This is a genomic window from Burkholderia sp. Bp8986, assembly GCF_003854225.1.
Lineage (GTDB): Bacteria > Pseudomonadota > Gammaproteobacteria > Burkholderiales > Burkholderiaceae > Burkholderia.
In genome coordinates this window covers 1-57671 of record NZ_QTQM01000029.1, presented here as the reverse complement: position 1 = coordinate 57671, position 57671 = coordinate 1, and the positions used below count along the sequence as shown (strand labels likewise).

General features: G+C 64.9%; 50 protein-coding genes and 2 pseudogenes (1 of these 52 running past the window's edge). 18 read left to right on the top strand and 34 right to left on the bottom strand.

Going from position 1 to position 57671, the window contains the following annotated elements; all coding sequences use genetic code 11:
* The 6 genes from hemA to DID99_RS23915 form a co-directional block, all read left to right on the top strand.
* Positions 1 to 844, top strand: partial view of a glutamyl-tRNA reductase gene (gene hemA / locus DID99_RS23940; protein WP_044845898.1) — the 3' portion only. 455 nt of this gene lie to the left of the window's left edge; 844 of the gene's 1299 nt are visible here — the last part of the coding sequence; its start codon lies off the left edge, out of view; the stop codon is at positions 842 to 844.
* A gap of 85 nt (positions 845 to 929) precedes the next feature.
* Positions 930 to 2012: a peptide chain release factor 1 gene (gene prfA / locus DID99_RS23935; RefSeq protein WP_044845899.1), complete on the top strand. Its 1083-nt coding sequence runs from the start codon at positions 930 to 932 to the stop codon at positions 2010 to 2012.
* Positions 2013 to 2019: 7 nt separating this feature from the next.
* On the top strand, positions 2020 to 2862 hold the full coding sequence (gene prmC, locus DID99_RS23930; RefSeq protein ID WP_124571710.1) for a peptide chain release factor N(5)-glutamine methyltransferase: 843 nt from the start codon (positions 2020 to 2022) through the stop codon (positions 2860 to 2862).
* A gap of 67 nt (positions 2863 to 2929) precedes the next feature.
* The gene (gene grxD, locus DID99_RS23925; protein ID WP_011883132.1) at positions 2930 to 3241 is read left to right on the top strand and encodes a Grx4 family monothiol glutaredoxin; all 312 of its coding nucleotides are present in this window, start codon (positions 2930 to 2932) and stop codon (positions 3239 to 3241) included.
* 13 nt (positions 3242 to 3254) lie between these two features.
* Entirely contained in the window at positions 3255 to 3851 is a 597-nt protein-coding gene (locus tag DID99_RS23920) for a UbiX family flavin prenyltransferase (RefSeq protein WP_124522195.1), read from the top strand.
* 224 nt (positions 3852 to 4075) lie between these two features.
* On the top strand, positions 4076 to 4867 hold the full coding sequence (locus tag DID99_RS23915; protein WP_059607887.1) for a class III extradiol ring-cleavage dioxygenase: 792 nt from the start codon (positions 4076 to 4078) through the stop codon (positions 4865 to 4867).
* A 115-nt stretch (positions 4868 to 4982) separates the two neighbouring features.
* On the opposite strand, the gene DID99_RS23910 is transcribed toward DID99_RS23915, so the two are convergent.
* A complete protein-coding gene (locus tag DID99_RS23910; RefSeq protein ID WP_124522197.1) occupies positions 4983 to 6581 on the bottom strand; it encodes an APC family permease in 1599 nt (532 codons plus the stop codon).
* Positions 6582 to 7002: 421 nt separating this feature from the next.
* Here DID99_RS23910 and DID99_RS23900 point away from each other — a divergent pair, with 421 nt between their 5' ends.
* Positions 7003 to 7206, top strand: a complete 204-nt coding sequence (locus DID99_RS23900; protein ID WP_006477070.1) for a cold-shock protein — start codon at positions 7003 to 7005, stop codon at positions 7204 to 7206.
* Positions 7207 to 7309: 103 nt separating this feature from the next.
* Here the strand turns inward: DID99_RS23900 and DID99_RS23895 are convergent, their stop codons facing one another.
* The 3 genes from DID99_RS23895 to DID99_RS23885 all read right to left on the bottom strand — a co-directional run bounded on the left by DID99_RS23895 (position 7310) and on the right by DID99_RS23885 (position 10965).
* Entirely contained in the window at positions 7310 to 8560 is a 1251-nt protein-coding gene (locus DID99_RS23895) for an Hsp70 family protein (RefSeq protein ID WP_044845904.1), read from the bottom strand.
* Positions 8561 to 8918: 358 nt separating this feature from the next.
* The gene (locus DID99_RS23890) at positions 8919 to 9524 is read right to left on the bottom strand and encodes a nitroreductase family protein (protein ID WP_044845905.1); all 606 of its coding nucleotides are present in this window, start codon (positions 9522 to 9524) and stop codon (positions 8919 to 8921) included.
* Between the two features lie 157 nt (positions 9525 to 9681).
* A complete protein-coding gene (locus DID99_RS23885; RefSeq protein WP_124487888.1) occupies positions 9682 to 10965 on the bottom strand; it encodes an MFS transporter in 1284 nt (427 codons plus the stop codon).
* A 217-nt stretch (positions 10966 to 11182) separates the two neighbouring features.
* Between DID99_RS23885 and DID99_RS23880 the strand changes: the two genes are divergently transcribed.
* Both DID99_RS23880 and DID99_RS23875 read left to right on the top strand, forming a co-directional pair.
* Entirely contained in the window at positions 11183 to 11806 is a 624-nt protein-coding gene (locus tag DID99_RS23880; protein ID WP_124487887.1) for a TetR/AcrR family transcriptional regulator, read from the top strand.
* Between the two features lie 82 nt (positions 11807 to 11888).
* The gene (locus DID99_RS23875) at positions 11889 to 12461 is read left to right on the top strand and encodes a DUF1415 domain-containing protein (protein ID WP_124487886.1); all 573 of its coding nucleotides are present in this window, start codon (positions 11889 to 11891) and stop codon (positions 12459 to 12461) included.
* 127 nt (positions 12462 to 12588) lie between these two features.
* Here DID99_RS23875 and DID99_RS23870 read toward each other — a convergent pair whose 3' ends face one another.
* The 4 genes from DID99_RS23870 to DID99_RS23855 form a co-directional block, all read right to left on the bottom strand.
* Positions 12589 to 13479, bottom strand: coding sequence for an SAM-dependent methyltransferase (locus DID99_RS23870; protein WP_124667633.1), 891 nt, complete (start codon positions 13477 to 13479; stop codon positions 12589 to 12591).
* Positions 13480 to 13568: 89 nt separating this feature from the next.
* The gene (locus tag DID99_RS23865) at positions 13569 to 14702 is read right to left on the bottom strand and encodes a class I SAM-dependent methyltransferase (protein WP_124487884.1); all 1134 of its coding nucleotides are present in this window, start codon (positions 14700 to 14702) and stop codon (positions 13569 to 13571) included.
* A gap of 146 nt (positions 14703 to 14848) precedes the next feature.
* Positions 14849 to 15181: a YegP family protein gene (locus DID99_RS23860; RefSeq protein WP_124667632.1), complete on the bottom strand. Its 333-nt coding sequence runs from the start codon at positions 15179 to 15181 to the stop codon at positions 14849 to 14851.
* Between the two features lie 167 nt (positions 15182 to 15348).
* Positions 15349 to 15843, bottom strand: a complete 495-nt coding sequence (locus tag DID99_RS23855) for an LEA type 2 family protein (protein ID WP_124522203.1) — start codon at positions 15841 to 15843, stop codon at positions 15349 to 15351.
* 644 nt (positions 15844 to 16487) lie between these two features.
* Here DID99_RS23855 and DID99_RS23845 point away from each other — a divergent pair.
* Complete coding sequence (locus DID99_RS23845; protein WP_124487880.1) at positions 16488 to 18656, top strand: M1 family metallopeptidase; 2169 nt, start codon at positions 16488 to 16490, stop codon at positions 18654 to 18656.
* A 181-nt stretch (positions 18657 to 18837) separates the two neighbouring features.
* Here DID99_RS23845 and DID99_RS23840 read toward each other — a convergent pair whose 3' ends face one another.
* The gene (locus DID99_RS23840; protein WP_124571727.1) at positions 18838 to 19866 is read right to left on the bottom strand and encodes a transporter; all 1029 of its coding nucleotides are present in this window, start codon (positions 19864 to 19866) and stop codon (positions 18838 to 18840) included.
* Positions 19867 to 20070: 204 nt separating this feature from the next.
* Positions 20071 to 21036, bottom strand: coding sequence for a phage tail protein (locus DID99_RS23835; protein WP_124667631.1), 966 nt, complete (start codon positions 21034 to 21036; stop codon positions 20071 to 20073).
* A 121-nt stretch (positions 21037 to 21157) separates the two neighbouring features.
* On the opposite strand from DID99_RS23835, the gene DID99_RS23830 reads away from it, so the two are divergent.
* The 5 genes from DID99_RS23830 to DID99_RS23810 all read left to right on the top strand — a co-directional run bounded on the left by DID99_RS23830 (position 21158) and on the right by DID99_RS23810 (position 28803).
* Entirely contained in the window at positions 21158 to 22003 is an 846-nt protein-coding gene (locus DID99_RS23830; RefSeq protein WP_044845915.1) for a M15 family metallopeptidase, read from the top strand.
* A gap of 301 nt (positions 22004 to 22304) precedes the next feature.
* Positions 22305 to 26246: a type VI secretion system membrane subunit TssM gene (gene tssM, locus DID99_RS23825; RefSeq protein ID WP_044845916.1), complete on the top strand. Its 3942-nt coding sequence runs from the start codon at positions 22305 to 22307 to the stop codon at positions 26244 to 26246.
* Positions 26243 to 27232: a type VI secretion system-associated protein TagF gene (gene tagF, locus DID99_RS23820; protein ID WP_044845917.1), complete on the top strand. Its 990-nt coding sequence runs from the start codon at positions 26243 to 26245 to the stop codon at positions 27230 to 27232. Before tssM ends, tagF begins: the two co-directional genes overlap by 4 nt.
* A 4-nt stretch (positions 27233 to 27236) precedes the next feature.
* Positions 27237 to 28187 carry an OmpA family protein gene (locus DID99_RS23815; protein ID WP_124667630.1) on the top strand — a complete coding sequence of 317 codons (951 nt, stop codon included), beginning with the start codon at positions 27237 to 27239 and terminating at the stop codon, positions 28185 to 28187.
* A gap of 40 nt (positions 28188 to 28227) precedes the next feature.
* Positions 28228 to 28803: a DUF3592 domain-containing protein gene (locus tag DID99_RS23810; protein WP_124667629.1), complete on the top strand. Its 576-nt coding sequence runs from the start codon at positions 28228 to 28230 to the stop codon at positions 28801 to 28803.
* 168 nt (positions 28804 to 28971) lie between these two features.
* Here the strand turns inward: DID99_RS23810 and DID99_RS23805 are convergent, their stop codons facing one another.
* The 14 genes from DID99_RS23805 to DID99_RS23740 form a co-directional block, all read right to left on the bottom strand.
* A complete protein-coding gene (locus DID99_RS23805; RefSeq protein WP_124667628.1) occupies positions 28972 to 31266 on the bottom strand; it encodes a DUF2235 domain-containing protein in 2295 nt (764 codons plus the stop codon).
* Positions 31259 to 32035 (bottom strand): DUF3304 domain-containing protein, encoded by a 777-nt coding sequence (locus DID99_RS23800; RefSeq protein ID WP_124487919.1) that lies wholly within the window; start codon positions 32033 to 32035, stop codon positions 31259 to 31261. The genes DID99_RS23805 and DID99_RS23800 overlap by 8 nt, the downstream gene beginning before the upstream one ends.
* Positions 32036 to 32224: 189 nt before the next feature.
* Positions 32225 to 33028 carry a DUF3304 domain-containing protein gene (locus DID99_RS23795; RefSeq protein WP_124571719.1) on the bottom strand — a complete coding sequence of 268 codons (804 nt, stop codon included), beginning with the start codon at positions 33026 to 33028 and terminating at the stop codon, positions 32225 to 32227.
* A gap of 13 nt (positions 33029 to 33041) precedes the next feature.
* Complete coding sequence (locus DID99_RS23790) at positions 33042 to 34064, bottom strand: DUF4123 domain-containing protein (protein ID WP_124667627.1); 1023 nt, start codon at positions 34062 to 34064, stop codon at positions 33042 to 33044.
* Positions 34064 to 36625 carry a type VI secretion system Vgr family protein gene (locus tag DID99_RS23785; protein ID WP_124667626.1) on the bottom strand — a complete coding sequence of 854 codons (2562 nt, stop codon included), beginning with the start codon at positions 36623 to 36625 and terminating at the stop codon, positions 34064 to 34066. Before DID99_RS23785 ends, DID99_RS23790 begins: the two co-directional genes overlap by 1 nt.
* Before the next feature lie 67 nt (positions 36626 to 36692).
* Complete coding sequence (tssA, locus tag DID99_RS23780; RefSeq protein WP_124487871.1) at positions 36693 to 37814, bottom strand: type VI secretion system protein TssA; 1122 nt, start codon at positions 37812 to 37814, stop codon at positions 36693 to 36695.
* Positions 37815 to 37858: 44 nt separating this feature from the next.
* Complete coding sequence (gene tssH / locus DID99_RS23775) at positions 37859 to 40528, bottom strand: type VI secretion system ATPase TssH (protein WP_124667625.1); 2670 nt, start codon at positions 40526 to 40528, stop codon at positions 37859 to 37861.
* A gap of 40 nt (positions 40529 to 40568) precedes the next feature.
* Positions 40569 to 41669, bottom strand: a complete 1101-nt coding sequence (gene tssG, locus DID99_RS23770) for a type VI secretion system baseplate subunit TssG (RefSeq protein ID WP_124667624.1) — start codon at positions 41667 to 41669, stop codon at positions 40569 to 40571.
* The gene (gene tssF, locus DID99_RS23765; protein ID WP_124487868.1) at positions 41633 to 43468 is read right to left on the bottom strand and encodes a type VI secretion system baseplate subunit TssF; all 1836 of its coding nucleotides are present in this window, start codon (positions 43466 to 43468) and stop codon (positions 41633 to 41635) included. Before tssF ends, tssG begins: the two co-directional genes overlap by 37 nt.
* A gap of 77 nt (positions 43469 to 43545) precedes the next feature.
* Positions 43546 to 44031: a type VI secretion system baseplate subunit TssE gene (gene tssE, locus DID99_RS23760; RefSeq protein WP_044845929.1), complete on the bottom strand. Its 486-nt coding sequence runs from the start codon at positions 44029 to 44031 to the stop codon at positions 43546 to 43548.
* Between the two features lie 62 nt (positions 44032 to 44093).
* Positions 44094 to 44597, bottom strand: a complete 504-nt coding sequence (locus DID99_RS23755; protein ID WP_006477093.1) for a type VI secretion system tube protein Hcp — start codon at positions 44595 to 44597, stop codon at positions 44094 to 44096.
* 70 nt (positions 44598 to 44667) lie between these two features.
* Positions 44668 to 46158, bottom strand: a complete 1491-nt coding sequence (gene tssC / locus DID99_RS23750) for a type VI secretion system contractile sheath large subunit (RefSeq protein WP_006751237.1) — start codon at positions 46156 to 46158, stop codon at positions 44668 to 44670.
* 15 nt (positions 46159 to 46173) lie between these two features.
* Positions 46174 to 46689, bottom strand: coding sequence for a type VI secretion system contractile sheath small subunit (gene tssB, locus DID99_RS23745; protein ID WP_124667623.1), 516 nt, complete (start codon positions 46687 to 46689; stop codon positions 46174 to 46176).
* Positions 46690 to 46733: 44 nt separating this feature from the next.
* Positions 46734 to 47375, bottom strand: coding sequence for a M48 family metallopeptidase (locus DID99_RS23740; protein WP_124522218.1), 642 nt, complete (start codon positions 47373 to 47375; stop codon positions 46734 to 46736).
* Positions 47376 to 47753: 378 nt separating this feature from the next.
* Here DID99_RS23740 and tssJ point away from each other — a divergent pair, with 378 nt between their 5' ends.
* The 3 genes from tssJ (at position 47754) to icmH (ending at position 50593) form a co-directional block, all read left to right on the top strand.
* Entirely contained in the window at positions 47754 to 48365 is a 612-nt protein-coding gene (gene tssJ / locus DID99_RS23735) for a type VI secretion system lipoprotein TssJ (protein WP_124667622.1), read from the top strand.
* Positions 48366 to 48467: 102 nt separating this feature from the next.
* The gene (gene tssK, locus DID99_RS23730; protein WP_124487867.1) at positions 48468 to 49814 is read left to right on the top strand and encodes a type VI secretion system baseplate subunit TssK; all 1347 of its coding nucleotides are present in this window, start codon (positions 48468 to 48470) and stop codon (positions 49812 to 49814) included.
* The gene (gene icmH, locus DID99_RS23725) at positions 49811 to 50593 is read left to right on the top strand and encodes a type IVB secretion system protein IcmH/DotU (RefSeq protein WP_044845934.1); all 783 of its coding nucleotides are present in this window, start codon (positions 49811 to 49813) and stop codon (positions 50591 to 50593) included. The genes tssK and icmH overlap by 4 nt, the downstream gene beginning before the upstream one ends.
* 96 nt (positions 50594 to 50689) lie before the next feature.
* Here the strand turns inward: icmH and DID99_RS23720 are convergent, their stop codons facing one another.
* The 10 genes and pseudogenes from DID99_RS23720 to DID99_RS23680 all read right to left on the bottom strand — a co-directional run.
* Positions 50690 to 51007 carry a hypothetical protein gene (locus DID99_RS23720; RefSeq protein ID WP_124522220.1) on the bottom strand — a complete coding sequence of 106 codons (318 nt, stop codon included), beginning with the start codon at positions 51005 to 51007 and terminating at the stop codon, positions 50690 to 50692.
* Positions 51008 to 51180: 173 nt separating this feature from the next.
* Positions 51181 to 51552 (bottom strand): hypothetical protein, encoded by a 372-nt coding sequence (locus DID99_RS23715; RefSeq protein ID WP_124667621.1) that lies wholly within the window; start codon positions 51550 to 51552, stop codon positions 51181 to 51183.
* A gap of 241 nt (positions 51553 to 51793) precedes the next feature.
* Positions 51794 to 52054 (bottom strand): hypothetical protein, encoded by a 261-nt coding sequence (locus DID99_RS37375; RefSeq protein ID WP_185733812.1) that lies wholly within the window; start codon positions 52052 to 52054, stop codon positions 51794 to 51796.
* A gap of 150 nt (positions 52055 to 52204) precedes the next feature.
* Positions 52205 to 52371: pseudogene (locus tag DID99_RS38515) on the bottom strand (sugar-binding protein); the annotation flags it as partial.
* A gap of 11 nt (positions 52372 to 52382) precedes the next feature.
* Positions 52383 to 52886 carry a DUF4265 domain-containing protein gene (locus DID99_RS23705; protein WP_124667620.1) on the bottom strand — a complete coding sequence of 168 codons (504 nt, stop codon included), beginning with the start codon at positions 52884 to 52886 and terminating at the stop codon, positions 52383 to 52385.
* Between the two features lie 9 nt (positions 52887 to 52895).
* On the bottom strand, positions 52896 to 54689 hold the full coding sequence (locus DID99_RS23700; protein WP_409362708.1) for an RHS repeat-associated core domain-containing protein: 1794 nt from the start codon (positions 54687 to 54689) through the stop codon (positions 52896 to 52898).
* 107 nt (positions 54690 to 54796) lie between these two features.
* Entirely contained in the window at positions 54797 to 55057 is a 261-nt protein-coding gene (locus DID99_RS23695) for a hypothetical protein (RefSeq protein ID WP_124572236.1), read from the bottom strand.
* A gap of 222 nt (positions 55058 to 55279) precedes the next feature.
* Positions 55280 to 55366, bottom strand: a pseudogene (locus tag DID99_RS23690) (RHS repeat-associated core domain-containing protein); the annotation flags it as partial.
* The gene (locus DID99_RS23685; RefSeq protein ID WP_124667619.1) at positions 55362 to 55787 is read right to left on the bottom strand and encodes an SMI1/KNR4 family protein; all 426 of its coding nucleotides are present in this window, start codon (positions 55785 to 55787) and stop codon (positions 55362 to 55364) included. The gene DID99_RS23685 and the pseudogene DID99_RS23690, both read right to left, overlap by 5 nt.
* The coding region (locus DID99_RS23680; protein ID WP_260444699.1) for an RHS repeat-associated core domain-containing protein at positions 55784 to 57671 on the bottom strand (1888 nt) is incomplete at its 5' end. The genes DID99_RS23680 and DID99_RS23685, both read right to left, overlap by 4 nt.

Genomic DNA, 57671 nt, shown 5'->3' with positions numbered 1-57671 from the left:
CGTCGCGAAGGAAGTGCGCGGCACGACCGAGATTGGCGCGCAGTCGGTGTCGATGGCCGCCGCCGCGGTCCGCCTCGCGCAGCGCATCTTCGAAAAAGTGTCGGATCAGCGCGTGCTGTTCATCGGCGCCGGCGAGATGATCGAGCTGTGCGCGACGCACTTCGCCGCGCAGAGCCCGCGCGAGCTCGTCGTCGCGAACCGCACGGCCGAACGCGGCCAGCGGCTCGCCGAACGTTTCAACGGCCGCGCGATGCCGTTGTCGGACCTGCCGGCCCGCATGCACGAATTCGACATCATCGTGTCGTGCACCGCGTCGACGCTGCCGATCATCGGCCTCGGCGCGGTCGAACGTGCGGTGAAGGCGCGCCGCCACCGGCCGATCTTCATGGTCGACCTCGCGGTGCCGCGCGACATCGAGCCGGAAGTCGGCAAGCTGAAGGATGTGTTCCTCTACACCGTCGACGATCTCGGTGCGATCGTGCGCGAAGGCAACGCATCGCGCCAGGCCGCGGTTGCACAAGCCGAGACGATCATCGAAACCCGCGTGCAGAACTTCATGCAGTGGCTCGACACGCGCAGCGTCGTGCCGGTGATCCGTCACATGCATACGCAGGCCGACGCGCTGCGCCGCGCGGAAGTCGAGAAAGCGCAGAAGCTGCTCGCGCGCGGCGACGATCCGGCCGCCGTCCTCGAAGCGCTGTCGCAGGCGCTCACCAACAAGCTGATCCACGGCCCGACGAGCGCGCTCAACCGCGTGAACGGCACCGACCGCGATTCGCTGATCGACCTGATGCGCGGCTTCTACCAGCACGCGCCGCGCTCGAACGACCAGTCCGGCCACTAGCGCCGGCCGGTTGCCCCTGCCGCCGGCCGCGCGCCGGCCTATCCTTTTCGAATACCCCTTTTGTCCGGGAGCGTCGCTCCACACCATGAAGACGAGCATGCAACGCAAGCTCGACCAGCTGTCTATCCGGCTGGCCGAACTGAACGACCTGCTGAGCCGCGAAAACGTCACGGCCGACCTCGACCAGTACCGCAAGCTGACGCGCGAACACGCGGAACTCGGCCCGGTCGTCGAGCAGTACGCGCTGTGGCGCCAGTCGCGCAGCGACGAGACGGCCGCGCAGGAGCTGGTCGCCGATGCATCGATGCGCGATTTCGCCGAAGACGAGATTCGCAGCGCGCGGGAACGCATGGTTCGCCTCGAAGGCGAGTTGCAGAAGATGCTGCTGCCGAAGGACCCCAACGACGACCGCAACATCTTCCTCGAAATCCGCGCGGGCACCGGCGGCGACGAATCGGCGCTGTTCGCGGGCGACCTGCTGCGCATGTACCTGCGCTTCGCGGAACGCCAGCGCTGGCAGGTCGAGATGATGTCGGAGAGCCCGTCGGATCTCGGCGGCTACAAGGAAGTGATCGTGCGGATCGCCGGCCAGGGTGCCTACTCGCGGCTGAAGTTCGAATCGGGCGGCCATCGCGTGCAGCGCGTGCCGGCGACCGAGACGCAGGGGCGCATCCACACGTCCGCCTGCACGGTCGCGGTGATGCCGGAAGCCGACGAAATCGGCGAGGTCGAGATCAATCCGGCCGACCTGCGGATCGACACGTTCCGCGCGTCGGGTGCGGGCGGCCAGCACATCAACAAGACCGATTCGGCGGTGCGCGTCACGCACATCCCGACCGGGATCGTCGTCGAGTGCCAGGACGACCGCTCGCAGCACAAGAACAAGGATCGTGCGCTGAAGGTGCTCGCCGCGCGCATCAAGGACAAGCAGTATCACGAGCAGCACGCGAAGGAAGCGGCGACGCGCAAGAGCCTGATCGGCTCGGGCGACCGCTCGGAGCGGATCCGCACGTACAACTTCCCGCAGGGCCGGATGACCGATCACCGGATCAACCTCACGCTGTACCGGCTCGAGGCGCTGATGGACGGCGATCTCGACGAACTGATCGGCGCGCTCGTCACCGAACACCAGGCCGAACTGCTCGCGTCGCTCGGCGACACCGACTGAGGTCGCGATGCCCGACACCACCGCCGACGATCTGCTGCGCGCGTCGCCGCTCGACCCGGTCGATGCGCGCGTGCTCCTCGCGTACGCGCTCGGCTGGACCCGCACGCAGCTGATCACGCGCGGCGACGCCCCGCTCGAGCCCGCCGCGATCGCGCGCTACCGCGCGCTCGAAGCGCGCCGCGTGGCGGGCGAGCCGGTCGCGCAGCTCGTCGGGATGCGCGAATTCTTCGGCCGGCCGTTCGATGTGACGCCCGACGTGCTGATTCCGCGCCCCGAAACCGAACTCCTCGTCGAAGCCGCGCTCGACGCGATCGACGGTCGCCCGCATCCGGCCGTGCTCGATCTCGGCACCGGCAGCGGCGCGATCGCCGTGTCGATCGCCGCCGAACGGCCCGACGCACGCGTGTGGGCGCTCGACCGCTCATCGGCCGCGCTCGACGTCGCCCGGCGCAACGCGCACAAGCTGCTCGACGCGCGCCGCCCCGGCGGCCCGCTGCACTGGCTGCAGAGCGACTGGTACGCCGCGCTCGAGCCGACGCTCGCGTTCGACACGATCGTCAGCAATCCGCCGTACATCGCGCAGCACGATCCGCACCTCGCGCAGGGCGACCTGCGGTTCGAGCCGCGCGGCGCGCTCACCGACGATGCCGACGGCCTCAGCGCGATCCGCACGATCGTCGCAGGCGCCGGCGCGTACCTGAAACCGGGCGGCACGCTCTGGATCGAGCACGGCTACGACCAGGCCGAAGCCGTGCGTGCCTTGCTCGTGTCACGCGGCTTCGTCGCGGTCGAGTCGCTCGCCGATCTCGCCGCGATCGAACGCACCACGGGCGGCCGCCGGCCCGTCTGACGGCCGGCCCGCCCGGTTGAAATCCGCTATCATTTCGTTCTAACGCCCCGCCAACGCAAGGTCAGTCATGGACACCCAACAACGTATCAAGCAAATCGTCGACGAAAACCAGGTCGTGCTCTTCATGAAGGGCAACGCGCAATTCCCGATGTGCGGCTTTTCGGGCCGCGCCGTGCAGGTGTTGAAAGCCTGCGGCGTCGACCAGTTCAAGACGGTCAACGTGCTCGAGGACGACGAGATCCGCCAGGGCATCAAGGAATTCTCGAACTGGCCGACCATCCCGCAGCTGTACGTGAAGGGCGAATTCATCGGCGGCTCGGACATCATGATGGAGATGTACCAGTCGGGCGAACTGCAGCAACTGTTCGCCGCCGCGTAATGCCCCGTTCCCGATGGCATCTCCCAGCGCGCCGCCACGCCGGCTGATCGTCGCGATCACCGGCGCCACCGGCGCGGTCTACGGCGTGCGGCTGCTCGAATTGCTGCGCGCCGCCGGCGGCGTCGAAACGCATCTGCTGGTTTCGAACGCCGGCTGGCTCAATATCCAGCATGAATTGCAGCTGTCGAAGGCCGAAGTCGAAGGCCGGGCGGATGTCGTGCATTCGGTACGCGATGTCGGCGCGACGATCGCGTCCGGTTCGTTCGCAACCGACGGGATGGTGATCGCCCCGTGCTCGATGAAGACGCTCGCGAGCGTCGCGCACGGCCTGTCGGACAACCTGATCACGCGCGCGGCCGACGTCACGCTGAAGGAACGCCGCCGTCTCGTGCTGATGGTGCGCGAAACGCCGTTCAACCTCGCGCATCTGCGCAACATGACCGCCGTGACCGAAATGGGCGGCATCGTGTTTCCGCCGCTGCCCGCGTTCTACGCGATGCCGAAGACGATCGAGGAACTCGTCGACCAGACCGTCACGCGCGTGCTCGACCTGTTCGCGCTCAGCGCACCGATGACGACGCCGTGGGCCGGCATCCGGCCCGCACGGTAAGCCGCTCGACGCGGCGCTTCGGCGCCGTTCTCCACGCATCTTCGTCGATTCGGCCGCCTTCCGGTTCGATCCAACCACGCCCAGCCTCCCCGCGCCTGCTCCCACGCACCCGAATCGGCCGAATTATCAACCATTGCGATTCAATCAAATTCCGGCAAGCCGATTTATCAATGTCCGGTGCGCGCCTATAGTCCCAGGCAACCCACTATTGCAGGCTCCCCACCATGAACCGCTTGCCTTCGCTTTACCTGTCACACGGCGCCCCGACGCTGCCGATCGACCCGACGCTGCCGTCCGGCGCATTCACGCACCTCGGCGCCGAATTGCCGCGCCCCCGCGCGGTGCTGATGCTGTCCGCGCACTGGGGCACGCAGCAGCCGGTCGCGAGCGTCGCCGCGCACCCGGAAACGATCCATGACTTCTACGGCTTCCCGCGCGCACTGTACGAGATCCGCTACCCGGCACCGGGCGCGCCCGAGGTCGCCGAGCGGGCGGCCGCGCTGCTGAACGCGGCCGGCATCGCGACCGCGACGACCGAGCACGGTCTCGACCACGGCGCGTGGGTGCCGATGCTGCTGATGTTCCCGGAGGCCGACGTACCCGTCGCGCAGCTGTCGATCCAGCCGCGTGCGGACGCGGCCCATCACTTCGCGCTCGGCCGCGCACTGCGGCCGCTGCGCGACGAAGGCGTGATGGTGATCGGCTCGGGCCAGATCACGCACAACCTGCGCGCGGCCGATTTCAGCGCGGCGCCCGAGGATGCGGACCCGCGCGTCGCGGAATTCACCGACTGGTTCGAGGCGAAGCTCGCCGCGCGCGACGTCGACGCGTTGCTCGACTATCGCCGGCAGGCGCCGCACGCGGCGCTGATGCATCCGACCGACGAGCACCTGCTGCCGGTGTTCACCGCGCTCGGCGCAGCCGACGACGACTACCAGCTCGGCATCCAGTCGCTCGGCACGTATCAACGCGTGCTCGCGATGACGAACTACGTGTTCGCAAGCGCGGCCGCCTGAATCGCGCGACACGGCGACACAAACGCCGAGCACAAGTAAAAAGCCCGCCCGAGCATCGCTCGGACGGGCTTTTTTGCGCTTTCCGCCACCGCCGATTCCGGTGGCAGGTCAGGCGTCAGGCACCGACCCCTTCAAGGATCTCGTCGTGCGACTCGCGCTCGTCGAGATACTGGGTCCGGTAACCGGTATTCACGCCCCAGAAGTAGAACACCAGCGAGATTGCCGCGACGATCAGCATGTCCCAGCCGTACGGCAGCACGCCGTAACCGCCGAACTCCTTGCTGCCGACCAGCGACAGCACGGCCATCGTCGGCAGGTAGGCGACCAGCCACCATGCGGCCTTCAGGTCGGCGCCCCAGCCGGTCCAGCCCGACTTCGCCTGGAAGTAGAAATACACCGGCAGCGCGACGATCATCAGCAGGATGATTTCGCCCGTCAGCGGCCACTTCGCCCAGTACAGGATCAGCGACGCGCAGACGAACGCGAACGGTGCGATCAGTTTCATCAGCGGGATCGACAGCGGACGCTCGATGTCGGTTGCCGCGCGGCGCAGCGCCATCAGGCTGATCGGGCCGGTCAGGTACGAGATCACCGTTGCGACCGAGATCACTGCCGCGAGCGAGCTCCAGCCGCGGAAGAAGAACAGGAAGATGAACGACACGAGCAGGTTGAACCACATCGCCTGGCGCGGCACGCCGTAGATCGGGTGCACGTTGCCGAACATCTTCGGCATCGTGTTGTTGCGCTCCATCGCGTAGATCATGCGGGTGGTCGTCGCCATGTAGGTCGTACCGGTGCCGCTCGGGCTGATGAACGCGTCGACGTACAGCAGGATCGCGAGCCAGTTCAGGTTCAGCGCGATCGCGAGTTCGGCGAACGGCGACGAGAAGTTGAACTGCGACCAGCCCTTCGCGACGTCGGCCGGATTCACCGAACCGATGTACGCCATCTGCAGCAGCACGTAGATCACGAGTGCGATCAGGATCGACGTGATCACCGCGAACGGCACGCTGCGCGACGGATTGCGCGCTTCGCCGGCCAGGTTCACCGGGCTCTGGAAGCCGTTGAACGCGAACACGATACCGCTCGTCGCGACCGCGGTCAGCACGGCCGACCAGCCGTACGGCGCGAAGCTTGCATTCGATGCAGTGCCGAGGTTTTCCGAGTGGAAGCTCGACAGCATCAGGCCGAGGATCGTGAGGCCGGGGATCAGGAACTTGAAGATCGTGATCGCGGTGTTCGCACGTGCGAAGGCCTTGACGCCCCAGTAGTTCAGCATGAAGTAGATGACGACCAGCACGGCCGACAGCAGCAGGCCGGGTGTCGTCAGCTCGCCGTTCACGAACAGCGCATGCGCCCACGGATACTGCCACGTGCTCATGTACTGGATCGACGCTTCCGCCTCGATCGGGATCACCGATACGATCGCGATCCAGTTCGCCCACGCGCTGATGAAGCCCACCAGCGAACCGTGCGAGTAGCGCGCGTAGCGCACCATGCCGCCCGACTCGGGGAACATCGCACCGAGTTCAGCGTACGTCAGCGCAATCGCGAGAATCACGACCGCGCCGATGATCCATGCGCAAATCGCCGCCGGACCGGCAATCTTCGCAGCCTTCCAGGCGCCGAACAGCCAGCCCGAACCGATAATCGAACCCAGCCCCGTCAGCATCAGTGCAAACGGGCCGATGTTCCGTTGAATAGAACTCTTCACATCCTCTCCTATGTCTCAAAAAGCATGGTCGGCCCGCGGTCCGGGATCGGCTCGGACAGCAGCGCGCATGCAATTTTGGGGGGAAGGATCACCCGATCGGGGCAACCCGTCCACGCGGCGCGTAGTTTAACGGTTGCACCTCCAAGTTGGCGCCAAAATCGTTCGGCCCCTACAAAAAAGTCGCATCGTTTGCAAGGTTTGTAAACCTTAACTCCGCAATAACCCTGAGTGCATGGAAATCCGGTTGACCGCGCGACCGATTACCCGTATAAACAACGTTGCAGGATTTCAAGCGGCGAGTGAATTGGTTCTTTCGTAGTTCGCCCATCAACGGTACTCCGGTTGGTCCCATTACCCCCTTCCTTGATTTTCCGCACCCCATGGGCCTCGGCCCCGTTTTATCTTTTTAGGAACAAGTAACATGGCAACCGGTACCGTCAAGTGGTTCAATGACGCAAAGGGCTTCGGCTTCATCACCCCGGAAGGCGGCGGCGACGATCTGTTCGCGCACTTCTCGGAAATCCGCGTCGAAGGCTTCAAGACGCTGCAAGAAAACCAGAAGGTTGAATTCGAAGTGAAGACGGGCCCGAAGGGTCTGCAAGCTGCGAACATCCGTCCGGTCTAAGTTCGGCGCGATAATTCGTGTAAAAAAGCCCCGCTTCGGCGGGGCTTTTTGTTTTCCGGCGCGGGCAGCCATGCGGCCGCCGCCGATCGAGAATGGCCTCCGGTCAGCCGAACAGCCGCTGCGCGTGAATGCCGAGCCCGGTCGCGACGCTCGCGAGGCGATCGCCGAACACCGGCTGCGCGTCCGGGAATGCGCCGGCGAGCGCACCCGACAGGAACGCGAGCCCGGTCGAGCCGCCGGTGAAATACAGCGCGCCGACGTCGCGCGGCGCGACGCCCGCCAGCCGCACCGTTTCGCGCGCGGCATCGACGATGCGCGCCGTGTCGTCGACGCTCGCGTCGACCAGGCGTTCGGCGTCGAACGCGATCTGCAGATCCTCTTCCACGTCGTTCAGGTCGATCATCGTCTCCCCGCCCGCCGCCACGCCGATCTTCGCTTCTTCCGCGCGCGCCATCAGTGCATGCCCGAGCCGCTGCTCGACCACGCGCGTGAGCCGGTCGTACTGCCGCACGTCCTGGTACAGGTGCTTCATCAGCTTCAGCTCGCCCAGCCGCTTCGGCGTGTAGACCGTGTTGATGAGGTGCCAGGTCGCGAGGTCGAAGTAGATCCGGTTCGGCAGCTCGCGTCCCTCGGGATCGAGCGCGCGGTAGCCGAACGCCGGCAGGATCGCCGCCAGCTCGACGCGCCGGTCGTAGTCGGTGCCCGCGACGTGCACGCCGTGGTGCGCGAGCACGTCGTCCTTGCGCTCGAGGCGCGCCATCCGCTCCGGCCCGACGCGCACCAGCGAGAAGTCCGACGTACCGCCGCCGATGTCGGCGACCAGCACGAGCCGCTCGGCCTGCTGGCGCGACTCGTAGTCGAACGCGGCCGCGATCGGTTCGTACTGGAAATGCACGTCCGCGAACCCGACCGACTGCGCGGCCGCTTCGAGCTGGTCCTGCGCGAGACGGTCGGCGCGCGGATCGTCGTCGACGAAGAACACCGGCCGGCCGAGCACCGCGCGACCGATCGGCGCGCCGGCGCGCGCTTCGGCCTTGCGTTTCAGGTGCGTCAGGAAGCGCGCGATGATCTCCGTGTACGCCATCGCGCTGCCGTCGCCGAGATCGGTCGTGGTTTCCGCGAGCGGCGAGCCGAGGATGCTCTTCATCGAGCGCATCAGGCGGCCGTCGAAACCGTCGATATAGGACGCGAGCGCCGCCCGGCCGTATTCGACCGTCTGCTCGTCGTTGTTGAAGAAGATCGCGGTGGGCAGCGTCAGGTGGTCGCCCTCGACGGGCGCGAGGCGCATGGCGTCGCCGTCGGGCAGGGCCACGGCGGAATTGGACGTGCCGAAATCGATCGCGCAGTAAGTCATGGGAAGGTGCCGCAGCATGGCCGGCGCGAAAACGGAAAGGACGGGCTTTTTAACATGAAGCCCGCCGGATCACAACCGGGGGCGGCCGCCGGCGCGGTGCAACCGGCCCGGGGCGGAGATCAGGCGCGCCTGCGGCATGCCGACGACAGGGGCGGACGGGGTGCCCGAGGCGCCCCGCCGCCCGCTTGCAGCGCACCGGCGACAGGTTCGGACAGAGTGCTCGACGCACCCCGGCACCCGCTTGCGGCACACCGGCGACAGTGCAGACGGGGTGCCCGACGCGCCCCGCTGCCCGCCTGCAGCGCACCGGCAACCGGTGCGGACAAGGTGCTCGACGCACGCCTGCCCGCTTGCACCATCAGGCCGCGGCGTCGAAACCCTTCTTCCATGCGCCCGCATACACGACCTCGCCGATCGCATGGCGCGTGCGCGGCGCCTTTTCGCGTTCGCGCAATACCGGGTCGAGCTTGTCGACGTTGCCGTAGTGGCCGAGCGAGATGATCGCCGGAATCGCGACGTCGGCCGGAATCTCGAACGCATCGCGGAACGCCTTCGCATCGAAGCCGCTCATCTGGTGCGCGGCGAGACCGAGCGCGTGCGCCTGCAGCACCAGCGACATCGCGGCCGCGCCCGCATCGTACAGCGCGGTCGGCGCCGGCTCGCCCTTCGGCGTGAGCGTATGCGCGGTCACGGCGATCAGCACCGGCGCCGGCGCGTTCCAGCCCTGGTTGAACGGCACCAGCGTCGCGAATGCGTGCTTGAACGCCGCTTCGTCCTGCGTGCGATCGAACACGATGAAGCGCCACGGTTGCGCGTTATAGGCGGACGGCGCCCAGCGCGCCGCTTCGAGCACCGCGTGCAGATCGGCGGCGCTGATCGGCTCGTCCGAATACGCGCGCGGGCTCCAGCGGCCGGCGATCAGGTCGTGAATCGAAACAGTGGTGGGAGCAGGTTTGACGGACATGCGGTTCCTCGCTGACATCGATGAAGGGCGCGAACGCCCGGCGAACCGCAAGCATAACCGCTTGAGCCGTCGCGCGCCCGGTCATCCCGCGCAATGCAAATCACCGATCCTGCATTGACCGGCCGCACCCGCGCACGGGCCGGCCGGCGCACCGCGCTCAGGCGGCCTGCGCGGCCGCGCGGGACGGGCCGCGATTGATCCGCAGCACGATCAGCGCACCGACGATGCAGAGCGCGCCCGAGATCATCGACGCGATCGTATAGGTGCCGAGGCTCGCGCGCAGCAGCCCCGCGCCGAGCGCCGCGAACGCCGCGCCCAGTTGGTGGCCGGCGACGATCCAGCCGAACACGACCGGCGCCGCGGCCTTGCCGAACACGTCGGTGGCCAGCCGCACGGTCGGCGGCACGGTCGCGATCCAGTCGAGCCCGTAGAACATCGCGAACAGCGGCAGACCGAAGAAGTCGATGCCGAACGCATGCGGCAGGTAGATCAACGACAGCCCGCGCAGCCCGTAGTACCAGAACAGCAGCACGCGGTTGTCGTAGCGGTCGGACAGCCAGCCCGACAGCGTCGTGCCGAACAGGTCGAACACGCCCATCGCGGCGAGCAGCGAGGCGCCCTGCACTTCGGACATCCCGTAGTCGCTGCACATCGCGATCAGGTGCGTGCCAACGTAGCCGTTGGTGCTCGCGCCGCAGATGAAGAAGCTGAAGAACAGCAGCCAGAAGTCGCGCGAGCGGCTCGCGGTCAGCAGCGTGCGGAACGCGACCGCGAGCGGGTTCTCCTTCGTCGCGTCGGGCGCCGCCGGCGCGTCGGCCGGCTCTCCGTACGGGCGCAGCTGCACGTCGGCCGGTCGCTCGGGCAGCAGGAACGCGACCAGCGGAATCACGATCGCGGCCGCCACCGCGACGACCAGCACGACCGGCCGCCAGCCGTGGCGCTGCGCGATCGCCGCGAGCATCGGCAGGAACACGAGCTGGCCGGTGGCCGTGCTCGCGGTCAGGATGCCCATCACGAGCCCGCGCCGCGCATGGAACCAGCGTGTGACGAAAGTCGCGGACAGCGTCAGCGCGACGACGCCGGTCGAGCAGCCGACCATCAGCCCCCAGATCACGACCATCTGCCAGCTCTGCGTCATCATCGACGACAGCGCGACGCCCGCGCCCATCGTCACCAGCGCGGTCAGGATCGTCGGCCGCAGCCCGAAACGCTGCATCGCCGCGGCCGCGAACGGGCCCGTCAGGCCGTACAGCGCGATGTTCACCGAAATCGCCAGCGAAATCGCCGCGCGGCTCCAGCCGAGTTCGCGCTCGAGCGGCACCATCAGCACGCTCGGCGTCGCGCGCGTGCCGGCCGCCGCCAGCAGGATCAGGAAAACCACCGCCGCCGCGAGCCATCCGTAGTGGAAGCGCCCGCCGATTCGTGTCACTGCCCAGTTCATGTTGTCGCTCTCCAGTTGGCTGGCCCGCGCTCGCGCGCCAGCCCCGCCTCACCTCCGGGCCACCTCCGCCGCACGCTGCATCGGCTGACCCGGGCCGATACGTGGCATTTGTCTGTCGATCCGGTCGGCATTGTTACCGATCGGTCACAAGTGTGTTGCGATCGTAGTTACCAGTCGGTAACATGTCAAGCAATTCACCACGCAGTCGAGGGTCATCATGTCGGGCATCGAGGCCGCCAACAAGCCGCCGGCACGCCGCACGCGCCGGCCGATCGCCGCGGCCGCCGCGCAGGAACACCTGCTGCGCGCCGCGGAGGAGCTGTTTTACAAGGAAGGGGTGCGCGCGGTCGGCGTCGAGGCGGTCGTGGAGCGCGCGGGCGTCAACAAGATGAGCCTGTACCGCCAGTTCTCGTCGAAGGACGAGCTGATCCTCGCGTATCTGGAACGGATGGATGCGTGCTTCTTCGAGCGTCTCGATTCGAGCGTCGCGAAGCATCCGGGCCAGCCGAAGGCGCAATTGATCCAGTATTTCGTCGATCTGGCCGAACGCGCGACGCAGAAGGACTATCGCGGCTGTCCGTTCGTCAACGTCGCGGCCGAATTCCCGGATACGTCGCATCCGGCGCGCGAGCGCGTCGCGCAGAACAAGGAACAGCTGATGAAGCGGCTCCTCGAGTTGTGCGAAGGCGCGGGCGCCCGGCAGCCGAAAGCGCTCGCCGACGCGCTCGCGCTCATCGTCGAAGGCATCTACGCGGCCAGCCAGACCTACCGGCACGGCGAAACGCCGATCGGCACCGCGCCCGCGCTGGCCACGCAGCTGATCGACGCCGCCTGCGCGTGACGGGCGGCGCACGCGCCGACCCGGCGTGCCCGCTCCGGCTACAATGCGGCCCTCGCTGCCGCTTCGCCCGACCGCCTCCGCCATGACCGATACCCGCCCCGACTCCCACGACGACATTCTCGCCGCCACGCGGCACTGGCTCGCGCGCGCGGTGATCGGGCTCAATCTGTGCCCGTTCGCGAAGAGTGTCTATGTGAAGGAACAGGTACGCTATGCGATCAGCGAAGCGACGACGCTCGAGGATGCGCTCGCCGATCTCGAAACCGAGCTGCGCGCGCTCGAAGCGGCGGATCCGCAGCAGGTCGACACGACGCTCGTGATCTATCCGCGCGCGTTCGCGGATTTCGTCGACTACAACGATGCGCTGTTCTTCGCCGAGCGGCTCGTGCGGCAACTGCGACTCGACGGCGTGCTGCAGATCGCGAGCTTCCATCCCGAGTACCGGTTCGAAGGCAGCGAAGCCGACGACATCGAGAACTACACGAACCGCGCGCCGTATCCGATCCTGCACCTGCTGCGCGAGGACAGCATCGCGCGCGCGGTCGATGCGTTCCCGGACGCATCCGCGATCTACGAGAAAAACCAGGAAACGCTGCGCCGCCTCGGTCACGACGGCTGGCGTGAATGGATGCGCCGGCCGGGCGACGACGTCTGACGCGTCGCGCGGCGGGTGGCTGGCGCGCGGCGGACGGGGGCCGGGCGTCGGTCCGCCTTGGTCCGCCTTGGTCCGCTTTGGTCCGCTTTGGTCCGCCTTGGTCCGCCTTGGTCCGCCTCGATCCGCCTCAGTCCGCGGACTGCTCGACGGCCTCGCCGGCCGCCGCCGCGGGCGCCGGCGCGAAGAAGCGCTCGTTCAGTTCGGCGAGCCCGAACATGCCGAGGATCTCGTTCAGCCGCTCGCCGGGCTTGCGGCGCGGCAAGTTCTTGTACTGCGCGATGATCAGCTCGTTCTTCATCGAATGCTCCCAGCCGACCAGCTCGGTCACGCTCACCTGGTAGCCGTGCGCCTCGAGCTGCAGGCAGCGCAGCACGTTGGTGATCTGGCTGCCGAATTCGCGCGTATGCAGCGGATGCCGCCACACTTCCGTCAGCGCGTTCGCGAGCGACTTGCCCTTGTTCTTGCGCAGCACGCCCGCGACCTCCGCCTGGCAGCACGGCACCAGCACGATGTGCTGCGCGCGCTTCGCGAGCGCGAACCGGATCGCGTCGTCGGTCGCCGTGTCGCATGCATGCAGCGCGGTGACGACGTCGACCGTTTCGGGCAGCTTCGGCGACGTGATCGAATCGGCGACCGACAGGTTCAGGAACGACATCCCGCCGAATCCGAGCCGCGCGGCGAGTTCGGTGGAGCGCGTGACGAGTTCCTCGCGCGTCTCGATCCCGTACACGTGCGACGCGAACGCCGGCGTGCCGTGCCCCGGCTGCTGCTTGAAGAACAGGTCGTACAGGATGAAGCCGAGATACGACTTGCCGGCGCCGTGATCGACGAGCGTCACGCCGCCCTTGTCGGCCTGCACGCTCGCGAGCAGCGGCTCGATGAACTGGAACAGGTGATAGACCTGCTTCAGCTTGCGGCGGCTGTCCTGGTTCAGCTTGCCGTCGCGGGTCAGGATGTGCAGTTCCTTCAGCAGCTCGACGGACTGCTCCGGACGGATTTCGTGGGTCTTGTTCGACATCGTGAAACGGCGCCGGGCCACGGTCGGTCGACCACGGCCCGGCGGCGGGAATTCGTGAGGAATGGCGACAGTTTACCGAAAATACGCGATCAGGCTCGCGCGCCGAGCCGCCAAAGCGACGTGACCTCGGCGCGGCGCGCGGCGTGCAGCGGATCGTCCGCGTCGGCCGACTTCGGGTGCGCGGGGCGGATGTCTTCGCGGCCGCGCACGACGAGGCCGGCTTCGTCGATCCATTGCAGCAGCGTGTCGCGCGGGCGCAGGCCGAGATGCTCGGCAAAATCGGACAGGATCAGCCAGCCCTCGCCGCCCGGTTCGAGATGGTCGGCAAGCCCCGCGAGGAAACCGCGCAGCATGCGGCTGTCGGGATCGTAGACCGCGTATTCGATCGGCGCGCTCGGACGGGCCGGCACCCACGGCGGGTTGCAGACGACGAGCGGCGCGCGGCCGGCCGGAAACAGGTCGGCTTCGACGACGTCGACGCGCCCGGCATGACCGAGCCGCGCGACGTTCTCGCGGGCGCATGCGAGCGCGCGCGGATCCTGGTCGGTCGCGACGATGCGCTCGACGCCGCGCGACGCGAGCACGGCCGCGAGCACGCCGGTGCCCGTGCCGATATCGAACGCGAGCGAGGTCGCGGGCAGCGGCGTGCGCGCGACGAGTTCGACGTATTCGCCGCGCACCGGCGAGAACACGCCGTAATGCGGATGGATCGGCGCGCCGCCGAGCGCCGGGATCGGCACGCCCTTCTTGCGCCATTCGTGCGCGCCGACGAGGCCGAGCAGTTCGCGCAGCGACACGACCGACGGCGCGCCGCCCGGGCCGTATGCTTCCTCGCATGCGGCGCGCACGTCGGGCGCGCGGCGCAGCGGGATCGTGTAGTCGGCGTCGAGCGGGATCAGCAGCATCCCGAGCGTGCGGGCGCGCTGCGATTGCGCGAGCCGGTGCAGGTTGAACGCGTCGACGCCGACCGCGGCCTTCGCCTTCTTCGGCTTGCGTTCGACGCGGCGCGCCATCGCCTGCACGAGCTGGCGTGCATTCTGGAAATCGCCCTGCCAGACGAGTGCGGTGCCCTCGCACGCGAGGCGGTACGCCGCGTCGGCGGTGAGGCGGTCGTCGGCGGGCACGGCGCGCTTCGGCGGCTGCACGCCGGCTTCGGAGCGCCAGCGCACGGCATGTTCGGCGCCGTCGGCGTCGGTCCAGTGGAAAACGGGGAAATCGGTCACGCGAGCTCGGCTACGGTTGGCTTCAGACAGGCGGCGCTACCGGACTACCGGAGTGCGCCGCGCGGACCACACCATACCGCGCTTTGCCCGCGCGGCAAAGCGCGGGCGACCGCCCTGGCCGCCACCCGCGCGATGCTCGCGGCGTGTCAGCTCTGGTCGTCGAGCGCCGCGCCCGGCGCGTTCTGCTTCACCGACGCGATGCCGTTCTCGCGGCCGGCTTCAGCCTTGTACAGCTCGCTCGTGCCGATGATCTCGTGATTGCCGGCCTTCAGGTTGAACATGAACTGGCCGTTGCTCGCGGTCTTGCGCTCGTAGCGCGCGTCGTCCGGTGCGTTCTTGCGCACGGACGCGACGCCGTTTTCCGCCGACGCCTTGGTCTTGTACAGCTCGCTGCGCAGCATGATCTCGCCGTTGGCGGCCTTCAGGTGGAACAGGAACTGCCCGTCGTTCGCTTTCTTGATGACGAATTTCGCTGCCATGGTGCCCTCTCCAAAAAGTCGTCCGGCCCTCCGGACCGAGGCAGTCTAAACGCGATTGCAGCGCAAAACGTAAGGCGCACGAAACACGATCGTCAGGAATCGTCAGACGGCGCTGCAATCACGCCGCTTCGTCCGGTCCGGCATCCGGGGCGTCGCGCAGGCATCGTCTAGCCGCCCCACCCCGGCGTCGCCGGCATGCGCAACGTGCCCGCATCGCTGAAACGCACGGTGCCGAGCACGCCGCCGGCGAGCCGGCCGCGCAGCGCGTACGGCAACTCGCCGCTGGCTGCCGCGCCGGGCAGGTTCCACGCCTGCCGCGCGGCGGCGAACGCCGACACCGAAACGGGCACGTCGATCACGGCCTCGCCGAAGCGCGGCACGACGCCCGAGCGATCGCTGACCCCGCTCGCGAACGGCGTGCCGTTCAGGTCGAGCGCGACCGAAATGCCGTCGTATTCGATCGGCGTGTCATTCGGGTTCTGCACGCGCAGCTTCAGGCTGAAGCGCATCTCGAGGCCCTGTCCGGCCAGCGGGTCGAGCCCGGCGACGGTCACGCTCACGGGCTCGCGCGTCAGGCCCGCGCACCCGCCGAGCGCGAAGACGGCGGCGAACAGCAGCAGCATGGCGCGCAGCGGCGCGATACGGAACAGGGCTCGTGGCATGGGCTGGCCTCCTTGCGGCAATCGATCGGCGGGTCGTCGCCGCATTGTACCGAGCGCGCCGCGCCACGCCCTGATTCGTAGTTTTCGCGCGCCGCCGAGATCGTTAATAGATTAAAACTACGGAAACGAACGGCTAAACAGAAAGCGAATTAATGCCTCCCAGCATTCAATGGCGCGCGAAAAATTCAAGAGAAGCACTTTCTAATTTTTTCGTTTCCTTTACCCAAAACCATCAAGTATATTTACGCATCCTTCGAGCAGGCCGACAAACCTTCAAGCCGTATGACGGCGATTTTACGGAACGGCGACACGCCGTCCTTCCGTCCTGCGGCCTGGTACGGCCAGCCCCGTGGGTCGTCGGTTCAAAGGGAATGCACGCCCGCACAGGGCGGGCGGCCCCGTGTCGTGCGCGCGAAATCAATTCAGTACAACCCGCGCCCGGCCATTTTGAACCGGCCAGTTAACCGACATCCGGAAACACAGAGGGGGCAGTAAACCATGATTACCTTCACGTAGTCGGCCGGCCGTCTTTTCGAATAATCCGTCATTGGCATTTCTCGTCGCTGTTGATTAACGGCGAGAGATTTCTTTTGCCGGCGTTTTCGCAGCACTGAACGATTCTTTCAACAATCGAGGTTTCAGTCATGTCGATCAACATTCACAAGATGCGTTACCTGCCGCTGGTTGCCGCACTCGCGCTCGCCGGGTGCGGCGGCGACGACAGCGGCGTCGGCTCGGCTTCCGCACTCAGCTCCGCCGGCGCGCCGCACTCGAGCTCGTCGCCCGCCGCCAACACGCCGCCGTCAGCCTCCAACGTCGACAAGAGCGTGTCGCCCGTCGAGCTGCCGGACACCGTGGTACCGGTCAACTACCGGCTGTGGTTCCGCCCGAACGATGCGCTGAACGCGTTCGACGGGCGCGCCGACGTCGAGATCAAGGTGCTGAAGCCGGTCAACAACATCGTGATCGCCGGCCACCGGATCAAGTTCACGAACGGCCGCATCACGCTGCAGCCGGGCAACATCCAGCTGATCGCGACGCCGCAGGACAAGGGCGACTTCTACCAGCTGCGCCCCGTCGCCGGCACGATCGCGCCGGGCAACTATTCGCTGCACATGGAATGGTCCGGCATCATCAACTTCAAGTCGTACGACGATCCGGCCACGCAGACGGGCGGCAGCTGCGGCGACGACCCGTATCCGGGCTGCTCGGCCGCCGAAGGCGTGTTCCGCGTCGACCTGAAGGGCACCGACGGCAAGACGAGCGGCGCGATCCTCACGCAGGGCGAAACCAACCTGTCGCGCCAGTGGTTCCCGGGTTGGGACGAGCCGGCCTTCCGGCCGACCTATGAAGTGACGGCCGAAGTGCCGCAGAACTGGCGCGTCGTGTCGAACGCGGCCGAGAAGCCGTCGACCAACGTCGGCGGCGGCTACAAGCTCGTGCAGTTCGAGAAGACGCCGCCGATGCCGTCGTACCTGCTGTTCTTCGGCGGCGGCATGTTCGACACCTACGAGGACGACTTCTCGAGCCCGCTGCCGGGCGGCAAGGGCGGCCTGCACCTGCGCGTGTTCACGCCGCCGGGCATGAGCGACTGGGCCAAGCCGGCGATGGACCGCACCAAGCAGGCGCTCGATTTCTATTACCGCTACACGGGTATCCCGCTGCCGCTGACGAAGTTCGATACGGTCGCCGCGAACGACGCGTTCAAGGAGCAGAAGGACCTGAACTTCGGCGGGATGGAGAACTGGGGGTCGATCCTCGAGTTCGCCGACGACATCCTGCCGCAACCGGGCCAGCCGATGTCGCGCTACGGTAACGAGGTGCTGACGCACGAAGTCGCGCACCAGTGGTTCGGCGATCTCGTCACGGCCGACTGGTGGGACAACGTCTGGCTCAACGAGTCGTTCGCGACGTTCTTCGAGACGAAGACGACGATCCAGTTCTTCCCCGACGAGTTCAGCTGGCTCGACCAGGTGAAGAACAAGTATCGCGTGATCAATCGCGACATCGGCCCGAACGCGTTCCCGGTCGCGCCGAACTTCAACGACTGGGCGTCGAACGACTTCGTGCTGAGCGCGAGCGCGTTCACGTATGACAAGGGCGGCCATGTGCTGAAGACGCTCGAGAACTATCTCGGCGAGCAGACGCTGCGAAAGGGCCTGCAACAATACCTGGTCGACTACTCGTTCGGCAACGGCACGCCGAAGCGCCTGTGGGATGCGCTGTCGAAGGAAAGCGGCCAGGCGGTCGGCCCGATCGGCGACAGCTACGTGCGCCAGACGGGCGTGCCGCTGATCTCGCTCGACACGCAGTGCGACATGACGAAGAACCAGACGGTCGTCACGCTGAAACAGCAGCCGTTCCCGAACAAGAACGCGTATCCGGGCCTGCAGTGGACGGTACCGATCACGCTCGCGTACGGCCAGGGTCTCGCGAAACGCACGACGCTCGCGCTGAAGGATACGCAGACGCAGACGCGGATCGACGGCTGCACGGGCGTGGTCGCGGATCCGAGCGGTCTCGACTACTACGTCGTGAACTACAGCGACGCCGCGTGGAGCGGCCTGCTCACGCAGGTCAACAGCTCGGTCGATCCGGTGCTGCTCGCGAACCTGAAGAGCGAGGCCGCGCTGCTCGTCGCGAACAACCTCGCGCCGGCTTCGCGTTCGACGTCGATCGGCTCGGTCGCTTCGCCGGCGGCGATGAAGCTGCGCCAGACGCCGAGCTTCGGCGGCATCGCGCCGACGGTGAAGGAACGTCCGTCGCTGCGCTACCAGGGCATGTTCAAGCCGCGCAAGACGCTGGTTCAGTAACGTGATCCGGCCGGCCGGTGCCGCGCGATACGCGGCGCCGGCCGGCGTTCGACGCTTCATGTCCCTTCACGTCCCTTCACCGCCTATCGCAGGCCCCGGATGCGGGGCCTGTTTTTTGTTGCCGCCGCGTGCGGCGCCGCGCCAATGCCGACCTGGCGCCTGTTCACGCCAATAACGGGCCCTAGCGATCGTCGCGCCGGCGAAACGCCCACCACGCGGCGAGTGCGGTAAAGCCCGCGACCAGCAGCACCATCAGCCAGAACCCGTGCTTGTTCTCCGAGAACGGCACGCCGCCGACGTTCATCCCGAAGAAGCCCGCGACGATGTTGATCGGCAGCGCGATCACGGTCACGAGCGTCAGCGTGAACAGCGTCCGGTTGTTCTGCTCGTCGAGCCGCGAACCGATCTCTTCCTGCAACAGCTTGATCCGCTCGTTGAGCCCCGACAGATCGGCGAGCACCAGTGAGAACTCTTCGGTCGATTCGCGCAGCTCCTGCACGTCTTCGGCGTGCAGCCACGCGGGCGGTTTCGCGAGCAGCCGGAAAATCGAGCCGGGCTCGGGCGCCAGCATGCGCTGCAGCCGCGTCAGCGTGCGGCGCATCGCGCCGAGCTCGATGCGGTTCGACGTGAGCCGTTGCGACAGGAAGCGATCCTCGATGCGATCGACGTCGATGCTCGTGCGCCGCATGATCTGGATCAGCAGGTCGGCCTGGTCGCGCAGCAGGTGCACGAGAAGTTCGGCCGGCGACCGGAACCGCTCGCCGTCGCGCACGCAGGCGCGCAGCGTATCGACCGAACGCAGCGGCTTGAGCCGCGCGGTGACCATGATGCGCCGCTCGACGTGGACGAACAGCGTCGCGATTTCCGACGGCGTCAGCTCGAGGTTGAACATCACGTCGTTGACGATCGCGCGCAGCGCGCCGTCCTCCTGCTCGATGCGCGTCGAGCGCGATCCTTCGTGGAGGAATTCGAAGAAGCTGTCGGGCAATCCGAGGTGCGTGCGCATCCAGCGCTCGCTCGCGCCGTGCGCGAGATTGAAGTGCAGCCAGACGAAATCGTCCGATGCGGCCGCATCGCGCTCGCGGCACGTGCGCAGCCATGCGGCGGCCGCATCGGCATCGAGCATCGCGCCCGATCCGCCCGGGACGAAGCGGAATCCGCACACCATGCCGGACGTATCGGCGCCGTAAGTCTGTACGATCAGGTCCATCGTGTCGAAGGTCGTGCGGCGCTCGCCGCGCCGCGCATCGCGCATTGCGGCGCCACGCCGGGAAATGGAAGGAAACGTATGCCCGATGCATGCGGCATTTTCGTGACATTGTCACATCCTGCCGTCCGGCGTAAGACGTCCCCAAAAACAACGCGCCGCCCGGTGGGCGGCGCAGGTGCGATGTGCAGGCTGGTGTGATGCCGGTTACTGCCGCGTCTCCGACTGCGCGGCGGTCGGGCAGGCCGGATCCTTGCCCCAGTGGCCGTCGCAGACGCGCCAGCGGCACAGCTGATCCTCGAAGAAGCCGCGCTCCGCGCAATCCTTCACGCGCGATGCGAGCGAACCGCCCGTCGCGGCGGCCGTCTTGGTCGGCACGACCTGCCCCTTCTGCGCGGCGGCCTTCTTGTCGGCCGGCTTCGTGCGGGCGACCAGCGCGGCGAGCAGGTCCGCATCCGGGTCGTCCTTCCCGGACGCCTTCGCGCTCGCGGTACGGGTCGTCGCTTCGCGACGCTTCTTCGCCTGCGCGAGCTCCGCCTGCTGTTCCTTGTGATGCTTGCGAGCCTCCGCCTTCGCGTCGGCCTTCGCGTCGGCCTTGCTGCGGGCGGCGGCCTTGTCGCTCTTCGCGGCGTCGGCCTTCGCGGATTTCGTCGTCGCCGCTGCTGCGGCAGCCGTCGCAGCGACGGCGCCCGCCGTGGCTGCGCCCGATGCATCGTCGGCACCGTTCGCGAGCGCGCGCGACAAGCGGCTGTTGTCCGCACCCGACGCGCCCGATGCGGACGCAACGGCCTGGGACGCGGCATCGTCGTTGACGATCGTCGCCGTTTGCACGACGGGCACAGCCGACGCGGCATTCTGCGCGACCTGCACGGCGGCGGCGCTGGCCGGCTCGGCCTTCGCCGGTGCCTGCACGGGCGCGGCGGCCACGACGGCCGCCTCGCCGGATTGCTGCTGCCAGCGCCATGCGCCCCAGCCGCCGACGGCGACCACGAGCGCGACGACGGCCGCGATCGGCCCCTTCAGCGAACGGCGCGGCGGTTCGGCCGGCGGCGTGACACGTCCTTCCAGATTCGCGAGAATGCGCGACTGCTGCGGTTCGCCCCCGCCTGCCGGTTTGGTATCGGATAGCAGGCTGGGCGGGGTTTTCGAATTTGAATTTTCCGGCGCACTCATTCAGCGTCTCATTGAATCCTGGTTTAATTCACCGCGATAATATAGCCCGGCCTCTCAAAGCAGCCTGATTCTAAGAGCAAGCATTGCAAAACACAATCAATTCCAATTTCCGGGGATTTCGTTGATTGCCGTCGCACTCGTCGCCTATTTCGCCCTTGCCGTCGCGGTTGCGGCACTGTTGCTTTTACCGGGTATCCGCGCGACCGTTTTCGAATCCGTCGCCCAGTTTCGCGGCCGCCTGACGCGCCGCGCGAACGATCACGCCGCACGTACGCGAAGTCAAATTGTTAAATCGGCAACCGTTACGCGCGGCGCATTAAGTGACGTGCAAAATTTACTGATCCGGCGGCGCTTGATGATTATGGTGTCGGCAGGTATTCTTGCGACGCCGCCATTGGTGGCCATTGCGTTACGCGGTCGGCAATTATTTCAGTACGACGACACGGCGCGCGTGCCTGACGAGAAGATCGCCGCGCTGCTGCAGGGCGAACAGCTCGTGCCGCCGCCGCCGTTGCCGCCGGAAGTCTTTGCCACGAAGGAAGTCGAACAGGTGCGGCCTGCGCTGAGAGATGCAAGCCGCGACTGGAACCTGCTGGATCCCGATTTCCGTACGCGTTTGCTGCTGGTCTACAAGATCATGCACGAACAATATGGTTACGAGATGGCGTTGCTGGAAGGTTATCGGAGTCCGGAACGACAGAACCGGCTCGCGCAGATGGGCACCAACGTGACCAATGCGGCGGCCTTCCAGAGTTATCACCAGTTCGGGCTCGCGGCCGACAACGCGTTTCTGCGCGACGGCAAGCTGGTCATTTCCGAGAAAGATCCCTGGGCGATGCGCGGCTACCAGTTGTACGGACAGGTCGCCGAGCAAGTCGGCCTGACCTGGGGAGGCCGTTGGAAAATGATGGATCTCGGGCACGTGGAATACCATAAACCCGGTTTTAAACTGGGACGCGGCAGCTAGTCAGGGCTGCCGGACAAGAAATAATGAGGGCGGCATGGGGCTTTTTAATCACCCGGCAGGAAACGATTTGGGCGGCGCAAACGATCGGGCATTCCGTTGCGCGATTTTTTCAGGCCGCCGCTTCCGTTTTAATTCTCACAGCGTCCTTTCATTATTGCGCGCGCCTTCTCCGATGCCGCGGGCGCATTGATGCCAGCCCCCTTCATCCCGTTTGACAGCATGGCGACACATCGCGGCGCCACGCTTGCCGCTCGGCGCGCCTGCGTCGCCTCACCGAATCGCACCGGAACCTGAACGTCCTATGCAACGCATCCTCAACGTGCTGACTCATCCGCGTACGCTCTCGATTGTCGGGATCGTCGCGCTAGCGGCGATTCTCTTCATCGCTGCCGACATGCTGCAGCTGCCGCTCCTGTGGGCGGCGGTCGCCTTCGCGGCGATCCTCGTGCTGTGGCTCGGCGTCGCACTGGTGCGCCGCTGGCGCGTGAAGCGCGCGAACCGGCAGCTCGGGCAGGTGCTGGAAGAGCAGGCGGAAACCGGCAAGATCGCCGCGCCGGCCGCGGCCGCGCTCGCACCCGACACGAAGACCGCCGACCTCGACGTGCTGCGCACGCGCCTGTCCGACGCCGTGAAGACGATCAAGACGTCGAAGATCGGCCAGGTGTCGGGCGGCTCCGCGCTGTACGAACTGCCGTGGTACATCGTGATCGGCAACCCGGCCGCCGGCAAGAGCAGCGCCGTGCTGAACTCCGGCCTGCAGTTTCCGTTCGCGGACAAGAACAGCGCGGTGATCCACGGCATCGGCGGCACGCGTAACTGCGACTGGTTCTTCACGACCGAAGGGATCCTGCTCGACACGGCCGGCCGCTACTCGGTGCACGAGGAAGACCGCAGCGAATGGCTCGGCTTTCTCGGCCTGCTGAAGCGCTATCGTCCGAAGGCGCCGATCAACGGCATCATCGTCACCGCGAGCATCGCCGAACTCACCGGCAACCGCCCCGAGTTCGCGATCAACCTCGCGAAGAATCTCCGTCAGCGCGTTCAGGAACTGACGGAAAAGCTCGAGGTGTTCGCGCCGGTCTACGTGATGTTCACCAAGGCCGACCTGATCACCGGCTTCACCGAATTCTTCAGCAGCAGCGACAAGCACGAATACGACCGCGTGTGGGGCGCCACCCTGCCCTACGAGCCCGATGACAAGCGCGACGTGGTCGCGCAGTTCGACACGCACTTCGAGGAACTCTACGAAGGGCTGAAGGAAATCAGCGTCGCGCAGCTGTCGCTGTCGCGCGGCAACCAGCTGTCGCCGGGCCAGCTGAGCTTCCCGCTCGAATTCTCGACGATCAAGCCGTCGCTGCGCGCGTTCCTCGCGACGCTGTTCGAGAACAACCCGTTCCAGTACAAGCCTATTTTCCGCGGCTTCTACTTCACCAGCGCGCTGCAGGAAGGCGAAACCAACAGCGCCGCCGCGCAGCGCATCGCGCACCGCTTCGGCCTCGACGCGAGCGCGCTGCCCAAGCCGCACAGCGCGTTCTCGAAGAACGGCTTCTTCCTGCGCGACCTGTTCTCGAAGGTGATCTTCGCGGACCGCCAGACCGTGCGCCAGTTCGCGAGCCCGACCAAGACCCGGCTGCGCTACGCGACCTTCTTCGGCTTCGTCGCGGCGCTCGCGCTCGCGCTCGGCGGCTGGACCTGGTCGACGATCGGCAACCAGCAGCTCGTCGCGAACGTGCAGGCCGACCTCGACAACGTCACGCGCCTGCAGCAGGGCCGCAACGACCTGCAGTCGCGCCTGCAGGCGATGGACATCCTGGAAGACCGCATCGAACAGCTCGAACAGTTCCGCCGCGACAAGCCGGTGTCGGTGTCGCTCGGCCTGTACCAGGGCGACCGTCTCGAGCAGCACCTGCTGACCGAGTACTACAACGGCGTGCGCCAGATCCTGCTGGCGCCGGTCTCGCAGAACCTCGCGTCGTTCATGAAGGACGTGAACGCGCATCCCGAACAGCTCGTGCCGATGACGCGCCCGCCGGAATCGGGGGCCGTGCAGGGCGGCGCGATTCCCGTGTCGACGAACCCGCCGGGCGCCACGCCGCTCGCCGGCGCCGCGCAAGGCGCATCCGCGGCGGCGGCCGCCGCGCCGCAACAGCCGGCCGCGCCGCAAGGCGGCCTCTACAGCGACGCGTCGCCGACCAACGTGCAGGACGCGTACAACGCGCTGAAGACCTACCTGATGCTGTCCGACAAGCGTCACGTCGAACAGGCGCACCTGACCGACCAGCTCGCCCGCTTCTGGCGCGGCTGGCTCGAGACGAATCGCGGCAACATGCCGCGCGACGAGATGATCAAGAGCGCCGAGCGCATGATCTCGTTCTATCTCGCCCGCGTGAACGACAACGACTGGCCGATGATCGATGCGAACCTCGCGCTCGTCGACCAGACCCGCGAGAACCTGCGCCGCGTCGTGCGCGGCATGCCGGCCCGCCAGCGCGTCTACGAGGAAATCAAGGCGCGCGCGTCGACCCGCTTCGCGCCGATGACCATCGCGCGCATCGTCGGCGACGGCAACCAGGGGCTGGTCGCCGGCAGCTACGCGATTCCGGGCACCTTCACGCGCGAAGCGTGGTTCGACTACGTGCAGCCGGCGATCCGCGACGCGGCGACCAAGGAACTGCAGGCGAAGGACTGGGTCCTGAACACGTCGACGCAGGACGACCTGACGCTGGAAGGCAGCCCCGAGCAGATCCAGAAGACGCTCGTCGGGATGTACAAGACCGAGTACGCGCAGCACTGGCAGAAGTTCATGCAGGGCATCGCGGTGCAGGGCTTCAGCAGCTTCGGCCAGGCCGTCGACGGGATGAACCGCCTCGGCGACCCGCAGGATTCGCCGATCCGCAAGATCCTCGAGACCGCGTACGACCAGACGTCGTGGGACAACCCGTCGCTGGCGAACGTCGCGATCAAGAAGGCGCAGACCGGCGTCGTGAACTGGGTCAAGCAGCTGTTCACGCGCTCGCAGGCCGGCCAGGTGGCGGCCGCGAACATCGACATCAACGGCAATCCGGCCGAGGTGCCGATGGGTCCGATCGGCCAGGAGTTCATCGGGCTCGCGCGGATCGTCGCGACGCACGACGGCACGTCGATGCTCAAGGGCTACATGGATTCGCTGTCGAAGGTCCGTACGCGCTTCAACGTGATCAAGAACCAGGGCGACCCCGGCCCCGGCGCGCGCCAGCTAATGCAGCAGACGCTCGACGGCAACGGCTCGGAACTCGCCGATTCGCTGAAGTTCGTCGACGAGCAGATGCTGACAGGCCTCACCGATTCGCAACGCAAGTCGCTGCGTCCGCTGCTGGTGCGGCCGCTGATGCAGGCGTTCTCGGTGGTGATCCAGCCTGCCAGCGCGGAAGTCAACAAGGTATGGAACGCGCAGGTCTACCAGCCGTTCCAGAGCTCGCTCGCGACCAAGTACCCGTTCGCGGCGAACGCGAAGGTCGAGGCCGGCGCCGGTGAAATCGCGCAGGTGTTCGGTCCGGACGGTGCGATCGCGAAGTTCGTCGGCACGACGCTGGGCCCGCTCGCGGTGCGCCGCGGCGACACGCTCGCCGCCCGCACGTGGGGCGACATGGGCATCGGCCTCACGCCCGACTTCACGAACGGCTTCGCGCGCTGGGTCGCCCCGCTCGCCGGCGGCGCCGCGGGCGGCGCGGCTGCGGCGGCCGAACCGCAGACCGTGTTCCAGATCCTGCCGCAGCCGAGCACGGGCACGACGGAATACACGATCGCGATCGACGGCCAGCAGCTGCGCTACCGCAACACGCCGCCGCAGTGGACCAACTTCGTGTGGCCGAACCCGCAGGGCTCGCCGGGCGCGACGCTGTCCGCGACGACCTTCGACGGCCGCACGGTGCAGCTCGTCAACGAACCGGGCCGCTACGGTCTCGAGAAGCTGATCAATTCGGCGCAGCGCAAGCGCCGTCCGGACGGCACCTTCGACCTCACGTGGGTCCAGGGCAGCGTGAACGTATCGGTGACGATGCGCATCATCAGCACGTCGCAACCGACCAGCAGCGGCGGCGACCAGCCGCAGCAGCAGAGCCTGCGCGGCCTGCAGCTGCCGTCGTCGGTCGCCGACGCGAGCGCGGGTGCCGCGCAGAACGCGACGCAGGCCGGCTCGGGCGCGCCGGCGGCCGCACCGGCCGTCGCGGCCGCCACCGCAACGAACGCACAGGGGGCGCAATGACGCAAACCGTTCAGGCGCAGATCGCCTACTTCGGCAAGATTCCGTCGCGCGGCGACTTCGTGAAGAGCCCGCACAATCCGCAGTTGCTGCAGACGCTCGATCGCTGGATCGCGCAAGCACTCGAACTGCTCGCGGAGGATCCGCGCTGGAAGATCGTCTACGAGGATGCGAAGCCGATGCATTTCGCGTTCCTCGGCTCGCGCAGCAAGCTCGCCATCGCGGGCCACATGGTCGCGAGCCACGACGTGTCGATGCGCCGTTTCCCGTTCCTCGGCGCGACCGCGCTCGAGGTCGACCGGCCGCTCGCGTTCCTCGCGCGCAGCCCGCTCGCGTTCGCGCGGCTGTGGTCGCGCGTCGCCGCGCAGATGCCGGCGCTGCTCGCGAAGGAGGAGCCGCCCGGCGCGCTGCAGGCGCTCGGCGATACGCAGGTGCCGATCGACGTCGGCGGCCCCGGCACATCGCATGACGGCACCTTCAACGACTTCATCGAACACCAGTCGCTGTACGGCCTGCAGCAGATGCTGCTCGAAAGCGGTCATCCGGTGCGGCTGCGCGGCGCGATGCTCGCGCTCGGTTCGCTGTTGCGGCCCGTGATGCAGAGTGGCTCGTCGCACATCGAGCGCGGCCTCACGCTGCCGCTGCCGGTCGACCCGTTCTATCGCAGCCTCGTCGCCGCGTTCTGGCTCGAACTGATCGCACCGTTCGTCGCGCAGGCCGACTTCGAGCTCGCGATCTTCATCGGCACGATCGCCGAACGCGAACGGCTGATCATCGGCTTCAACGGCGCGTCGTCGAAGACGCTGCTGAGCGTCGTCGATCCGCAGACCTACGCCGCCCACAACATCGACATCGACGATCCCGAGTGGATCGACGCCCATGCGCAAAACGATCACCAGATCAGCAAGCTCGTCAGCTACCTCGACCAACCGCAACTCTCGCTGCGCGTCGCCATCGACGCCTTCCGCGAAGCGTTCATCGGAGGCTGACGGGATGCAACGCACGATTCAGGTCCGGCGCACGCGCTTGTCGCCCTTCGTATCCGCTCTCGCCGCCGCGGGCCTCGTCGCCTGCGGCGGGGCCCATGCGCAGAACACGGGCGGCGCGACCGTCACGCCGGTCGGCAACGGCACGGTCGCGGCCACTGCCCTGCCCGGGAACGCCAACCCTGGCGCCGCGTCGGCCACGGCGTCCGGCACGGTGGTGCGCGGCACGGCCGGCACGATCGCACCGCCGCCCGCGAACGCGTCGCCCGGCCAGGTGGTGGTCGGCGGCAAGGTGCCCGACGAGGCGACCAAGGCCGCCGTGCTGCAGAAGCTGCGCGACACCTACGGCGCGGCGAACGTGGTCGACCAGATCGAGGTCGGCGACGTCGCGACGCCGCCGAACTGGAGCGCGAACGTGCAGAAGCTGCTCGGTGCGCAGTTGAAGCAGATCAGCAAAGGCCAGCTGAAGATCAACGGCACGCAGATCGAGATGAAGGGCGAGGTGCACAACGAGGCGCAGCGCCAGCAGCTCGCGAGCGACATGGCGAATACGCTGAATCCGACTTATACGATCAAGAACGGGCTGCGCGTGTCGGCGTCCGAGCAGGGGCTGCTCGACCAGACGCTCGCGAATCGCACGATCGAGTTCGAAACGGGCAGTGCGACGCTCACGCCGCAAGGCAGGCAGATTCTCGATCAGATGGCGGCCGCGCTCGCGAAGATGCAGAACCGCACGGTCGACATCATCGGGCATACCGACAACTCCGGGAACCGGACGTCGAACATCGCGCTGAGCCAGGCGCGCGCGGATGCGGTGAAGGGGTATCTGATCACGAAGAGCATCCCGCCGCAGCAGATGACGACGACAGGGGTCGGGCCGGATCAGCCTATTGCGCCGAATGATACGGCCGAAGGGCGGGCGAGGAATCGGCGGATCGAGTTCCGGGTGGGGCAGTAGGCGGAGCATTCGGGGGTATGGCGAGAATCCAGCAATTCCGATGAAATTCGCTCTGCGCTGCTTGCGATCGGCCATTCTTCTGGTTTTCGGTGCGGTCTTCGTGCTGCTGGGCGCATCGGGCGTCATCAATTCGGCCATCCTCGCTCGCGCTGGCGCATGGCCTCATGTCCCCGCCTTCGTCGAGCGATGCGAGTTGTCTCTGCGATATGGCAAGTCCGACGTGACATGGGAGGCGCGCGCCGTCTTCCGCTATGGTGCCGGGCAAACGCAGCACTACGACACGACGTGGCAGCCTGCCGGGTCGCCTGTTTATTCGCGTTCGGCCGCGTCGAACATCGGTCGCGAACAGTTCGCCGCGTTCACGAAGACGTATTGCAGCGAGGCCGGGAACGATGGTCTGCGCGTTTCGCCGATGTTTCCGGGTATTGCGCGGCGCAACGAAGCAGTTATGGGCGGGGAATGGGTACGAGAAATCGGGTTCGGCCTGTTAGCCCTGGTCGGCGGGTCGATGCTGTGTGCGGTGAGCATTGCGCTGCTTCCGTGGATCGAGGATCGCAAAAAGCATGCGGTGCGGCGCAAAGCACGGCGCGCGCGGAATCGCGCCAGCGGTGCGTGATGCGGACGTGCAGACAGGTTTCGCGGAGTTGCTTGTAGACCAGGCGCCATGCTGAATCTGCCGTGAGTCTATGTTCGGCGGTTCAGCATTCGAATATGGCGGTCATCTCCCGGAGCGCTCTTCCCTGACAGACAGCGAGGCAGGCGCTCCGTCATCCAGCAACGCCGCTCAATGAATGGGGGGAGTTGTGCCGCCCTTGTAGCCCCGCGCCCATTCCTGGCTCTGCTTGGCCGCCTGGTCGATACGTGCCGCGGCAAGATCGTCTTTCTTGCGCTGCTTCGCTTCCTTTGCGAGATCGCTCGACCCGAACGTATCCTTGTCGCGAGTGCGGAAGTACAGTGACGGCGCCAGCACGTGGTCTTGCCAGCTCGTCAACAACGTATCGTGGACAAGCATGTCGAACAGCGCCATGACCTCCTGCGGAAGCGGGTGCTTGCCTTCGACCCCTTCCTTCCAGGCCGACACCAGCTCCATCTCGGCTTCCGGCAGCATAGCCGCCTCGATCGCGTCCGCGCTCGCCTTGTTATTGGAGTCCCACGAATCCGGCATGTTACGGATACGCTCGGCGGATTGCTTCAGGCCGTCCTGATACGACGCGCGGCGCAGCTTCTTTGCCGCTTCCTTCTCGAGACGCTCCCAGACCGTCGAATAGTCCTTCGGCGCTTCCGCGATCAGCTTCTCATAGCGCTTTTGTGCCGCGTCGCTCGCTGCCTTCATGCCCCGCAGCTTCGCCTGGTCCTCCTGGCTGCGGCTGGCCAGCATGCTCATGTTGATGCCTTGTCGCTGCAGTTCCCAGTCGAGTTGCGACTTCGCCGTCTTGCGCTGCACGTCAGCGTCGCTCATGTTGCGTTTCCAGTCGGCAACCGGGTCGGCAATCGTGCGGCGGAAGTCGGGATCCATGTAGCGGGCTGCGATCCAGCGCATGAAGACTTTCGAATGCTCCATGAAGTCGGCGCCGGGCTTGCGCGGGACGAGGGTGCGGTAGGTGTTGACCAGCGCCTTGATTCGATACTCCTTACCACCGTACTTGATCGGATCCGAGAGCTTGAAACGCTTGAACACCGGCGCGTTGTACAGGTACAGATCCTCCATGGTGTCCATGACCGCGCCCGCCTTGATCGCTTCCAGCAACATGTCTTGCAGCGGGACTCTCATCAATTCGGCATTGAGCCCCGTGGCCCCGCTCGGCGCGCCGCCGACGACATCACAGCTCGTGCCCGGATAGAGAAACTGTTCGCCACGGGTTTTCTCGAGACTGTCGAGTCGCTGATAGAAGCGCATCTCATGCGCAGCGGCAAAATGAACGCAGCGCTGCACACTGGCCGGGATGGCGAGAGGACGATCCTTGAAGCTGGTTTTGAGCATACCCAGATAAGGCACCATTCCGATCAGCTCGCCGGCCTCCTCCGACATGATGGACGAAACTGCATCGAGCAATCCGACGAATTTGATCTGAATCGACACACCGTCAATAGCGAGATCCGTGTCGTCCCTGCGCTTGTATTTCTCCGCCAGATCGTTGATGAACGCACGTGCGAGCACGCACCCTCGATCCGCGCCGAACACCGAAACCTCGATCGCCCGGACTTTCGGCATCTGGCTCTTGACGGCCTCGTACGCAGTCTTGAACTGGTCCTTGGCGGCGATCAACCGCGTATCGACACCTGTGCCGAAAGCTTTGGCCATGACGGAATTGTCACGCACGATCGGCACGTTCTCCATCGCTATACCGACAAAGAGGCTGCGAGCGACCGCCCAGCCCGCCTTCATCGGAGTGCCTTTGACGTTGTTCTTGAAGTCGTTCTTCGCGTTGCGCCACAGCAGCGTTCCGGTCGCCTTGGTTCGTTCCCAGTATCGCTCCGGCGATGCATTCAAGACGTTCATGACACGCCGCGCCTGAGCGGGAATGCGTTCGATATCCTTCCGAAGATCCTGGAATGCCTTGTCGATTGGTCGAAGCGAGAAGTCCCCCTCGAGGAACCCATCGATGAGCTGCTTCTTTACGTCGTCGACACGTTTTTTTACGCCGGCCTGCTTGAGCGGCGTATTGACGCGCGTGAACGACTTGGCGACCGATTGCGCTCCGCTCAACGCCTTCTTGCCCCCCATCTTGCTCGCGGCTACGGCAGCATTGATCCATTCCTCGGCCTTGGCTGACTCGTTGAGGGGCGTGCCCAATCCCGAATAATAGAAGCGAAACCAGAACTGATTCGCGGGCCGTCTCGGATCCTCCATATCGCGATGCGCTTCCCAGAGCCGGGCGATATTGGAGTATTGCGAACTCGATGGATCGTCGATATCGCGATGGCGTCCGAATGCATCGAAGAAAAAGCCCATCCGAATCGTCGCGCCGCACGGCATGCAATCGCCCTTCGGGTACATCGTCGCATTCTGGTTTGCGATTTGGGCGTATACGGATGTTGGCGTCGCGTCATCCGGATCGAGTTTGACTCTTTCAGCCATGCTTTTTCTCCTCGACACGCGGCGGCGGAACCAGCCCGTCGGATATGGGTGGCACTGCGACCGGTTCGAACTTGTCGCTCGTCAATTCAGACAGAACATTCTTCGGCAACGATTGCATGGACTTCGCAAAAGCGCCTGGCTTGCCGGCATCCGCTTGCAACATGCGCTGGATCTCCGGATGCGAGTCGAAGCGACTGTTCACGAGCAGGTTGTAGTAAGCGTACTGCTTCAAATCGTCGAGATCGACGAGGCGGTACTTCAACCATGCCAACGCAACAACTCGAGCGACACGACGAAACTGCTGGTCTTCACGCTCGTCGTACCGCTTGCTCAATTGCGCCTGATACCTGCTCGCCATCCAGCGCGACACATCGATCATCGGAATACGCGATTCGTCCATCAACGCGCCAGGAAACTGAAGCTCGACGTGACGATCCGGATAGAAGTGAACCTCGAGGATTCGATCGCCTACCTTCTCCGGAACCTGCGATGGGGGCAACGTCGCCTTTGCCTCGGCGTGAAGCGTTTCCTCATTGCCTTTATGCCACTGGTCGACGTCGACGTAATTCCACTTGACCGTGAACTCGGTTCCCTGGAGCTTGTAGCAACACGTCACCCCGCCCCCACCACCCGGCAAGCTGTTCCCCCCACCCGCCTTGTTTCCGTGGGCATCGGTGATCGTGAACCCGTCCAGGTTGTACGGCAGATAGTTGTGAGCGATGACCGAAACGCCGCTATATGTCGGCTCCGACTTGCCGCACGCCGCCATGGCCGTCACGAGCAGACACCCAGCCAGAACACGGCTCGCCAGCCCCGAAAATCCCGTCGTGCTATTCACTGATGTTTTCCTTCCGAATATTGTCGAGCATGCGTTGCAGGCATATCCCACGCATCGGTATCGTTCCGCCCGTCACGTAAGCGGCCCTTCCACTCATAGCCAGAACCCCTCTCCACGAAATCAACCATGTCGCGCCTCGTCCATACGCGGTGACGGCAGCAAGCCGTCAGGAACCGCCGGGACAGCCACGGGTTCGAAGCGGCCGCTCGCCAAAGCCGACAGCACGTTCTTCGACAAGGTCTGCATCGACTTCGCGAACGTACCGGGTTGACTGGCATCAGTCTGCAAGATGCGCTGGACCGTCGGGTGCGAATCGAATCGACTGTTCACCAGCAGGTCGAAGTACACGTATTGCGCGAGATCACGCCAGTCGGTCAGCCGATATTTCAGCCACGCAGCAGCCACTGCACGCGCGATGCGACGATGCGATTGCCCGTCCGTATCTGCAAATTTCCTATCCAGTTGCGCCTGATAACGAGTCGCCATCCATCGGGAAACCTCGACGATCGGAATACGCGACTTGTCGAGAAGTTCGCCCGGAAATTGAAGCTCGACGTGACGATCCGGATAGAAATGAACTTCGAGAATGCGGGCGCCGAGCTGCTCAGGAACGACCGACGGTGGCATCACGACCTTTGTCTCGACCTCCTGCATGTGCGAGTCGTCCATCGTCCATCGGTCTGCATCGTAATACTTCCATTCGACCGTGAACTCGGCGCCCTTGAGTTGGTAGCAACACGTCACGCTCCCCCCACCTGCACCCGGCGGGTCGTCCCCGCCCCCGCTTGCCTTGTTTCCAAACGCGTCCATCACGGTGAAGCCGCTCATGTTGTACGGCAGATAATTCCGAGCCATTACCGAAATTCCGCTATACACCGGCTCCGACTTGCCACACGCGCTCAAAGCCGCCGCAAGCAGGCACATCGCCGGCACGGACCTACGCCACGCCACGAAGCGCCTCCATCGATTCCCGCTCGTGCGCATCGCGAATCGCATTCCATGTCGCGTCGTCGATCGTCGCCAACGCGTCATTGAGCGTCGTCTCTCCATGCGCCACGGCTCCAAGGCACACCCGCACCGCCGGATGCTCGTCGAACCGGGGCGCAACCAGCACGCCCGTCATTACGTAGCACTGCAATTCCGCTTCTTCGGCAATCCCGTGCGCTGCTGCGCGTTCGAGTTGCTCGACAACCTGATCATGGAGTTCCGCATCGGACAGGTGATCGACCACCGCCGCCATCGTCTCGCGAAACTTCAGCACGAGCTTGTCCGGGTACCCGAGCTCGATCAGTAGCGCGTGCTGCCGCTCGCTGAGGTCCGGTGCGTCGCTTGCCGACATCACACCTTCAACCGCCAGCGTGTCGTTGCGCCACACGACTTCGTCGAGCCGACGATCGCGATATCGGATCTCGCTAAACGGCGCGACGAACTGCTGCGCCTGCGTGTCGCTCCACACCTGTCGGAGCCGCCCGAATACAAGATTGTCGAAGAAGAACAGGTAGTACGCGCGACCGTTCGGCAGCGCGTACTTCACGTACTGGCGCAGATGTGCATCCAGCGCGTCGAACGACCACGCCGAGCACAACCACGTCACCGCATGCAGATCGACGGCATCCAGCCACAGCTGACGCAGCACGCGATGCTGCTCCGCATCCCCGCCGTCGAGTGCGCGACCGTCGAACGCAATCAGGTACGGTGCGATATCCGTATAGGCATCCAGCCCGGTATCGGTCCAAAGGGACGCGTAACGCAGGCCGCGCACGGCTGCCAGCTGCGTGTCCAGCTCCTGATAACCGCGCGTGTCGACGAGCACGTACAGACGCATCGGTCTGCCGTCGCCGGCCTCGTGCTCCAGCGATGCCTTCAGCGCCTCCACGAATGCCGGCCATTCACGCTCACGCGGATTGGGCCCATCCGCCGCCATCTCGATGGTGTCACCCGTATCGTTGACTTCGTCCATCAATCCGCCTCAACCATCGATTCACGACCGCTATGCGCATTCAGCACGCATTGCTTGCACGTGCCGCCCGGCATCGCGGGCAGCGGATACTGCATGCTCGTCGGTCCGCTGAACTGGTGCTGAGCGCCCTTGAAATCTACCTTCCCCGGCGCGTGAATCTCGATGTTGCCGCCCTTGATCCGGATATAGGCGCCACCCGACGTGAGCAGGATCTCCTGCTTCGCGGCCACGTCGACGGCCTCGGTCGCCGCCATCATCTTCACGGTCTTCTGCGCTGTGAGTTCGATGCTGTCCGCATGCGCCTGAACCTCGACCTTGCCCTTCGCGGCGAACAGCTTCATCCCGGCGTTCTGCGCGAACAGGCTGATGCGATCCCGGATGCCGGCGATCAGCGACTTCCCGCTGGTAATGAACGTACTTTGACCACTGACGATATTGGTCTGCCGGTCGCTCGCCAGGTGCACCGACTGCTGCGACGCCACCCCAATCCCCGCCGGGCTCGCGAACAACATCACCGGCTCCTTGAACGCATTCGCATTCCCCGTCCCGCCGCCTGCAGTCCTGCCGCCACCCGAGGCCGCCCCCGCCACGCTGTTCTGCGTCGTCTCGGCGAATTGCTTGAGCGCATCGCGACCGGTGCCGAGACTCTCCGCCTGATGCATCTCGCTGACCTGCGACATCGATTCGATCAGCCCCTGCGCATTGCCAAGCTGCTGCTTCGCCTCACTCACGTCGAGCGGCTGGCTGTTCGCCTGCTTCGGATGCGTCGTCACGTACAGGCCCTGCCCGGCTCGCATCGCGCCGTACGCATCCGTGCGCAGGTCGAAGCCTGAGCCGAGATACGCACCGCGCGTGTTCCCGTTCTGCTCGATCAGATAGCCGAGATGAAGCAGCGAATTCGCACTGCTGCTGAACAGGCGCGCGCGGTTCTGCCCGGTCGCGTCGTCGAGCACCATCTCGTTGTGCCCCGATCCTGCATACTCCTTCGACCGGAAGCCCGACAGGATCCCGTTGCTATGCCACTGCGGCCTGGTCGCACCGTTGTACACGCGATGCATGACGATCGGCCGGTCGCAGTCGCCGCCGATGTAGCCGATCAGCACTTCCTCGCCGACCCGCGGAATATGCACGCCGCCGTACCCGCCGCCGGTATCGGACTGCACGACACGCATCCAGCACGACGCGTTCTCGCGGCCTTCGCTCTGGCGGTCCCAGACGAACATGACCTTGATCCGGTTCAGCTCGTCCGTATAAACCTCTTCGCCCTTCGGCCCGACGACGATCGCCGTCTCGAGCTGCATCGCGGGCTTGCGATGCTCGAACGGGCTGCGGTACGGCACGCTCGCGCGCTGCGCTTCGACCTCGACGAGATAGAACCCGGCGGAGCCGTCGTCATGCCCAACTTCGAATGCCGCCGCTTCCCCGTGACCGGCCTTCACCTGCGCCAGCTGGTCCTGCAGGCTATGCGGAAAGCTCGCTTCGTGGTCCGAAACCGGCAGATTGTTCTCGATGTACCGCGTAACGCCGATGGCCGCGAACTCGCGCTCGCTCGCCGAATCGCGGTCGTGCTCGGGATGACCGGTCAGCGTGAAGCGCCGGCCGGCATCGATCGCGCGCACGCCGCCCACGCCGAAGAAGCGCTTCGCGCGCGACTCCCATTCCTCGAGACGAATCTTCGACAGGTGTTCGCCGCGGTCCTGGCCCGGATACGTGTACGCGCCGGTGTATTCATAGATTTCCGCCTGGCCCGGCAGGTCCCCCTGGCCGGCCTTGGTCGGCAGCGACGTGCCGTTCGGATTGCCCGGCGACGACGGCGCTTTGTAGTCGAAGGTGCGCGTCGTGTGCAGCGTGCTTTGCAACGTCCGCGATGCGGTCCATTGCGTAAACCCGGCGGTTTCGGTGCCGCTGCCGGAACGATCGAACGTAACGACATTCGGGGACAGCGCATCGACCGCATGCACGTCGTCGGTGATGACGAGCGTATGCGCCTTCCCGTCTTCGCTGTGCCGCCAGAACCCGAACAGCCCTTCGTCCTCCATCAGCCGGTGCACGAAGTTCCAGTCGGTTTCGCTCTGGCGACAGTACGACCGGGACGGCAACGGTTTCGACAACGCGAACTGGTATTGGCCCCTGGCCTGCGGATGCGTATCGAACACGTCGGAGAGAATTGCGTCGACCGGCTGGTCCTGCCAGTACCGCATGTCGCTGCGGAACTTGAGGAAATGCATCCACGACGCGAAGCGCAGCTGGTAACTCGACAGGCTGCCGTCGGCGCCGAGCCGTCGCGCCGTGTGGACATAGCCGTTGATCGGCAGATACGACTTGTCCGGCTGCTGGATCCACAGCGTGATCGGCTGCGCGATCAGCGTCTTGAGCTCGACGTCGCTCGCGGTGGACACCAGATCGAGCGCCACGCTGAAATCGCGGCCGAGCGCCGAACGGGTCACCGCGCGGCGCGGCACGAGCGCATTGTTCGGCAGCGACGGGATGTCCGTCTTCAGCAGCCGATCCTGCTGGATCAGGCCACCACGAATCGCCTGTGCCAGTTCGGTCACGTTCATGCGTCACCCTTCTTCTCGTTCATCGCGAGCCCGCCGGGCCCGCGCTCTCAGGTCAACAAGCGGCGGCTCACGACTGCTCGTCGGGCCTCACCCCCAGCAGCTCGCGGATGTGCGACAGCGACCCGTCGTCCTTCACGACGCTCTCGAGCCACTTGTGCAGCGGCATGTCGGCCCATTCGGCGGCCTTGTCCGCGAGATACGCGACCGGGCTGTGCGGCTCGGTCTGGCGGAAGTAGCGCGCGACCGCGCGAAGCTGGTCGACGGCCTGTGCACGGTTCTGGATGCCGGCGATCATTTGCGTCACCGGCGGACGCGGAGCGGTCTGCGACTGCACATGGGTCTCCTCGGTGTGGAACGCGTCGCCGAAGCTCGGCTCGATGCGCTCGGGCTGCGCCTGCGGCGCCGACGGTGCATGCGGCGCGCTGCCCGTATAACCCTGCTCGCGCGCGAAGCGCTCGACGAGCCGGTACACGGTCTCGAACGCGTCGCGCGTCTGCCGGAAGCTCGGCGCCGAATCGCCGGCGCGTTCGACGAGCCGCTCCTCGAACGCGTCGAGCGAGATTTCGAACGCCTTCAGGTTCGCGAGCAGCGTCGTGTAGAACGCGATCGACGTCACGCGCCGCGACGCATCGACCTGCTCGACCGACGGCTTGCCGCGCGCGATGTCGTCCGCATGTTCCGGATCGCGCTTCACGGCCTGCGCCACATGCTGCGCGACTTCCCAGTCGAGCGTGGTGAACGCGTTCGATGCGCCGTCGGTCACCGGAATGCCGCGCAGCAGCTCGGCCGTGCGGCCGGACAGCCACGCGACGTTGCCGAGCCGGTATTCGACGTCGTCGCCTTCCGGCAGCGGATGCACGGTGTCCCAGTAGTCGCGGCACAGGCCTTCCAGCAGCGCATAGCCTTCGGTGAGGCCGGTGATGCCGTCCTCCAGCGCGAGCGCCTCGGTCAGCCACACGGCGAGCCGCAGGTCCTTGGTGCGCGTGCGCAGCAGCGCGCCCGCGTGATCGACGACGAAGCCCCAGTCGGCCTCCTTGATCTCGGTCACCCACTCGCCCTGGTCGAGCGTCGGATCGTCGTAGCGCCGCGCGTCCTGGATCGCGTCGAATTCGTTCGAGAACAGCAGGTCGTCGCCGCTGGGCGATGCATCGCTGATCGGCGTCAGCAGCTCGGGGAGATTGATCGGCATGGTTCAGTGAATCCGTTGATGCATGAGATGTCGCGTGCGGAGGCTCATTCGACCGTATAGGCGAATTCGCCGGCCTCGTCCGCGCGCACGGCGATGCGCGCGATGGCCGCACCGTCGGCGATCCGGCCGAGCACGTGGCCCGCGATCTCCGGCAGCAGCGTGCCGTTCAAAATATGGTCGACGTTGCGGGCGCCCGAATCAACCTCGGTGCAGCGCGCGAGCACCGCGTCGACGAGCGATTCATCCCACTCGAACGCGGCCTTGTGGTTCGCTTCGATGCGGCGACGGATCCGTTCGAGCTTCAGCTCGATGATCTCGGCCAGCACGTCGTCGGAAATCGGGTAGTACGGCACGACCTTCATCCGGCCGAGGAACGCGGGCTTGAACGTCTTGTACAGCTGCGGGCGCAGCGCCTCGGCGAGTGCGTCCGGATCGGGCAGTTCCTCGGCCGGCTTGTTCAGGCACGCCTGCATCACCGCGGCCGATCCGACGTTCGACGTCAGGATGATCAGCGTATTGCGGAAGTCGATCTCGCGCCCTTCGGCGTCGTCCATCGTGCCCTTGTCGAACACCTGGAAGAACATCTCGAGCACGTCCGGGTGCGCCTTCTCGACCTCGTCGAGCAGCACGACGGAATACGGGTTGCGGCGCACGGCCTCGGTCAGCACGCCGCCCTCGCCGTAGCCGACGTAGCCCGGCGGCGAGCCCTTCAGGCCCGACACGCTGTGCGCTTCCTGGTACTCGCTCATGTTGATCGTGACCATCTTGCGCTCGCCGCCGTACAGGATGTCGGCCAGCGCGAGCGCCGTCTCGGTCTTGCCGACGCCCGACGGCCCGACGAACATGAACACGCCGCGCGGCTTGTTCGGATCCTCGAGGTTCGCGGTCGCCGTGCGCACGCGCTGCGCGATCGCATCGAGCGCATGGTCCTGGCCGATCACGCGCGCGGTCAGCAGCGGCTGCAGGTTCAGCACGGTGTCGATCTCGTCCTTCACCATCCGGCCGAGCGGAATGCCCGTCCACGCGGCGACGATCTCGGCGACGACGTGACCGTCGACCTGCAGCGGCACCATCGGCTCGCCGCCCTGCAGCGCGTGCAGCGCCGCGACGCGTTCGGCCAGCTTCTCGCGCGTGGCCGGCACGTCGACCGGCTCGCCGTCTTCCGACGGACCGCGCGCCCGGTCGAGCGTGTCGCGCAGTTCGGTGATCTCGACGACGATCGCGCGCTCGGCTTCATAGCGCGCCTCGTCGTCGGTCAATTGCGCGAGCGCCGTGTCGCGCGCGCCGCGCAGCTCGCCCAGGCGCTCGTCGTGCGCGGCGCCGCCCGCCGCCTCGCGCTCCAGCGACGCGATTTCCGCGTCGATGCGCTCGATGCGCTTCTTCGTGTCGTCGATCGCCGCGGGCGTCGCGCTGTGCGCGAGCGCGACCTTCGCGCACGCGGTGTCGAGCACGCTGATCGCCTTGTCCGGCAGCTGGCGGCCACTGATGTAGCGATGCGACAGGCGCACGGCCTCGGTGATCGCGTCGTCGAGGATCCGCACGTTGAAGTGCTTCTCCATCAACCCGGACATCCCGCGCAGCATCGCGGCTGCGAGCGGCTCGCTCGGCTCCTCGACCTTCACGACCTGGAAGCGCCGCGCGAGCGCCGCATCCTTCTCGAAGTACTTCTTGTATTCGCTCCAGGTCGTCGCGGCGATCGTGCGCAGCTCGCCGCGCGCGAGCGCCGGTTTCAGCAGGTTCGCCGCGTCGTTCTGGCCGGCCTGGCCGCCCGCGCCGATGATCGTGTGTGCCTCGTCGATGAACAGGATGATCGGGTGCGCGCTCTTCTTCACCTCGTCGATCACGCTCTTCAGGCGGTTCTCGAACTCGCCCTTCACGCTCGCGCCGGCCTGCAGCAGGCCCATGTCCAGCACGTGCAGCGCGACGCCGCGCAGCGGCGGCGGCACGTCGTCGGCCGCGATCCGCAGCGCGAGACCCTCGACGACCGCCGTTTTGCCGACGCCGGCCTCGCCGGTCATGATCGGGTTGTTCTGGCGACGACGCATCAGGATGTCGATCGCCTGGCGAATCTCGGCTTCGCGGCCGATCACCGGATCGATCTTGCCGTCACGCGCGCGCTGCGTGAGGTTGGTCGTGTACGTGTCGAGCGCGGGTGTCTTCGACGGGCCGGCCGCGGGCGCGGCGCCGTCGGCGGCCGGCGCGACGTCGCTGCCTTCCGCATCCGCCTGGCGCGGCTCGGCTTCGCTCGAACCGGCCATGATCTCGTCGAACTTGTGCTTCAGGTCCGTCACGTTCATTTCCGCGAACTGCGACGACATGCGCTGCGCGAACTGCGCGAGATCGGGCGCAGTCAGCAGCGCGAGCAGCAGATGCCCCGAACGGATGCGGCCGAGCTGCGAATCGAGCGACGCGATCAACCAGGCCTGTTCGAACAGCGCGATCAGGTGCACGGAAAACACCGGCGTGCGCGTGTTGCCCGTCTTCAGGCGCGTGAGTTCGCGCTCGAGATCGGCGCGCAGCGCATGCGGATCGACGCGGCTCGCGCGCAACGCGAGCGGCAGGTCGCCCGTCGCCTGGTCGAGCAGCGCGAGAAACAGATGCTCCAGATCGACCTCGTAATGGCCGCGCGCCAGGCACGCGCTCGCCGCGCGCTCGGTCGCGTGCCGGCACAGCGGGTTCAGTTTCGTGATCAGGGTCTTCAGAGGCGTGCTCATGGCGTCGATCTCAGGTTCGATTGTTTGTTGTCGTTCGGAATCAGTGAATCACGTGCAGTTCATAGCGGGCGTCCGAGCGGTCGTCGGCTGCGTCGCGGGTGCAGAGGAACGCATCCCAGCCGAGCCGCGAGCCCGCGCCGAGCACGCTCGCGCCGACCTCGGTGCGTTTCAGCACGAGCTTCACCTCGTATTCGAGCGTGACGCCGGCGAGCAGCGTCAGCATCCGCTCGAGCGCGACGGCCTGCGCGCCGCCGGGCAGGAACGCCTCGTAGTCGCGCTTGGACAGCGGGCCGACGACGATCCGCGCGCGCATGTCGCGCTGCCATACGCGTTCGCCGACGAGCGCCGTCGCGCCGAGCACCGCGTTGACCTCGCCGAGCACGCTCAGCTGGTCGGGCGGCACGTCGTACCACTTGCCGACGAACTGGTCGATCTTCACCGGCACGCGGAAGTAATCGGACAGCGTGCGCTGCAGGTAGGCGGCCGACATCGGCCGGTGCCGCGCGGCGAGCGCGTAGCCGGCGACGGCCTCGTCGAGCACGCCGCCCGCGCCGGCCGCGAGGCTGTCGCGCACCTCGTCGCTCGGCACGCCGGCGATCGCGAGCAGGAGCGGCAGGTAGCGCTCGTCGCGGTCGAGTTCGTAATGGAACGGCAGCCGGTATTTCTTCCACGCCGCGTAGAACAGCGCGGTCGCGCGGTTCGAGAACACGTCGAAGAAGGCGCGCGCCGCGTGGTCGCGCTTCAGGTGCTCGCGCGCGACGATCTGCTCGGTGTAGTGCAGCGGCAGCGCGCCCTGCCCGCCGAGCAGCCCGAAGAATGCGGGTGTCAGTTCGACGTGACCGAGCTCGCCGGCCGCGAGCGCGGCGCCGCGATCCTCGCCCGAGTCGAGCAGCGTGCCGTCGTCGTCGAACGAGCGGGCGCCTTCGATCTCGCTCGGCGGAAAGCCGAGCGACAGCGTGTTGCGGAATTCGATGCGCTGCGCGACGACGTCGCCCTGCCGCCACGCGCCGGGGGCATCGGACGCCTGCCGCGCGAATAGCCCTTCGAGCACGCGCACCGCCTGGAAGAACTCGAAGCGGTGCGGCTCGTCGAGCAGCGCGTCGACTACGCCAGGATCGATTCGCCGGTGCGGGGCTTGCATCGAATGATCTCCTCGCCGGTGCGCTTCGACACCACGACTAGTTGAACGAAACTGTTGAGATGGACGTACAGCCCGAAGAAGCTGTCGAGCACGCGTACGAACGACGCGAGGCTCGCGCCGACGAAGTGCTCCTCGTCGATCGTCAGGCGGATCTCGATGCCGCGCACGAAGGTCGCGAACGGCTTGCCGGGCAGCCACTGCACGGCGCCGCGCTGCTCGACGCCGGCGAGGCCGTCGATCTGGCGCATCGACACGGCGGTGCGCCGCAGGTCGTACAGCGTCAGCATTTCCTTGAGCGGCGCGAGCCCGTGCGCGACCAGCGACACGTGGTTCAGCGCGAGATGCGACACGAGCCGCCAGTGCGCGGCGCGGCCGCGCTCGAAGCGCACGCTCTGCGTCGGGCGGCGCAGCATCGAGATGCCGCTCGTCTGCGCGCCGCCTTCCTGGAACAGGTCGCCGCCTTCGAGGCCGAAGGCGAGCATCGCCGGCAGGTCGCGGTTCGTGCAGGTGAGATCGAGGCTCAGCGTGTCGGTCTGCGGCGAGGTCGGCTCGAAGTCGATGTCGACGATCGAGATCTCGGTTTCGTAGCCGGGGCTTTTCTGCGCGACCCAGTCGTTGCGGCGCGCGAACCAGTAGTGACCGATCCGTGCCGATTCGCCGTGATGCAGCGAATAGAACGGCCGGAACTCGATCACCGATTCTTCATGCGCCTGCTGCCGGACGAGCTTCACCGAATCGATCGAGTACACCTCGTACGCGAACGCGCGGCGCGCTTCGGCGATCACCGGATACGACACCGCGCGGTGCGTGATGCGGATCGGCTCGCCGTGCTGGCGGAACAGGTTGACGATCGGCGTGCAGAACAGCCGGAAATGGCTGGCCGTCAGCAGCTCGAGCAGCCGCGCGACGTGCGAATCGCTGCGCACGTCCTGCAGCACCAGATGCAGCGTCGCGCGCTGGCAGCGGCCCGACGCGCGCGCGATCGCCGCAAGATCGAAATCGACGAAATCGAACTTGTCGGGGAACGCGAAGTATTCGGTGAGCAGGCGATACGCGGGGTGCGACTTCGCCGGGTAGTCGATCAGCGCGTCGTCCTCGTCGAAGCCGGCGTGCGCGATCGGCAGCTTGCGCAGCGCGGTCCAGCGGCCGTTGCGCTCGGGCTCGACGTACGCGCCGAGCACGTTGACGAACAGGCAGTCGGTCAGCGCGGCGACGAACGACTGCTCGCCGTGCAGGTGCGCGCGCAGCGTCGGCAGCTTCAGCGCGCCGAGATCGAGCTGCGCGGCGAGCGACTCGAACGTGATCGAGATCACGCCCGTCGCGTTGGACGGCAGCACGGTCGCGCTCGGTGCGAGCGCGACCGGCGTGTAGCGCGCCTCCGAGATGCGGATCGGCGCGAGCGTCACGTCGTACGCGGTGCGGAACCGGCACTGCACGCCGCGGATCGGGCGGCTCTTCAGCTCGGTGCCGCGGTCGATCACGACCGGTTCGGTCTGCTGGCCGGGCGACGCCGGCGTGAACTGCGCGATCGAGCACGACGGGAACGGCCGCAGGTAGTGCGGATACAGCACTTCCAGCAGCGCTTCGGTGAATTCCGGGTAGTCGTCGTCGAGCTTCTTGTTGATGCGCGCGCCGAGCAGCGCGAACGACTCGATCATCCGCTCGACGTGCGGATCCTCGCAGTGCTCGCCCGACAACGCGAGCCGCGCGGCGATCTTCGGATAGCGCTCGGCGAAATCTCGCGAATAGCGCCGCAAAAACGATAATTCGCGCTCGTAATACGGCAGCAATTCTTCCATCGACGACCCCGAACCTCAATATTTCCTGCCGGACCCTGATCCACCACCGGGCGGTCCGGCCCGCTCGGCAGCTCGATTCACAGCATTCTGGCCGCGCGTGCGCGCGTGACCGAATACTGCAGCGTCGACGGCTGCAGCATCGCATCGAAACTCACCGGCTCCTCGGCCGGGTGCACGACGAGCAGCGCCTGGATCGCGAAGTAAAGCGCGTTGGTCGATTGCTCGTTCAGTTCGAACGTCACCTGCACCTGCTGCAGCCGCGGCTCGTGGCGCGCGATGGCCTGCTGGATCGACTTGCAGATGAACGCGCGGTCGTAGTGACTCGCGAGGCTCAGCCCCGCGAAATCGTTCAGCCCGTAGGTCAGCACCGACTTCTGGCATTCCGGCAGCGCGGCCAGCTCGATTTCGGTGTGCGCGATACGGGTGTTGAGGATCGCCTCGACGTCGCGGGCGACCGTGTTCTTGAGCTCGTCCAGCGACAATTGCCGCATCGCGGCCGAGGCCGGCAGATGCGGTTCGTCGTCGAACAGCTTGTCGAGAAAACTGGGTTCGAATCTTTTCATCGGCCGGCGTGCACAGCGAAAACGGCAACGGGACGCCGAGCGCCCCGTTGCCGCAACCGACCTTAGACCGCGTAGGTCTTGTCGTTCTTCGTCAGGCTCCAGGCGCCTTGCGTGTTGCCGCCCTGGTTGCCGCCGATCTTCTGCTGGGTCTGCTTCCACTGCACGGCCGCGTACTTCAGCGAGAACGTCTCGAGCGGCAGACCTTCTTCGCGAACGCTCGGTGCGATGCTCGAGATGATCACGTACTTGAGCTTCACTTCCAGATACTGCACGCGCTTGCCTTCACCGTCCGCGCGCGAGAAATGGACCGTCACTTCATCGAACGTGGTGCCGCCCGACGCGTGCTGATACAGCAGCGGGCTCGACGAATCGATTTCCTTCGTGAAAATCATGTCGCCGTGCTCGCAGCGCGTCATCGTGTGACCGCCTGCGGTCGATGCCGTTGCCGAACGCGGCTGAACGATCGAGTGATCCCACGATTTCAGCTCGATCCAGCCTTGATGGTCCTTGTCCGCGGATTCACCCTTCACCGCCGGACTACCAAACTGCAAGTGCATATGTAACATGGCCCTTCGACTCCCCAAAGAGGTGGTTTTAACGTCCTACCCAGGCGGCCCGCCCGGGCGATCTACTCGCTTATGAATTTGCCGGTTTGGGCAGATCAGCGACAAGTCGCAGAGAAATCGAGAGTTCGTCGAGCTGAAAGTGCGGACGCAGGAACGCGACCGAACGATACGAGCCCGGCTTGCCCGGAATCTCCGACACTTGTATGGATGCCTCGCGCAGCGGAAATTGCGCCTTCTGTTCCTGCGACGCGTTGTCGTCGAGCAGGACGTACTGCGAAATCCACCGGTTGAGGAAAGTCTCTACGTTCTGCGCCGATGCGAAGCTGCCGATCTTGTCCCGCATCATCGCCTTCAGGTAGTGCGCGACGCGCGATACCGAGAAGATGTACTGAAGCTGGGCGGACAGGACGGCGTTCGCATTCGCGCTGTCGGTGCTGTATTTTTTCGGTTTCTGCACCGATTGCGCGGCGAAGAACGCAGCGTAATCCGAGTTCTTGCAATGCACGAGCGGGATGAAGCCGAGGTCGCTCAGCTCCTTCTCGCGGCGATCGGTGATCGCGATTTCGGTCGGGCACTTCAGCGCGACTTCACCGTCGTCGGTCTTGAACGTGTGGGTCGGCAGGTCCTCGACGAGGCCGCCGCCCTCGACACCGCGGATCGCCGCGCACCAGCCGAAGTCGTCGAACGCGGCCGTCAGGCGTGCCGCGAAGGCCCACGCCGCGTTGCACCACAGGTACTTGTCGTGCTCGGTGCCGTCGACGTCCTCGACGAAGTTGAAGTTCTCCGCCGTCTGGCCGTCCTTCGGATTGAACGGCAGGCGGCCGAGGAAGCGCGGCAGCGTGAGGCCGACGTAGCGCGAGTCTTCCGAATCGCGGAACGACTTCCACTTCGCGTATTCGACCGTGTCGAACACCTTGCCGAGATCGCGCGGCTTGCCAAGGTCGGAGAACGACTCGAGGCCGAGCAGCTCGGGCGACGCCGACGCGATGAACGGCGCGTGCGCGGCCGCCGCGACGTGCGACATCTGCTCGATGAAGTACATGTCTTCCGGCTGGCGCGAGATCTCGTAATCGCCGATCAGCGCACCGAACGGCGAGCCGCCGAACGTGCCGAACTCTTCTTCGTAGACCTTCTTGAACAGCGCGCTCTGGTCGAACTCGCTCGCGCCCTTGAAGTCGCGCACGAGGTCGCGCTTCGGTGCGTGCAGCGCCTTGATCTTGATCGTCTGGCCGGTGTTGCTTTCCTTGACCAGGTAATCCATCCCGCGCCACGTGCTTTCGAGGCGCTGGAATTCCGGCGCGTGCATCACCGCGGACAGCTGCGTGGAGATCAGGCGATCGAGTTCCGCGACGCGCGCGTCGATCGTCGCCGACAGGTTGTCCGACACGATCACCGTGCCGTCGAGCACCTGGTGCACGAGTTCGCCGATCAGGTCCTTCGCACGTGCATGCTCGGAATCGGATTTCGCGACCTTGCTCTTCTCGACGATGTCGTCGAGCAGCGAAGTCCCGGCGGCGTATTCCGCGCCGCTCGCTTGGGCCGCAGCCGTTTGCTGGTTCATCTCAACACTCCGTCGTCATTCGCCGTCTTTGTCGCCGCCGGTGCCCTTCGCGAGCTCCTGCAGCTGCTGCGTGTTCTTCAGCACTTCGGACAGCAGGTCCTCGAGCTTGTCGTTGCCGGCGAGCTTGTTGCGCAGGTCGGCGAGCTTCGAGCGCGCCTCGAGCAGGCGGCGCAGCGGCTCGACCTGTTCGACGACTTCGTCCGGGTTGAAATCCGACAGCGAACGGAACTTCAGGTCGACCGCGAACTTGCCGCCTTCCGGGCTCAGGCGGTTTTCCACCTGGAACGCGGCACGCGGCTCGATCGCCGTCATCACGTCGTCGAAGTTGTCACGGTCGATGTTGACGAACTTGCGGTCGCGCAGCTTCGGCTGCTCGACTTCCGACTGGCCCGCCAGATCGCCGACGACCCCGACGACGAACGGCAGTTCCTTTACCTCGATCGCGTCGCCCTTCTCGACCTCGTAGGTCAGCTGGACGCGCGGCGGCCGTATTTTCTGCAAGCTTTTCTGAATGCTTTCTTTCTTGGCCATCTCGACGGCTCCCAGGTTAGTTGTGGTTATCGCGTCAGTTGCGGTCAGTTGCGCAGTGCGCTGAACGGATCGGCGCCGCCCTTCTGCGGCGCGGTGTTGCCCGACGCCGTCGGCGTGGTGGCAGCACCGGCGGCGACCTCGGTTGCAGCGCCGGCGCCGGCCTTCGGACGGTGAATCTGGCGACGCACGACCTTGCGCGTTTGCGCCTTCTGCTCCGGCGGGAACAGCGCCGATTCGCCGAGCGTGTCGCGCAGCTGCTTCGCGAGCGCCTGCGCGTCCGACTTCGCATCGCCCGCGAGCGACGAATCCTGGCGCAGTTCGCCGAGCGACTGCGTCGCGATCCGCAGCCCCGCGACCGCGAGCACGCTCTTCGCCTGACGGTCGGTCGCATCGCGCTGCAGTGCTTCCTGCGCGGCGACGATCGCCTGGCCGTAGTGGTTCTGGGCAAACTGGATCTGCGCGATGCGCGACCACGGCTCCTCGCGCGTCGGATCCGACTTCGCGAGCTGCTGGTACAGGCCGAGCGCCTTGTCCTGGTCACCCGATTTCGCGACGGCGTCCGCATCGGCCAGCGACTTGTTGAACACCTCGGCAGACGGCGGCGCCGGCGGCTGGCTCGCACAACCGGCGATCACGCCGCAAGCCAGCACTACCCCAGAAAGTTTTGCGAAGAGACGGTCTTTCATCGTTATATCCACCGGCGCGTGAGTATTAAAATCGTTGAGAATCTGGTTCTTTTGCTTTGCAAGAAGCGCGCGGGTATAGTACCGATCAATTTTTCATAATTCAATCGCTGCGTGCAGAGTAATTCCTTTTAAAATCGTGCGCCACCCCCTCGAAACGCCTCTGGCAGCGGCTCGCCGACGGCTTTCGCATCGACCGGAATGCGCAAGTTTTACTTGGCCTGCAACGCTTTGCGCGAACGACGGAAAAAATTTCCGAAGGCACGCTGCCGGGCGCGTGTGCTTAATAGTTGAACGGCCGATACGCCGGGGATTCGCGGCGAACGCGGAAATACCCGGCAGTTTTGACAGGGGAGTTAAAGGCGGCACGCCGTAAGCACGATGAGATCGTCCATGATTCGCTATGCGCTGCCGCTGATTGCCTGCGCGCTCCTGGCCGGATGCGCGGCCGCCCCGCTGCTCGGCTCCGCCGCGAGCGCCGTCATGCAGGCCGCCGGCGTCGGCAAGCCCGACGTGCCGGATGCCCAGAAACCGCCGCGCAACATCGGGCTCACGCTCGCCGCCGCGCCGAACCTCAATGCCGCGAACGATCACAAGCCGCTCGCGTTAGTGGTCAGGCTTTACGCGCTGAAGGATCCGACTTCGTTCCAGCAAGCGCCGTTCGATGCATTCACCGATCCGACCAAGGAAAAGGCCGCGCTGGGCGCCGATCTGCTGAACGTGCGTGAAGTCACGCTGATTCCGGGCCAGCGCTATACGGCAACCGAAAAGCTGTCGCGCGAAGCGCAGGCATTCGGCATCGTCGCGCTGTTCCGCGATCCCGCAATCCAGCGGTGGAAACTGACGTTCGACCCGGCAAAGTCGGAGAAATCCGGCATAATCATCGGCCTGCATAATTGCGCGATGACGGTCACCGACGGCTCTGTCATCGCACCGCAACAGGGTGCGCCTTCGCAACCGCTGAATTTGCTTTCGTCGGTGACCTGCGGTTAAACATGACGCACGAATGTCATTTAACAAGAGTTAACAAAATGGCGATTAATTCGGGCACGAACAAATCGATTACATCGCAACGCGACATTAACCGGATTTGACATGAGTTATTCGGCCAAGGTGCTGTGGGGGGAAGGGCTGTTCCTCCGGCCTCAACACTTTCAGCGGCAGGACGCGTACCACGAGGCGCGCCTGTTCGAATCCATCCAGGCGATCCAGCCGTACAACTGGGGCGTGCGCTCGGTGCGCATCGACCGCGATGCGCTCGGCAGCAACGTGCTGCGCGTGGCCGAGCTCGCGCTCGTGTTTCCGGACGGCGCGCTTTACGCCGCGCCGCAGGCCGACGACCTGCCGCCGCCGATCGCGCTCGACACGCTGCCCGACGGCATCAACGAATTCGTGTTCTACCTCGCGCTGCACCCGCTGCGCGAGAACGGCACCAACTACAGCGACGATCCGGCCGCCGGCTTCATGACGCGCTTCGTCAGCGAGCAGACGAGCGTCGCCGACAACTTCACCGACGCCGCCGAAGCCGACATCACGTTCCTGAAGACGCAGGTCAAGCTGATCGCGCACAGCGAGCCGCGCGACCAGCTTCTGTCGGTGCCGCTCGTGCGCGTGCGCCGCACCGCGACGTCCGGCTTCGAGATGGACGACAGCTTCGTGCCGCCGTGCCTCGCGATCGACGCGTCGCCGATCCTGCACCAGCGGCTGCGCCAGCTCGTCGACGCGCTGCAGGCGAAGGTGAACGCGCTGTACGGTTTTCACCGCGAACCGTCGAAGAACATCATCGAGTTCCGCTCGGGCGACATCGCGTCGTTCTGGCTGCTGCACACGGCGAACGCCGCGTTCGCGACGCTCGCGCACCTGCACCAGCACGCGGCGCTGCATCCGGAGCGGCTGTTCCAGGAACTGCTGCGCCTCGCGGGGCAGCTGATGACGTTCTCGAAGGGATACACGCTCGCCGACCTGCCCGTGTATCGCCATGACGATCCGGGCCCGAGCTTCGCGCGTCTCGACCTGATGCTGCGCGAGCTGCTCGACACCGTGATCTCGACGCGCTACTTCGCGATCACGCTCGACGAGGTGCGTCCGTCGTTCCACCTCGGCCGCCTCGATTCGGGCAAGATCGACGACAAGACCGAGTTCTATCTCGCGGTGTCAGCGGACATGCCGAACGTCGAGCTCATCGATGCGGTGCCGGCGCGCTTCAAGGTCGGCGCGCCCGACGACGTCGACAAGCTCGTGCTGTCGGCAATGCCCGGCGTGCGGCTGTCGTACATGCCGCAGGTGCCGCCCGCGATTCCGGTGCGGCCCGGTGCATGCTATTTCCAGCTCGACTCGCGCGGCGCGTTGTACGAGCGCATGCTGCAGGCCCAGTCCGCGATGATCTACGCGCCGACTGGCATCAATGACCTGAAATTCGAACTGATCGCGGTCACATCATGAGCTACGCGCCTTCCCTGTTCGGCGACAACGCGCCGGCCCCGCTGCATACCCCGGCGTCGACCGACGCCGCGTTCCAGGCCCGTTCGCTGCTCGACCTGCTGTACGACGGGTTCTTCATGCTGTTCCTGCTCAAGAACGGCCGCGAGCCGGACAGCGCGAGCGAGTTCAGCACGAAGATCCAGGAGTTTCTGGCGGATTTCGAGCGTGGCGCGAAGAAGCTGAACATCCCGGCCGAGGACGTGTATGGCGCGAAGTTCGCGTATTGCGCGGCGGTCGATGAAATGGTGCTGTCGTCGCAGTTCAAGATCCGCACCGACTGGGAACGCCGGCCGCTGCAGCTCGTGCTGTTCGGCGAGCAACTCGCGGGGGAGAAGTTCTTTCAGTATCTCGAGGAATGTCGCGCGCAAGGCGCGGCGCGGTTGCAGTCGCTCGAGGTGTTTCATATGTGCCTGCTGCTCGGGTTCCAGGGCAAGTATCTGCTCGAGGGGCCGGAGAAGCTCGCGTATCTGACCGCGCGGCTGGGGGATGAGATCGCGCACATGAAGGGCAAGCGGGCGGCATTTGCGCCGCATTGGCCGCTGCCGGATCAGATCGCGCATCGGCTGAAGCGGGAGGTGCCGGTTTGGGCGATCGGGGCGGTGTTTGCGCTGGTGGCCCTGCTCGGGTATCTCGGGCTCAATACCTATCTCAAGGACAAGACGCTGCAGGCGTTGGCGCCTTACTCGCAGGTGATCAAGGTCGGGCCGGAGTCGGCGAATTTGACGATTTCGTTGCCTTGAGGGGCAGGCTTCGTTCGGATGTTGACGCTTCGCGAAGAAAGGACCGCTCGGCGGTCCTTTTTTACTGTGGTGCGTGGGGCGCGTCGTCTTGCGTCGTCAGAGCAGAATGAATTCCTCGTTGTCGACGTAGAACACGAACGCGTCGAACAATTGCGCGACGCTCGGTTCGTCGACCTGGTCATGCGCGTTGATCACGATGTCCTCGATCGTCGCGCTATTCAGCGTTACGCGCCAGCCGGGTTGCGGTGCGGTAGCGGGCGGCGCGGCGGCTTCGGGGTCGTCGGCGGCTTCGGTGAATGCGCCCTCTGTATCGAGCGTCCACGGCATCGGCGGCAAACAGAGCCAACCGGAAAAATCGCCGGGATGTTCGAGAATGTGTTTCAGCGACGCGGTGGTCGCGGTGATGGTCGACATGGGTATTGCGGTGGTAACGGGACTGGAGTCAATACGCCCGAGCCAAGATGCGGCGGTTGCACAAGCGTGTCTGCGCAGCGGCGCTCGTGTCGAGCAAGGCGTGATTATGCCAAGTTCGTATGCGCGGGGGGGGGGGGAGCGACCCTATGGTTATCGTCTGTCAGCTAACTTCTCTATGAGCCGATGTACTTGAATTTCAAATTTAGCTCGTCGCGAGTTTTGCACAGCTCAACATGCAAAATAGGCTCCTCGGCCCTCCCATCCATCCAAAGCACGCATTCGGCGCCCCAGGATTGACCACCGTCCATTTCGAAGAGATCGATGTATGGCCTAGATCCCCTCTTGCCGGAGAACGCTAGTTCGATCGGCGCCAGACCAATACTGGGCTTCCTTCCGAAGTAATCGTTGAGGGACTCGCATATCTCGTCGAGAATCGGTTCTGCTACTCCAAACTTCGACTCTAGTGTCCTTTTGTCCATCGAGTTGATTGCGTCAAGGAATTCAGAGATCACCTTATACGCTCGATCATTCAATGGGGGGTTCATCTCAGCCTCATTCGTTTCGATGGAGCTGCCGTGTCTGATCCGGCGTTTGCGCCGATGCTGGAGAAATAGCCGCGCGCATGTAAAGACGGCGCATTTGGCCGCTTTGGAACTGAGCCCCGCTGCCTTCAGCGAATTGAAGGCTACATTGTCCCAGTGTCGCTTATAGCGCAGGCCCGCCTATTTCGCTCTTTAGAGCATGCTTCACGGCACCAGTATGTCGTACAAATACAGCGTTGGCCGCTCAGTATTGCCCTTCTTCACTCGACGTGATCATGAAAGCGTCCGTGCGCCCCCTCCTCTGCCCCCAAGCAAGCCCGATCGGATCGTATCGAATAACCTCCTCAGACGAGGCGGTTGGCTTCTGCTTGTACGCTAAATCGACAACACCCTGGAAGTGTTCGCGCATATAGCCAATCTCAAGCTCCAACGTGACTACAGATTCAAGCAGCACCTCGTTATCGTCGTCATCAAAGTCGGGGACATGACTGACATACACGTTCATACCAGGTCGCAAATCGTCGACGTCTCCGGTACGTAAATCATGTAGATCACGCCCCAATCTTTCTTGTTTTTGACGAGATCGATCACATCCTCGATCTTGTAAAACATATTCACATTGAAGCCGCTCATATTGAGCATCCTATGGCAGAGTCGAATTCCCATCCCACCCGAACACCGCTCGTTCGCCATTCACCTCCTTCTCAACGCGGCGACCAAACGCATCTTAGAGATACCGTGGCTGACTCTGCTGCAACCCCTCGGTAACCCGCTTGGACAGAAACGATTGAACTCGTCCCACTCGCCTTCCTTCTCACCCGCCCTACTCATCCTTAATGCAGTCGCAGAGGAACTGATGCTAGCGACTCACATTCGAGTGCTCGGTCGCCGCTGACGCCCCCGTGTTGCAAGCACGCGTCCTCATATGCAACATACTCACCGTCAGATTGCGATGCGAGCAACGCGTCGATCTTTCCGAAATCAGCATCGGAAGGAATATCAACCGCAAAGAGAGAAAGTCCCCGAGTGACGGAACATTGTGCTCCGAGCGACTTCAGATCGGAAATGATCGATGCTTTGGTGTCGGGGTCCTCGGCAAAAACTCGCAGCGTTGAATGCCCCCCCCGGGCAACCACTGATGTTGCAAACAGTTCACCATCGACATCCATAACCGCTACCGTATCCCCTTTGCTCACGCCAGAGACATAATATGGCACATTGTCGATAACATAATATAAATCACCCGAAAATATTCCCCACAGAGATTCATACTCCATTTGAGGATATCCATCCTCATCTTTCTTCAATCGAAAAATAATCTTCCTAAGTTCTTGCATATTTCACCCTCAATTGTCACACGGCGTACGCCCCAAACGATTAAGTCGCTTGAAATTATCCTTGATTCTATCCCACAACCGTCTATTACACTTTCGGCACAGAACTTGCGTATTCGCCTCATCATTTGCTCCGCCTAGGACGTCCGGCTCAATATGATCAAATTGGCGCTCGTTTGTTGGGGGAGTGACCCCTCGTTGACTCTTCTTTCCAGGAACAACTTCAACCCCGCAACATTCACATGTCTCTTTCCCGAAGAATTCGTGATTCTCTTTCGCCACCTTGTCCTTAACGGATTTCGGAATGCGAGCCAAGCCAAGGGGGTCAACCCACTCGATGGGATTCGGAGCGTATTGGTAAATGTTGACGCCCCCATTAAGCCCGATAGGATCCTCTGAGGTAAATCTCCCGGTTACTGGGTCGTAATATCGATATCGGTTATAAGCGAGCCCGGTCTCATCATCAACCTGCTGCCCCTGGAATCGCAACGGGTTCTTCGGTACGACACCTGCGGCCTTCGACACTCGCGCGATCACATCTCGCGCTTCACCCCAAGCCTTATACGACGCTTCCCACACGACGTCTCCGTCGTCATCCGTCAGCAACTGAGGCGTCCCGATCTGATCGCAGTGGTAATAGAACAGCGCCGCGCCACCCCGCCGCTCCGGCATCTTCTGCAGCGGATCCTCCTCCGGCACATAGCGGTCGGTACTCTTCCACTCCGGCGTCGAGATTCCCTCAACCGGTTCCGCCACATACTGCGCCAGCGGCACAAACGTTCCCGGCTCGTAAAGATAGTGCGTGCCACGCTCGCCATCGCTCTCGTACGCCAGCGCGTCGCCATCCCACCCGAACACCGTCCGCTCGCCGTTCACCTCCTTAGCAATCCGTCGACCGAACGCATCATAGAAATACCGTGACTGACTCTGCCGCGACGCCTCCGCAACCCGCGCCGACAGCAAGCGATTGAACTCGTCCCACTCGTATTCCTGCTCCCTCGCAGGCGTACGCTTGCGCACCAGATTCCCGCGCGCGTCGTACTCGAAGTGCATCCCCGCATACGCCTTCAGCAGGTTGCCCAGCACCTTCGGCACCTCGACCGGCAACGTGCTTTCCGGCCGCACCGGGCTCGGACGGGATGCAGGCGCTTCGGTGGACCGCACCGGATCGATGATGTTGCTCGCCGGGTCGAACGCAAACCGCTCCTTCGCGACCGGACTAATTGCCTCGATCAGCCGCCCGACCGGATCGTATCGGTAATCCGTCCCGCCCTTGCGACTATCCTCGATCCGCGACAATTGCCCGGCCGCGTCATAGCGATACCGCCGCTCGGCGAGCGGCGCGGGCGAGGTCGACCGCTGGATCGTCTGCTGCAGTACGCGTCCTACCGGGTCGTAATGCGTGCGCTGTCCGACCTTGCTCGACAACATGCGTACCGTCTCGCGATGCAGGTCATCGCGCTCGAATTGCACACGCTCCTCGCCATCGAGCAGCATCCCGTGCACATGCCCCGAGCCATACATCAGCCAGTCAACCGCATGCCCATCCGGCCGCACGGTACGTCGTCGGTTGCCGAGCTCGTCGTATTCGTGGTGCCAGACGTAGCTACGCCGCTCGCCGAACAGATCGTACGCGTGATGTTCGCGCACCAGATTGCCGACCGGATCGAAGAAGAACTGCACGCGGCTGTACCGGTTCACCGCGTCGATCAGCCTGCCGCTCCGGTCGTAGGCAAACCGCTCCTCGCTTTCCCCCGCCACACGCTTCATCAGGCGACCGTTTGCATCGACGTCGATCGACGTCACGCAACCCGCTTCATCAACCTAAACAAGGCTGCCAATCTCCTCGTCGAGCCTCAACTCATCACACAAACAGCAAGGGCCGCTCACGCGGCCCTTCTGGCATTTAACTACTAATCCCCAAGCAACTTTACTTTTTCTTGATTGATAGCGATCACGTCAACGTGATTCTCACACGAAAAGTTCGATATCGAATCTTGCAGATGCACGTGTTCAGCATCATTGGAGTCCATTTCGTAAGCCGCATTAATCAGGAATACACCAAGAGCCCTAATTACCTCCGGCTTGGCAAGGATGGAAATCTCATCCAGCCTCAACGGCCTATCGTCGCCTTCCTGGGTTCCAAAAATATTCACTTCACCGAGATCAGTCATAGATCGAAACCCTTTTCACGCAAACCATCTTTCTCTGTTCGCGTCAGCCCAGAGACGCCCCGCGCGACCCGTGGCTCTGCGCGTCATCCTTATTCACGACAATCTCCTGCTTTCTGGACTTGCATTGGCAGTGAGCATGAACTTGTTGGTTCGTATTCCCCACTGACAGGATCGGGCCAGGCCTAACGGATCAACCCACTGCACCGGATCCGGCCCGTACTAGTGGACGTTGATCCCGCCTGCGAGCCCGATCGGGTCCTTGCTAACGAACCGACCGCTGCTCGGATCGTAGTACCGATGCCGGTTATAGATCGTTGCCCGTGATGCGGCCGTCGCGGATGCTGGTCAGTCCTGACACGAGATCGCTAGCCAGTGGTTTGACTTCATCCTCAGCTAGCGCACCGAGTGGCACAACAACGAAACGTTCGCCCCTTCGGAGATCCAGAGCAAAGCAGTAATCCCCACCGTCCGTACCGATGCCCACGAAACCTCTGCCCATGCGCGTCGTGATCGAGTACAAGGCATTGAGTTCGACGGCCTGCACGACGGTCCACATGGACAGATAGAGGTCACCAACTTCGCCCTCGCCCCCATCCGACCACGCAAGGAAGTCCTTATAGTCCAGTGGGAGCGAGACGCCTAGCGTAGTTTCCAGGCTCGCGATTTCTGCAAGGTTGGACGGGGCGCTTCTGCGAAAGCCAACGCCCAGTAACGCGGTGAAGTCCGTCATTTGATGGCTCCGAGTTTGTCGAAGTATTTGTACGCCTTCTTCAAGGCACGCTTGCGGCAGTCGTCCGAGATCCCAGCAGCCCGCATGTCTTGTGACGAGTAGTTAAACTGATCCTGGATGCTGGTAGCCCAAGGGTCCTGACCTGCAGCCGCCATTGCGTCGCGACGCGCGTTCTGGCTATCACTGATCGCTTTGTGGATCGGGTTTTGTGGGATGAGAATCGCAGGAGCTTCACGATAGTTGTACCCCTCGATTTTATTCGCTTTAGCCCAACGATCCTGGATGATGTGGTGACTCTGATAGCCAGACGGTCGGGGACTCGGTTGATTACCGTGCGGCTCAACGCCGCATGGGCATCCGCATTGCTTCGCGAGTCCAAGTGGATCTATCCAGCCCGTTGGGTTATCGGCGTATTGATAGACGTTGATCCCCCCAGCAAGCCCGATCGGATCTTTCGACACGAAGCGGCCTGTTTGCGGATCATAGTACCGATGCCGGTTATAGTGCAGCCCCGTCTCGTCATCGCCTTGCTGCCCCTGGAGTCGCAACTGATTCCTCGCCGTGATCCCCGCCGCCTTCGACACTCGCGCAACGACCTCCCGCGCTTCGCCCCACGCCTTATACGACGCTTCCCACACGACGTCTCCGTCGTCATCCGTCAGCAACTGCGGCGTCCCGATCTGATCGCAGTGGTAATAGAACAGCACTGCGTCACCCCGCCGCTCCGGCATCTTCTGCAGCGGATCCTCCTCCGGCACATAGCGGTCGGTACTCTTCCACTCCGGCGTCGAGATTCCCTCAACCGGTTCCGCCACATACTGCGCCAGCGGCACAAACGTTCCCGGCTCGTAAAGATAGTGCGTGCCACGCTCGCCATCGCTCTCGTACGCCAGCGCGTCGCCATCCCACCCGAACACCGTCCGCTCGCCGTTCACCTCCTTAGCGATCCGTCGACCGAACGCATCATAGAAATACCGTGACTGACTCTGCCGCGACGCCTCCGCAACCCGCGCCGACAGCAAGCGATTGAACTCGTCCCACTCGTATTCCTGCTGCCCCGCAGGCGTACGCTTGCGCACCAGATTCCCGCGCGCGTCGTACTCGAAGTGCATCCCCGCATACGCCTTCAGCAGGTTGCCCAGCACCTTCGGCACCTCGACCGGCAACGTGCTTTCCGGCCGCACCGGGCTCGAACGGGCGGCCGGCGCTTCGGTGGACCGCACCGGATCGATGATGTTGCTCGCCGGGTCGAACGCAAACCGCTCCTTCGCGACCGGACTGATCGCCTCGATCAGCCGCCCGACCGGATCGTATCGGTAATCCGTCCCGCCCTTGCGACTATCCTCGATCCGCGACAATTGCCCGACCGCGTCATAGCGATACCGCCGCTCGGCGAGCGGCGCGGGCGAGGTCGACCGCTGGATCGTCTGCTGCAGTACGCGTCCTGCCGGGTCGTAATGCGTGCGCTGTCCGACCTTGCTCGACAACATGCGTACCGTCTCGCGATGCAGGTCATCGCGCTCGAATTGCACACGCTCCTCGCCATCGAGCAGCATCCCGTGCACATGCCCCGAGCCATACATCAGCCAGTCAACCGCATGCCCATCCGGCCGCACGGTACGTCGTCGGTTGCCGAGCTCGTCGTATTCGTGGTGCCAGACGTAGCTACGCCGCTCGCCGAACAGATCGTACGCGTGATGTTCGCGCACCAGATTGCCGACCGGATCGAAGAAGAACTGCACGCGGCTGTAGCGGTTCACCGCGTCGATCAGCCTGCCGCTCCGGTCGTAGGCAAACCGTTCCTCGCTTTCCCCCGCCACACGCTTCATCAGGCGACCGTTTGCGTCGACGTCGATCGACGTCACGCAACCCGCTTCATCAACC

Bases quoted from the DNA above. Each gene is read 5' to 3' on its own strand.
- prfA (WP_044845899.1), top strand. From the start codon at position 930: ATGAAGACGAGCATGCAACGCAAGCTCGACCAGCTGTCTATCCGGCTG.
- prmC (WP_124571710.1), top strand. From the start codon at position 2,020: ATGCCCGACACCACCGCCGACGATCTGCTGCGCGCGTCGCCGCTCGAC.
- grxD (WP_011883132.1), top strand. From the start codon at position 2,930: ATGGACACCCAACAACGTATCAAGCAAATCGTCGACGAAAACCAGGTC.
- DID99_RS23920 (WP_124522195.1), top strand. From the start codon at position 3,255: ATGGCATCTCCCAGCGCGCCGCCACGCCGGCTGATCGTCGCGATCACC.
- DID99_RS23915 (WP_059607887.1), top strand. From the start codon at position 4,076: ATGAACCGCTTGCCTTCGCTTTACCTGTCACACGGCGCCCCGACGCTG.
- DID99_RS23900 (WP_006477070.1), top strand. From the start codon at position 7,003: ATGGCAACCGGTACCGTCAAGTGGTTCAATGACGCAAAGGGCTTCGGC.
- DID99_RS23895 (WP_044845904.1), bottom strand. From the start codon at position 8,560: ATGACTTACTGCGCGATCGATTTCGGCACGTCCAATTCCGCCGTGGCC.
- DID99_RS23890 (WP_044845905.1), bottom strand. From the start codon at position 9,524: ATGTCCGTCAAACCTGCTCCCACCACTGTTTCGATTCACGACCTGATC.
- DID99_RS23885 (WP_124487888.1), bottom strand. From the start codon at position 10,965: ATGAACTGGGCAGTGACACGAATCGGCGGGCGCTTCCACTACGGATGG.
- DID99_RS23880 (WP_124487887.1), top strand. From the start codon at position 11,183: ATGTCGGGCATCGAGGCCGCCAACAAGCCGCCGGCACGCCGCACGCGC.
- DID99_RS23875 (WP_124487886.1), top strand. From the start codon at position 11,889: ATGACCGATACCCGCCCCGACTCCCACGACGACATTCTCGCCGCCACG.
- DID99_RS23870 (WP_124667633.1), bottom strand. From the start codon at position 13,479: ATGTCGAACAAGACCCACGAAATCCGTCCGGAGCAGTCCGTCGAGCTG.
- DID99_RS23860 (WP_124667632.1), bottom strand. From the start codon at position 15,181: ATGGCAGCGAAATTCGTCATCAAGAAAGCGAACGACGGGCAGTTCCTG.
- DID99_RS23855 (WP_124522203.1), bottom strand. From the start codon at position 15,843: ATGCCACGAGCCCTGTTCCGTATCGCGCCGCTGCGCGCCATGCTGCTG.
- DID99_RS23845 (WP_124487880.1), top strand. From the start codon at position 16,488: ATGTCGATCAACATTCACAAGATGCGTTACCTGCCGCTGGTTGCCGCA.
- DID99_RS23840 (WP_124571727.1), bottom strand. From the start codon at position 19,866: ATGGACCTGATCGTACAGACTTACGGCGCCGATACGTCCGGCATGGTG.
- DID99_RS23835 (WP_124667631.1), bottom strand. From the start codon at position 21,036: ATGAGTGCGCCGGAAAATTCAAATTCGAAAACCCCGCCCAGCCTGCTA.
- tssM (WP_044845916.1), top strand. From the start codon at position 22,305: ATGCAACGCATCCTCAACGTGCTGACTCATCCGCGTACGCTCTCGATT.
- tagF (WP_044845917.1), top strand. From the start codon at position 26,243: ATGACGCAAACCGTTCAGGCGCAGATCGCCTACTTCGGCAAGATTCCG.
- DID99_RS23815 (WP_124667630.1), top strand. From the start codon at position 27,237: ATGCAACGCACGATTCAGGTCCGGCGCACGCGCTTGTCGCCCTTCGTA.
- DID99_RS23810 (WP_124667629.1), top strand. From the start codon at position 28,228: ATGAAATTCGCTCTGCGCTGCTTGCGATCGGCCATTCTTCTGGTTTTC.
- DID99_RS23805 (WP_124667628.1), bottom strand. From the start codon at position 31,266: ATGGCTGAAAGAGTCAAACTCGATCCGGATGACGCGACGCCAACATCC.
- DID99_RS23800 (WP_124487919.1), bottom strand. From the start codon at position 32,035: ATGGCGGCGTGCGGCAAGTCGGAGCCGACATATAGCGGCGTTTCGGTC.
- DID99_RS23795 (WP_124571719.1), bottom strand. From the start codon at position 33,028: ATGTGCCTGCTTGCGGCGGCTTTGAGCGCGTGTGGCAAGTCGGAGCCG.
- DID99_RS23790 (WP_124667627.1), bottom strand. From the start codon at position 34,064: ATGGACGAAGTCAACGATACGGGTGACACCATCGAGATGGCGGCGGAT.
- DID99_RS23785 (WP_124667626.1), bottom strand. From the start codon at position 36,625: ATGAACGTGACCGAACTGGCACAGGCGATTCGTGGTGGCCTGATCCAG.
- tssA (WP_124487871.1), bottom strand. From the start codon at position 37,814: ATGCCGATCAATCTCCCCGAGCTGCTGACGCCGATCAGCGATGCATCG.
- tssH (WP_124667625.1), bottom strand. From the start codon at position 40,528: ATGAGCACGCCTCTGAAGACCCTGATCACGAAACTGAACCCGCTGTGC.
- tssG (WP_124667624.1), bottom strand. From the start codon at position 41,669: ATGCAAGCCCCGCACCGGCGAATCGATCCTGGCGTAGTCGACGCGCTG.
- tssF (WP_124487868.1), bottom strand. From the start codon at position 43,468: ATGGAAGAATTGCTGCCGTATTACGAGCGCGAATTATCGTTTTTGCGG.
- tssE (WP_044845929.1), bottom strand. From the start codon at position 44,031: ATGAAAAGATTCGAACCCAGTTTTCTCGACAAGCTGTTCGACGACGAA.
- DID99_RS23755 (WP_006477093.1), bottom strand. From the start codon at position 44,597: ATGTTACATATGCACTTGCAGTTTGGTAGTCCGGCGGTGAAGGGTGAA.
- tssC (WP_006751237.1), bottom strand. From the start codon at position 46,158: ATGAACCAGCAAACGGCTGCGGCCCAAGCGAGCGGCGCGGAATACGCC.
- tssB (WP_124667623.1), bottom strand. From the start codon at position 46,689: ATGGCCAAGAAAGAAAGCATTCAGAAAAGCTTGCAGAAAATACGGCCG.
- DID99_RS23740 (WP_124522218.1), bottom strand. From the start codon at position 47,375: ATGAAAGACCGTCTCTTCGCAAAACTTTCTGGGGTAGTGCTGGCTTGC.
- tssJ (WP_124667622.1), top strand. From the start codon at position 47,754: ATGAGATCGTCCATGATTCGCTATGCGCTGCCGCTGATTGCCTGCGCG.
- tssK (WP_124487867.1), top strand. From the start codon at position 48,468: ATGAGTTATTCGGCCAAGGTGCTGTGGGGGGAAGGGCTGTTCCTCCGG.
- icmH (WP_044845934.1), top strand. From the start codon at position 49,811: ATGAGCTACGCGCCTTCCCTGTTCGGCGACAACGCGCCGGCCCCGCTG.
- DID99_RS23720 (WP_124522220.1), bottom strand. From the start codon at position 51,007: ATGTCGACCATCACCGCGACCACCGCGTCGCTGAAACACATTCTCGAA.
- DID99_RS23715 (WP_124667621.1), bottom strand. From the start codon at position 51,552: ATGAACCCCCCATTGAATGATCGAGCGTATAAGGTGATCTCTGAATTC.
- DID99_RS37375 (WP_185733812.1), bottom strand. From the start codon at position 52,054: ATGAACGTGTATGTCAGTCATGTCCCCGACTTTGATGACGACGATAAC.
- DID99_RS23705 (WP_124667620.1), bottom strand. From the start codon at position 52,886: ATGCAAGAACTTAGGAAGATTATTTTTCGATTGAAGAAAGATGAGGAT.
- DID99_RS23695 (WP_124572236.1), bottom strand. From the start codon at position 55,057: ATGACTGATCTCGGTGAAGTGAATATTTTTGGAACCCAGGAAGGCGAC.
- DID99_RS23685 (WP_124667619.1), bottom strand. From the start codon at position 55,787: ATGACGGACTTCACCGCGTTACTGGGCGTTGGCTTTCGCAGAAGCGCC.